Genomic DNA, 57671 nt, shown 5'->3' with positions numbered 1-57671 from the left:
TATTACTGGTTTTATCGCCAGGTCCAGGGGCACCCAGTGATGCGGGCTGCCTAATGGAATTAATTAGCTTGTGCAAAGGTAAATTTCCAATGCTAGGCATTTGTTTAGGCCAACAAGCACTAACACAAAGTTATGGCGGAGTAATCGGTCATGCTGGTGAAACCGTACATGGTAAATCATCAATTATTGAGTTAGACGATCACCCGGTGTTTAACGGAATGGGCAGCACTATGCCAGTGGCGCGTTATCACTCATTAATGGCCACAAAAGTACCTGATAACTTAGCGGTTATTGCAAAGTATCAAGATATTCCAATGGCTATTTATCATCATCAAGACACTGCGCTGGGTTATCAATTCCACCCAGAATCTATTTTAACGCCCAATGGCGCTATGCTGCTGCAGCAAAGCGTTGCCTATTTAACGCGTGCCAAATAAAGGGAACATTATGACTACACAATTACAAAACTCGCTTAATGTTCAACAGGCTATTGAGCACGTTATTGCCAAGCAATCATTGAGCTATGCACAAGCAAAAACACTTTTTGATCAAATAATGCAAGGGAATATAAGCGATATTGAGCTCTCTGCACTGTTAATTAGCCTTAAAATGAAAGGTGAAATAAGCGATGAAATCGCCGGTGCCGCGGCCTCAATGCGTGAAAACGCCGTGGCATTTATAACCAATAAAACTCAACTTGCCGATAGCTGTGGTACCGGTGGCGATGGTTCGAACACTATTAATATCAGTACAACCGCGGCAGTTGTGGCAGCCGCTGCCGGTGTTAATATGGTAAAACATGGCAATCGCAGTGTATCAAGTAACTCAGGGTCTGCTGATTTACTCAAAGCCTTGGGGATCAATATTGATATGACTCCCACGCAAGCGGCTAAATGCCTTGAACATACAAATTTTACCTTTTTATTTGCACCGCACTATCACAGCGGCGTGCGCCATGCGATGAACGTACGAACCACTTTAAAAACCCGTACTATTTTTAATATTCTTGGGCCGCTAGCTAATCCCGCGGCCCCAGATGTTCAATTACTGGGGGTATACGATGAATCTTTGTGCCTACCTATGGCGCAAACTCTTCATACTCTGGGCACTAAGCGCGCTATGATAGTTCACGGCTCTGGCACCGACGAAATCGCCTTGCATGGCCCAACACAGGTTGTTGAGCTGGATAACGGCAAAATCACCCAATACACACTCAACCCTAGTGATTTTGACCTTGCAAACTATTCACTTGAACAATTAGCCGGTGAAGGCCCACAATACAATGCAAACGCCAGCCTTGCCATTTTACAGGGCAAAGGTAGCGAGGCACATAACGCCGCTATTATTGTTAACGTTGCTGCATTGCTGTACTTAACTGGCCAAGCACAATCGTTAAAACAAGGTGCACAAATAACACACTCATTATTACGTTCAGGCAAGGCCATGGACACACTAAATGCAATTATTGAGGTAAGTCATGGCTAATGTATTAGACAAAATTATTGCCGATAAAAAAATAGAACTCATTGAACGCAAAGCAGCGCGCCCACTTGAGAGCTTTAAGCATCAAGCTAAACCCACCACACGTAGCTTTTATCAAGCGTTAGCGGCACCTGGCACGCAGTTTATTTTAGAGTGCAAAAAGGCATCGCCTTCTAAAGGGTTAATTCGTCAGCCGTTTGATTTAACAGAAATCACCCAAGCGTATAAGCAGTATGCCACTTGTATGAGTGTATTAACTGACGAAAAGTACTTTCAGGGTAGCTTTGATTACCTTGAGTTTGTGCGCAGCCAAGTAGAGCAGCCACTTATTTGTAAAGACTTTTTTATTGATGAATACCAAGTCTATATGGCACGTATTTATGGTGGTGACGCTATATTACTGATGCTATCAGTGCTTGACGATAAGCAGTATAAAGCACTGCATGCCGTCGCCGATTCGTTAAATATGTCGGTACTAACTGAGGTGAGTAACGAAGAAGAAGTGCATCGTGCACTGGCACTCAATGCACAAATAATAGGTATTAATAATCGTGACTTGCGCGATTTAAGCACCGACTTAGCCACAACCGAACGACTACGTAAACTTATTCCTAACGATAAAGTGGTTATTTCAGAGTCAGGTATTTATACCCATCAAGATGTAAAGCGTTTAGCGCCTTTATGTAATGGATTCTTAATTGGCAGCTCATTAATGGCTGAGGCTGATTTATTACAAGCGTGTCGCCACGTAATCCTAGGCGAAAACAAAGTCTGTGGATTAACCCGTAATCAAGATGCCATTGCGGCTTACAACAACGGTGCCCTTTATGGCGGATTAATTTTTTATCCAAAATCACCGCGCTTTGTCGATTTAGATTGCGCCAAAGAAATCAGCCAAAGTGCCCCTTTAAAATTTGTTGGGGTGTTTGTTAATGCCGCCATAGCAGAGGTTGCTGAGCACGCTAAACAACTAAAACTGTCTGCTGTTCAATTACATGGCCAAGAAGATGAACATTACATTGCATCCTTACGTAATGGACTACCACGTCATTGTGAAATATGGAAAGCACAGGCCATCAAAGATGCTTTGCCTCAACCGATTACAGGAGCCGATCGCCATTTATACGACACCCACAGTGATTCACAGGCTGGCGGCACAGGCAAAACATTTGATTGGTCGGTACTTCGCGATGCCACGACCCCATTTATGCTTGCTGGCGGCTTAAACCCAGACAATATTAGCGATGCACTTTTTCAAGGTGCTCTTGGGCTTGATTTAAATTCAGGTGTTGAAGAGTCTCCAGGTAAAAAGTGTGCAAACAAACTACATCATGCTTTTACAAGTATCAGAAATTATTGAGGTTAAAATGCAAAATCCAGCTTATTTTGGCGAGTTTGGCGGTATGTTTGTACCCCAACTGCTTGTCCCTGCGCTTAAGCAGTTAGAAAACGAATTTAATAAAGCACAAAAAGATCCTGAATTTCAGGCAGAGCTAAGTAAATTACTCAACGAGTATGCGGGTCGTCCTACCCCGCTTACTTTAACGCGTAACTTAGTTAAAAACCCAAAAGTAAAACTGTACTTAAAGCGTGAAGATTTACTCCACGGTGGTGCGCACAAAACAAACCAAGTTTTAGGCCAAGCACTGCTTACCAAACGTATGGGTAAAAAAGAAGTGATTGCTGAAACAGGCGCCGGCCAGCACGGCGTTGCAACGGCACTTGCCTGTGCGTTACTTGGACTAAAATGCCGCATTTATATGGGTGCAAAAGATGTTGAACGCCAACAACCAAATGTATTTAGAATGAAGCTAATGGGCGCTGAAGTTATTCCGGTAACCGCAGGCTCGGGTACATTAAAAGATGCGGTTAACGAGGCACTGCGTGATTGGTCTGCCAATTATCAAGAGGCTCATTACCTTTTAGGTACTGCAGCGGGTCCTCACCCATTCCCGACTATTGTACGTGAATATCAAAAAATTATTGGTGAAGAAGCAAAACAACAAGTACTTAAAGCCGAAGGCCGTTTGCCTGATGCGGTTATTGCGTGTGTAGGCGGTGGGTCTAACGCAATTGGTATGTTTAGCGATTTTATTGATGAGCCAAGCGTTAAACTCATTGGCGTTGAACCTGCAGGTAAAGGGTTAGACACGCACGAACATGGCGCAACTATCTGTAAAGGAACAAAAGGTATTTTGCACGGTACTTACACTTATATTATGCAAAATACAGATGGCCAAATTGAAGAGTCTTACTCTGTATCGGCGGGACTAGATTACCCCGCAGTTGGCCCTCAACATGCCTTTTTGCACGAAACTGGCCGTGCTCAATATGTCGGTATTACCGACACCAAAGCACTTGATGCCTTTCAAGCATTAGCTAAACACGAAGGGATTATTCCTGCGCTTGAATCAAGTCATGCGCTAGCCTATGCTCTCGAATATGCAGAAGAGCAAACGCAAGACAGTATCATTGTTATTAATTTAAGTGGTCGTGGCGACAAAGACTTAGCCCACGTACACAAGGTATTATCAGAGGAAGGTCAACTATGAGCCACGTAAAAACTGACCGTTATGGACAAATGTTTGCCGCGCTTAAAGAGCAAAACCAGGGTGCTTTTGTACCGTTTGTGACCATTGGCGATCCAGGTAAAGCGCAAAGCATCGAAATTATTAAAAGCTTAATTGACGGCGGTGCTGACGGGCTTGAATTAGGTATTCCGTTTTCCGACCCGATTGCCGATGGCCCTGTCATTCAAAAAGCCAATATTCGTGCCTTAAACGTGCATATTAATACGCAAGACTGTTTTGATATTATTAAAGAGATCCGTGAATATAACGCCGACATTCCAATTGGTTTGTTATTGTATTCAAACTTAATATTTAAACGTGGCTTAGAAAAGTTTTACACCGATGCAAAAGCAGTGGGTGTTGACTCTATTTTAGTGGCTGATGTGCCATTACATGAGTCAAAAATGTTTAGAAAAGCCGCCATGGCCAATGGTATCGACCCGATTTTTATCGCTACACCGAACGCCAGTGACGATACCCTGCGTGAATGTGCATCATACGGCCGTGGCTACACCTACTTGCTTTCTCGTGCTGGGGTAACAGGTACAGACACCAAAGCACAAATGCCAGCAACCCATGTGGTTACGCGCTTACAAGAGTACCACAGTGCACCTGCATTATTAGGCTTTGGTATTTCAACGCCTGAAGATGTAAAAGCGGCACTTAAAGCCGGTGCTGCGGGGGCTATTTCGGGCTCTGCTGTGGTAAAAATTATTGAAGCAAACTTAGATGATTTAGATGCAATGACCACGCAGCTAAAAACATTTGTAAGCGATATGAAAGCCGCTACTGCACTTTAATAGCAAGCTGTGTTTTATCATTATCAATAAAAAAGGGCATGTAATATGTAATGCGGATCGTTTAAGTTAATTGAACGATCTTTCAGAGGCTTCATAATAGGCTACAACAAAAGTTGTGGCCTATTTTTATGTCTGAATTTATTAAAGAATTACACCTTACTACTGAGTTTAGCCAAGATCGTGATATTGATTCGTTTACTAAGCATATTCCCCTTGAGTGGATTGAAGCAGCCGTTACTCAAACAGGGAGAGCCTCTGTGCGTAAACGACGTTTCCCCGCCGAGCAAGCTGCTTGGCTTGTATTAGGGATTGGTTTATTAAGAAACCGCTCAATATCTGAAGTCTGTGACAAACTAGAGCTCGCTTTTCCTGACGCTAAAGGAGAGCTTCCACCATTGGCGACGAGCAGTATTATAAAAGGGAAAGAAAAGCTAGGCGCAGCGCCTATGAAACACCTTTTTAAACATACAGCAACGCAGTGGGAGCAGTCGCAAACTTTTGATGATGTGTGTGGTTTAAAGCTGCTCAGCATTGACGGTACACAATTTAAAACTCAAGATACACCGAGTAACCGTCACTTTGGCTATGCTAAATCGACAACAAACTTCCCCTCAGTACTTGCTGTGACCTTGATGTCGACAAGAACGCATTTAATATCCGATGCAGCGTTTGGCCCCATTACTCAAAGTGAAATTCATTATGCTCAACAGCTTGTTGGCTCAGCACCTGACTATTCATTGACGCTATTTGATAGAGGCTTCTTTTCGGCTGAACTATTTACGAGCTGGCAAGGTGTTAGCGAAAATCATCATTGGCTTACGCCCATCAAAAGCAAAATGCGCTATGAAATAACGGAGTCATTTAGCGATTACGACCACTTAATAACAATGCCTATTTCACCACAAGCTAAGAAATCAGCCCCTTACCTAGGTGATACATGGCAAGCAAGGCTTATTCAAATTCCGACACCTAAAGGGGAAATAAAAGGGTTCATCACCTCATGCGTCTGTCCAGAAAAGTACCCGCTGAAAGCGCTACTCGATGTGTATTGGCAACGATGGGAAATAGAGCGAGGCTATGGTGAGCTCAAGCAGTATCAACTATCAAATAAACCAGCATTACGTAGCCTGAAACAGGAAGGTATTTATCAAGAGCTCTGGGGTATTCTGACATCATATAATATCGTGAGACTTGAAATGGCAGAGATGGCTAAAGCCCATAAAGTTGAGCCATTACGCATCAGTTTTATTAACGCATTATACCTCATACAAGACGAGTTTTTATGGTGTTCAGGTCGAAGCCCAGGGACAATCCCTAAAAAGCTAAAAGAACTACGTGAAAACGGTAAACGGCTAATATTACCGGAGAAAAGAAAGCGAAAAGCTTATCCTCGAGCGGTGCTGGCAAAGACACAAAAATATCCGGTTAGATATAAACGAAAAAATACCACTCGTTCTTAAACGAGTGGTGTTAATGTAATATGCCCTTTTCTATTTAAAAGCCCACAGCTAATGCGCTTGGTGCTTACCTTCAAGTATTTCTTCAATAAATTTTGCATTAAATGCATCTAAATCTGCAGGGCTGCGGCTAGTGACTAAGCCGTTATCAACACACACCTCTTGATCTACCCAATGAGCTCCGGCGTTAATTAAATCGCTTTTAATACTAGGGAAAGAAGTCACTTTTTTATCTCTGAGCTTATTAATTTCAGCTAATAACCACGGCGCGTGGCAAATAGCGGCCACGGGTTTGTTTTTCTTAGCTCCAAAAAAGCCATCAACAAACGCTTTGGCATCTTTATTTTGACGTAAGCTATCGGGATTAAACAAACCACCTGGCAATAAAAGTGCATCATAGTCAGTGGCATTGGCATCTGATGCTAATTTATCAACGGTTACTTTTTCACCCCAATTATCTTTATTCCAACCAGTGATCTGCCCTTCTTTAATAGACACCACCTCTATATCGGCGCCCGCCTTTAGTAATGCGCTTTGCGGCGAAAGTAGCTCGCTTTGTTCAAATCCATCGGTGGCTAAAATGGCAATTTTTTTACCTTGTAAACGGGTGCTGCTATGTAAATTACTCATTAAATACTCCTTATCTTATTTTTGATACACAGAGCAGTTTGCATACCACATACCAAAAATAACATACTGATAATATTGGCGTTTTATATAAGGAGATTAGAGTGCTATGTAAATTATTTACAGTGGTTGCAGATACTACACGACCACTTAGGAATAATAAAAATAGCCTGCAAGGTACATGCTTTGTTTGAATAACAAAACTCCCTTACAGGCATTGACAATTAAAGGCTGTCTTTTAACGCTTTGGCTGGCTTAAATACGGCTTTATTAGCCCCTTCTATTTCTATTGCTTCGCCGGTTTGTGGATTACGACCTGTACGGGCTGGGTAGTAACTTAATGCAAAAGTGCCAAAACCAGATATTTGTACCTGATCGCCTTCAGACAATGATTTGGTAATCACCTTTTGTAAGCTGGTTAACGCTGCTTGTGCGTCTTTTTTTGTTAACTCGCTCGTGTGTGCCATGGCTGTAACAAGTTCTGCCTTATTCATTTTTTGCTCCTAAATACACGCGCTGGCTTTAGCCAACTAGCGTGGCAATACAATGATGTAAAAATAAAAGCAGGCAGGCTAAGGGTTACAAGGGGGTAAGTCAACCTTAACCAAGCCCAAAGTGCATAAGGGGTAATGAGTGGCGTTAAATATAATCAGTTTGGCTGTTTTATAGTCATAAAGATGACTTAATCGCTTGCTAAGATGAAATAAAAATCACCGTGAGCAAACGTGAACGCTAATCAATACCGCTGGTTTGAATTTACCTTTATTTTTATCATCCTGCCTTTAATTGGCTTTAATATTCGCCAGTATTTATCTAACTGGCTTATTCCAGCACTGATCATTTTAATGAGTGTGTGCTGTATGCTGCTGCTAAACGACATTCACTTTAAGCGCATTAGATTAACCAGTATGGGGCACTTTTCTGCTGTGAAGCGCCGTATGTTTAGCTTTTTCTTTATTGGCGCATTATTTTCAGGGGTGTTTTATAACCTACTCTACCAAGGACACTGGTTTACTTTACCGCGTGAAAACCTCACCGATTGGCTGATGCTATTGCTGCTCTACCCTTTGTTGTCGGTGATCCCGCAAGAGTTAATATTTAGAACGTATTTTTTTCATCGCTATAAGCGCATTATGCCCAGTAAATGGTTGCGCATTATTATTAGTGCCAGTGTATTCGCATTGGCACATATTATATACGCCAATTGGATAGCTGTTAGTTTAGCGTTTGTCGGTGGCTTACTATTTGCCTATACCTACGCGCAAAGCCGCTCAACTTTTGCCTGTGTTATTGAGCACAGCTTATGGGGTATTTGGATGTTTACCCTAGGGATTGGTGACTACTTAGATTCGGGTGCACTGAATTAACTAACCGCAACAAAAAAGCCGCGACAAGCGCGGCTTGATTAAATTAAGTTTAATTAAAAACCAAAAATACTGATATTAAAAAACTTGGTCGCAACGGTGTTTACAAAAATAAGCAGTAAAATCGCTGGTATAAACGTTTGCAGTGAAAAGTTAACGTACTTTTCCATAAAGCTATTCGCATAATTAGGCGAACCTTGTCTTAGCTCTTCACTTAAACGAACCTTCTTCCATTTATACATTACAAACAAACACACCATTAAACCATTGAGTGGTAAAATAGTGTCGTAGAACACGTCATATACAATATCAAAAAAGCTCTTGTTACCACTGCCGTAGCTAGTAAGGGTCGTGAGGCTGTCAATCATACCAAACGACATAATACACATAATGGTTAACACACCGGTTGATAAGGTAAGTATGCCTAGCGCTTTTTTACGGCTAATACCTTTACGGTCACTTAGTGTGGCAGTCGGCACTTCGACAATCGATACCAATGATGTAATTGCTGCAAAAAATACCAGCAAAAAGAAAATAAACGCCACGGCAGAGGCACCAAAGTAGCCAATATCGTGTTGTAACGCTAATAATATTTTTGGTAAGTACACAAAAATCATTGAAACTGACGAGTCAGATAACTTTGTTGGATCGGTATTTGGGTCAAAGCTAAAAATAGCCGGTAACACCATTAAGCCTGCAACAAAGGCAACTAATGAGTCGGTAATGGCAACCATTTTCGCACTACCCACAATGTCATCTTTTTTAGAAATGTAAGAGGCATACGTAATTAAAATACCCATACCTAACGACAACGAGAAAAACGCTTGGCTCAATGCGCCATTAAGAACACTGGCATTCATTTTACTAAAATCAGGAATGATATAGTACTTTACACCCGCCATTGCGTTATCAAGGGTGAGTACGTAACCCACTAATATAATAAGCATGACAAATAACGCCGGCATCAAAAATTTAGCCGCTTTTTCTATGCCATCTTTTACGCCACCGACCAATATTAAGTTAACAATCACCACAACCAGTGCCATGTAACCAAACACCGTGTAGCTATTAATAAACTCATCAAAGTGCCCAGGGTTTGCCAACTTATCCAAATTACCAAATGCGGTTTGGCTTAAGTAACCAAAAATCCACACTGTGATCACCATGTAAAAAACGGCAATCATAAATGGCGTTAACACGGCTAAAAAGCCAGCAAACTTCCATTTTTTGTCGTTATTGGCTAACGCCTTGTATGCACCAAGAGGATCTTTTTGTGCGTGGCGACCCATAGCCATTTCGGCCATCATGACGGGTAAACAAATGAATGCGACGAACAAAGCATAGACGAGCAAAAATGCACCACCGCCATTCTTAGTCGCAGAAACTGGAAAGCCTACTAAGTTACCAATGCCCACAGCAGAACCCGCCGCTGCTAATATAAATCCTAAGCGGGAGCTAAAGTGCTCTCTATTTTCACTCATGTAATAACCTTGTTATTATTTATTTTATCCAAGGGACTCTACCAGTGTTACACAACGCTTTTCAAGCAATTACCGCGTAAAAAAACATTCTTGCTGTAAACATCGCCATAAACACTTTTAATTCACCAATTATCAACGCTATGCTAGTATGCAGTTAATTAAATTTAACAAATTTTGAGAGTATTTTTATGTTGTATATGATTTATTCAACGGACGTCCAGAACAGCTTAGAGCACAGAAAAGCCGCTCGCCCTGCTCATTTAGCACGTTTACAAACGCTAGAAAACGAAGGCCGACTATTAACAGCCGGCCCCCTTCCAGCGGTTGATAGTGAAGACCCTCAAGATGCAGGCTTTACTGGCTCTTTAGTGATTGCTGAATTTAACTCTTTAGAAGATGCCAGAGAATGGGCCGCAGATGATCCTTATGTTGCGGGTGGCGTATATGAAAACTCAATCGTTAAGCCATTCAAAAAAGTGTTCCCTGCTTAATATCAATGTGGGATCCCCTGTTTAACTGCAACCAGTAATTCAGGGTTTGTTCACTCATTTTTAATTAGACTTTGTCTTATAAAATTTAAATACCCAGTAGAGTATTTAAATTTTAGTGGCTTAGTTTTTAGGCTAAGCAGGTATGTTCTAGGAGTTTCGTAATGCGTGTATTATTAACACTCAATTTAATCGCTGTTTTTTGTTTGGCTAATTTTGCTCATGCAAATAATACTAACAGCACACCCGATAAAATTGAGATAAGCAAAAAGAAAGCAGTAATACTTGCAAAACAAACCACAGACGGTACAACATTAAAAATTTCTGAAGAAACACAATTTTATACAGTACGAATTTTAAAAGCTGACGGCCACGTCGTCGATTTGAAGATAAACAAAAAAACTGGCGAAGTGAAAAAGGATTAACCAATGCGAATTTTAGTAATAGAAGATGATTTACATTTGGCAGACAATCTGCGCAATGCATTAGAAAAAGAGCGTTACAGTGTTGATTTATGTCACGATGGCGAAGCGGGCCTTTTTCATATAACAGAATACCCTTTAGACATGGCGGTGGTTGATTTAGGTCTGCCTAAAATAGACGGCATTGAGCTTATTAACAAAGCCCGTGCCCAAGGCATCACTATCCCTATTTTAATCCTAACGGCACGCGATCGTTGGCAAGACAAAGTTGAAGGCCTAGATGCCGGCGCTGACGACTACCTAACTAAGCCATTTCATGTTGAAGAACTCATTGCTCGCTGTAATGCGCTTATTCGTCGAAGTGCAGGTAAAGCAAACCCAGAAATGACAGCCGGCCCTATTAAAATTCATACGCGTTCACAACAAGTGTGGGTAAATGACAAAGAGCTGAGCTTAACCGCATACGAGTATAAAGTACTTGAATACTTAATGGTTAACCCGCAAAAAGTAATTTCAAAGTCTGAGTTAACAGAGCATATTTATGACCAAGATTTCGATCTTGATTCAAACGTCATTGAAGTGTTTGTACTGCGTTTACGTAAAAAGCTCGACCCAGACGGTGTGCTTAACCCAGTAGAAACGCTGCGTGGGCGTGGTTACAGGCTTAAAAGCCAGTGGTAGCACCGCAGATTTCGTTAAAAATAAGGCAAGGATTTATCCTTGTCTTTGTTTTATTAGTCGCCTTACCTATTTTGTTTTACTCCATAGGTAAGGCGTATTACGCGTCACTTGTTGATGCCACCGAAAAAAACCTCGAAGCGCACCTGTACTCACTCATCTCCGAGGTTGATTTTACAGAGCGCGGTATTATCATGCCCAGCTCTATCTTAACGCCCGAACTCAACAACTTAAATTCTGATACTTATGCCATGATTTACCGTGACGATGTGCCTATTTGGCATTCTGAGTCTGCGGTTAACGTTAATTTTGTACCTCAGTATATAGAGCCCAAAGCCGGTGCCGCAGATTTTAGACGCGTGGTTTATAACAACACCGCCTATTGGCAGTTAAGCTTAACGGTCATTCTTAATAATATTGACCAATCAGAACAAGCACGATTTATTTTACTAAAACGCAACGATGCCCTACTGCGTTTAATGGACGGGTTTAAACAAACCTTAGTCGATTGGATGTTTATAATGGGGATTGCCATTGCAGGGTTAATGGCTATTGGTTTTATTTGGAGTGCAAGGCCGCTGCAGCGCCTAGATAAAGAAATAAAAGCCATTGAATCGGGTGATATTCAAGAAATTAAAGGCTTATACCCCGTTGAGCTACAAACAATAAAAGCCGACCTCAACCTATTGTTAGAGTCGCAGCAACGCCAAAAAGAGCGCTACCGCGCCTCACTCAGCGATTTAGCACATGCACTTAAAACGCCGTTGGCGGTATTAAAATCAAGCCCACTGGCCAACGATGCCGACGCACAAGAACAACTCGACAGAATTAATGTGATGATCGAGCACCAATTAAAACGTGCTGCTACTGGGGCTTCCGATACATGGAAAAAGCAAACCCCCATCAAACCGGTTATCGACTCTATCTTAAGTGCAATGGGTAAGGTTTATCGCGATAAAGACATCATATTTAATTGCAAAGTGAGTGATAAAGATTACTTTTTAGGAGATAAAACCGATTTAATGGAGTTATTAGGTAACTTAATAGATAATGCCTGCAAAGCCTGTCGATCCCAAGTAAGTATTGACGTTTCACAAGCTAAAACGCTCAGCATTAGTATTTGTGATGACGGCCCCGGTATTCAACCAGATAAACGCGAGTCATTGCTTCAACGCGGTACTCGCCTTGATACTTACGAGAGTGGCCATGGTGTTGGCATGGCGATTGTATCTGACTTGGTGAAGTCGTATCACGGGTTGTTAACTATTTCTCAGTCGCAACGTTTGGGCGGCGCAAAATTTATTCTCGAGTTTAATTACCATGAAAAAAAGTAAGTATATCCTTTGTTTTACTCTAGCCCTGTTATTTGCTTGGGCTGTTCCAAGCGTTGCAGCACCGCAAGAATGCACACTTGAAAAGAACGCCCTACCCGAACAAATCAAAGCATATACACAATGTTTAGATGCCAAATTAAATACAGTACAGCAAGAACAAGATAGCTGGATCCAAAAGCGTACCTTTGAACTATCGGCATTAGAAAGCGAAACCGGCAACACCCAAATTTTGTCATTATTTAAACTAAGTATTAACGCTAAAGACAATTACATTCAAAGAAGCTGCCAATGGCGCTACATGCTAAAACAACCTAATACACAACAAGCCGTTGTTACCTACAAAGAGTGTGAAATAGCAATGACCGAGCAGTTTATTCAGCAGCTTAAAATGGGGCTTTAATTAGTTTATAGGTAAGCGATGTGTGCTTAGGTTTGGTTTGATTTGGTAATTAAGTGAATAGTTTATTGGTGTTTTGGGAACTGCAGCCTTAAAGACTGCATTTTTGTAGTTATATAGTTTGCAATGTGATTACTCTGACCATACCGCAAATTCATTTCCATTAGGATCGCTGAAGTGAAATCGTCTACCACCGGGAAATGAAAATGTAGGCTTAATTACTTTGCCTCCAGCTTTTTCAATTTTATTTTGAGTCACTTCAAGGTCATTACTGTATAACACAATTAACGGGCTTCCGTTTTTTAGTAGAAACAACCAAGTCAGATTTAAAGAAACCACCATCAACCCCTTGTGCGGTAAAACTACAATATTCTGGGCCATAATCTACAAATGACCAGCCAAACACCGTTAAATTAGAACACGCTTTTAGCGAAGTGAAAAACCTCTCCAACAGCTGGCATATAAGCGCTAATTACCAAGTGAGTACGCAGCACTTTACTTGCGAACAGTTACTGTTGGCGTTACCCCCTAGTATGATCAGCCAACATTTAATTCCGCATTTATGGGCTGATAATGTTTTAACACAGCGTTTAACGTCGGTGCCTACATCGATGGCAGGCCAAGCAAAGTTTGTTGCCACCTTTGAGCACGCTTTTTGGCGAGATAAAAATTTATCTGGGCAATGTTTTAGCCGTGTTGGTCCATTGGTAGAAATACATGATGCCTCAGCAAGTGATCATGCTCATCCTCCTCTATTTGGCTTTATTGGCATTCCTTACTTACAGCGAAGTCAAGTAACTCGCGAGCAATTAACCCAAGCCTGCCTTGATCAGCTTGGCTGTTTTTATGGTGAGCAGGCTTATACTGCCACTGATTGCACGATAAAAGATTGGGCTGAGGATGAATTTGTGGCCAACAAGGATGACCAACTAGGTGTATCGCAGCATCCTGAATTTAATTTTTCAGGGCTCAGCGAGCAACTTAAACAGCTAACAGTGCATTTTGTGGGGAGTGAGTTTGCACAACAGGAGGCTGGCTATTTAGAGGGGGCTATAAACGCCGTAGATAGCGCCTTAGCTAATTTAATAAATACTTAATACCTTACAAAGGCGTGCTTAGGCACGCCTTTGTAAGGTATTAGTCTTCTGATTTAATGACGGTTTCTTCACCTGTGCCAAGCATGGTTGCTAACCAACGCCCTTCGTCACTGGCTTCTAGCGCTATTTTTACAATCATGGTTAACGGCACCGATAACAACATTCCCACAGAGCCTAATAACCAGCCCCAAAATATTAACGATAAAAACACCACTAACGTAGAAAGCCCTAACCCTTTACCCATGTATTTTGGCTCAACAATATTACCCATTACGGTATTTATAGTTAAATAACCCGCGCCAACGAGGCCTGCCACTAAAGGACCTTGAGTAATAAGCGCCAGTAACAGTGCTGGCACAGCCGCTATGATTGAACCAATGTTAGGAATGTAATTAAGCATAAATGCCAGTACGCCCCAAAGTACAAAGTAATCAACATCGAGTATCCACAAGTAAAAACCAGCAATTACACCGGTGGCTAAACTTACTAGGGTTTTAATGGCCAAATAAGAGTTGATAGAGTCTAAAAAGCGGTCAATTTGCTTAATTTTACTGTCGGGGTCGTCTAGTGCTAAATGTATTTTTTTACCAAGTATGGGCCCTTCAAACAGCATAAAAACAACCGTTAAAATAATTAAAAACATATTGGCCATTACGCTACCTAAGCCGGTTAACATATTGGTGGCAACATCAACCATTTTACCGGGGTCGAACATAGACAAAATTTGTTCTTTATTAATTAAGATATTGTATTGCGACGCCATATCAACCAGCCATACAAATTCTTCTTTTAACTGTACTTTGTATTCAGGTAACTGCTTTGAAAAGTCATTAACCGACTGCCCCACTAAACCGCCTAAGCTGACACCTAAGCCCATAATAATAAGCACCACAAGCACAACCGCTATGCCTTTTGGAATACGGTAGCGAGCAAAAAAATTAATGAGTGGGCTACAAATAATGGCGATGAATGCTGCCAAAATAAACGGAATAACAATAGCACTTGCGGCTTTAATGCCCGCCAATACAATGACCAACGCCGCAAAAATAATTAAGCTTTTATTTACCCCAGTTAAACTTGCCAATACTCTTATCCTATTACTGTTATTTGGCTTCAGTGTAAGGCAAAACCCAATAGAATGAAATGTTAAAGGGTCTGTTGGCCTTTCAAGATTAGATTTGCAGCCGTCTTTTTGGTATTAAGGCAAGGCAGAGCCTATGTGGTGTGGTTGTTCCCCATAAATAGGCGATAACGCAGCATTAATGCCAAACAGGCGCTGCCCTTCGGGTTCTGTCTAGGGGCAATTTACTCTTTGTTGCTCGGTTTTGACTTAGCCCACTAGGTTACAAACCTCGCGCCGCGATTAAATCGCCCCTAGTTTGAACAAATATTAATCCGCAAAGACCAACAGACCCTAGGTGATCATTATAATGATTAGTACGTATAAATTTGCAAATCGTTGAGCTGGGGAGTATAAATTTTAAACATCCCGCTTTATTTATAATTTTGGAGTTGCAATGCATATATTTTTTACAGGCGCCACGGGCTTAATTGGTAGGCACCTATGCCCTTTCTTGTTGCACCACCACGACATTACGGTACTAAGTAGAAACCCAACCAAAGCTAAAGTGTTGTTAGGCCACAGAGTAAATGCTATTAGCAGCTTAGACGATGTCGATTTTAATACGGTCGATATTGTCATTAATTTAGCCGGCGAACCTATCGTTAATAAACGCTGGAGTGATAAACAAAAAGCAAAAATACGCGATAGCCGAATTATTATTACCAAAGCCATAAGTGATGCAATTAGTCAATGTCATACACCGCCACATACGTTTATTTCAGGCAGTGCAATAGGCTATTATGGTCGCCAAGGTAAAACCCAAGTTGATGAAAACAACACAGAACCACACGATGAATTTAGTCACCAACTTTGTAAAGATTGGGAACTCGCTGCATTAAAAGCTGAGTCTGACGATACTCGTGTTTGCTTACTTCGCACAGGTATTGTACTGGCTAAAAAAGGCGGCGCACTTGGAAAAATGTTGCCTGCATTTAAGCTTTGTTTAGGCGGGCCAATTGGCAATGGCGAGCAAGGTATGTCGTGGATCCACATTGATGACATGGTGCAGCTCATTTTATTTTTGATTCGTAATCAAGATATCTCTGGTGCTATAAATGCAACAGCCCCGCACCCGGTGAGCAATAAACAATTTAGCCAATCATTGGGTAAAGCATTGTCACGCCCTGCCTTTATGCCCATGCCTGCAGCTGTGCTCAATGTTTTAATGGGAGAAATGGCAGATCTACTTACAACAGGCCAATTTGTGGTGCCTAAAAAAGCATTAGAAAATAATTACCGTTTTCACTTTTCTGAAATCGATGCCGCATTAAAAAGTTTAGTTTAACGAGAGGTCTTAAAGGGTTAAGATTGTAGCGAGGGAGTATAAAGTTAATACTTTTTACTCCCTTGCTATTTTAGTGTTACTACCTAATAATGAGTTAAGCGTTATTTCTTATTCAGCTAAAAGAGCAACTAAAACATGCTTCATTTACCCACATTAATTAGCCTCTGTTTTATTCTTAACTTGTTTATTGCGGTGTTCTTTTTTTCTGTGTATTCATATAAAAAACAACCTAGCTTTTTATTTTTTGCTACTGCCTGCTGCTCGTTTATAACTGCAATTGCCCTAATTGGTTCAAGAGGGCTGATTGACTATCCACTTTTAACTTACTTTTTTGCTTACCTATTTATTATTTTAACCCCACTCCTGCTTATTTTAGGGTTAATACCACAAAGCACGGTACCTACAGTAAAGCTAACGCCTTTATATTATGCCTGTGCTATATGTTGCACATTGCTACTTGCTGCGTATCTCATTGATGCGGGGCAAATTATTACCAGTATTATTACTGCCGTATTATTTAGCTACGCGGCCTATTTAACGGTCAAAACCCCCAGTGTTGCTAAAGTACAGCAACGACTACTAATTGCCTGCTTTTCACTACACAGTGTAGTAATGCTGTTGCAAGTTGTACTTCTTGTTTTACCCTACTTTAGCCAAATTAGTCAGGCGAACTTAGCCGCGGGATTACAACTATTATTGGTCTCGCATTTATTTTTAACCACAGCCAGTGCATTAATTCTGCCGTTTATTGCTTTTGCCAATGAAGAATCAAAACTAATAAACTTAGCGAATCACGATCCGCTCACACAATTATTAAACAGGCGAGGCTTTTTCCGTCTGTGTAAAAAAATAACCCACACTGCACCGCTTGACAGCAGAGTGTCGTTAATTATGCTCGATATCGATCTTTTTAAACAAGTGAACGACCAATATGGCCATGAAACTGGCGACGAAGCAATAAAGTGGATTGCACAACATATTAACGAATTGTTTTTTGAAGCAGGCATTACCGCTCGAATTGGCGGAGAAGAGTTTGCTATTTTCCTTAACCAAAAAAATCTTACTCAAGCAAGGCAGTTAGCCCAAAAGCTATGCAAAAGTATTGATCAATATCCCTTTTATTTTAATGGTAATAGCATTGCACTGTCTGTTAGTGCCGGAGTAAGTAGCGCACTTATTCGCGATTTAAATATGCAAGCGCTGCTATTACAGGCTGATAAACGCCTTTATCTTGCCAAAGAAACGGGTCGCAATAAAGTTGTTACTCATGATGAAAAAAGCGCACTCATGAATAGCCCTACTGCTATTATTTAATTTAGTAATAAAAAAAGCGGGGTCAAACCTGACCCCGCTTTATAATCAAACCAATTAATTTATTACTTACTGATCCAAGGTGTTACTTTAACTACCTCGTTAATATCAGCCAATACTTTGGTGTCGTTTTGCCAGTTGTCTGTTACTTCAAAATAACACACTGATTTTTCGCATGTTATGTGCTCATCATCAAATTGTTTAGGCGCATTAAAAGTAACAACCACCCCTATTTGCTCAGGCAGTAAAAACCACATTAGTTTACTAACAAAAAAGCCCGACAAATCTGTTAAAAGCGCTTCAAGCTCATTATTAATGGTTAATAATGATTGCTTTGAAAAGGTTAGCCCTTCTAGCTCGTTGGCCTCTATTTGAAGCTTTAACTGACAATCATGAACCGGATTTTTAGGCTGAACCACAATCACCGCTTTGTCGGTATCGAGCTGCTTATCATACGGTAATAACAATTGCGCTTTGTCGGTGTAATTAAGCGGGTACTCATTTTTTTCAGTTAAAATAGTGCCGCTTTTAATACTACACACCTCATTAGTACCAATATCGCTGATATAAAAGTTTACACGGGCGTATTGAAAATCACCTTTGTTTACTACTTTTAACCGGTCGTAAAAACCGTCATACGACATAACAAACTCTTTGGCATAGGCGTTATTTGCCGCTATTGTTAAAAAACAGGTCGCTATAGTCGTCACTAATTTTAATACTGGTTTATTCATCAAAGTACGCTCGGTTTTGATTGATCATCGTATTTAGCTCTTCAATGTACGCTTCACCACGCTCTGAGTAGGACATCAGCCCAAGGGTTAGCTTAGTCGCCTTAATTGGCTTTTGCTGTGCGCGTAAATCTTCACGTATACTGCGTAATTGTTTATAAGCATTATGTGTATTAATATTTCTAAAATATGACGTTACTGCAGCGCGAACCGATTTAAATGCAGCCACTTCATGCTCGGCTTCATTATTACGTCTTCTTGGCACCATGCCACAGCCTTTTTTGTAGCACCATTGGCCAAAAAAATTTAAGCCTATTTGGGCAAAGCGAGAGGTACCCCATGCCGACTCATTAGCTGCTTGCATTAGCGCAAGTTCTTTAGGAATAATATCTACACGGCGCAGCGCTTGAGTTAGTGTAAGCGTGTCTAAGGTTTCAGGTAAGCGGTATAATTTAAGTATTTTTTTAATATCGCTCGCTTGTTTTTTACTTAACGGCTCGTCGTGTTCTAGCATCATGCGCGCAATTTCAATGTTTGCACGTTGCTGTAAAATCTTTTTGTTTTCGGCTTCTACATGAGGCTTAATGAAGTTAAAAAACGCATGCTTTTTCTCTTTTACATCGGTGTATTCTGAGAATTTTGGCAACTTAACATTGTGCAATGGTTTTTCTTTCTTCTTTTCTTTTTTAATGTCGTCGGCACGTGTTTGTTCATCTGAAACAAACTCATCAGTTTGTATAAATGGATGAGTAAGTGCCCAAATAACAAGGGCGGCTAACAACAACTGAAAAATAGTTTTTAACATGTATTATCTCAATTAAACTCTAAGTTATGTATGGTGTAGTCACATACATACGAACGCTCATTATACCTAAGCCACTTTATAAACGCGAATACCGAACAACTGAATAAAATTCATACGCCTATTGTGAGTTATTTATAATATACTAAGCGTTAAAGTCGTAGATATAGAGATAGGTTGTGACATGGATAAACAGTGGCAAAATAGAATAATTGAACAATATAAGCACCGCCCAAACGATAACCGCTCTCCTTGGCAAATAGACCGCTCTCGAATTATTCATGCTGCAGCATTTAGACGCCTTCAAGCCAAAACTCAAATAATGAGTATTGGTTTAAATGATTTTTATCGCACACGTCTTACCCATTCTTTAGAAGTATCGCAAATAGGCACGGGCATATTACGTCACTTAAAAGCCCAGCACCCTCGTTTTGAACATTTTCCATCAACCGGATTACTCGAAACCTTGTGTTTAGCTCACGACATCGGCCATCCGCCCTTTGGGCACGGCGGAGAAATTGCGCTTAACTACATGATGCGTGATCATGGTGGGTTTGAAGGTAACGCACAAACGCTACGAATAGTTGCCAAACTAGAGCCTTACAGTAATGGCTATGGCATGAACTTAACAAGGCGCACATTATTAGGGTTTATAAAGTACCCTGGTTTTATCAACCAGCTGTGGTACAACATTCCCAAAGTAGATAAACAACGCGCGTTTATAAAAGCCGACGACTGGCGACCTGCTAAAGGTATTTACAACGACGATGCACCTATATTTAATTGGATCATTGAACCACTAAGCCAAAACGATAAAGCATTATTAACCAGCCAAAATATTGTAGATTCATACCGAGCTAAAACACGCTATAAATCTCTTGATAGTGCCATTATGGAACTGGCTGATGACATTGCCTATGCCGTACACGACCTTGAAGATGCCATAGCCACCGATGTATTAAGCCTAGACGATTGGTTAACCCATGCATTGCCGCACTTACAAGCACTCAACTATGATTGGTTAAATACGCTACTTAAATCACTTACAGAGCGATTATTTTCAAAGCACGAACATGAGCGCAAAGATGCCATTGGTGAATTAGTAAATACCTTTATTATTCATATTCATTTAGACATACAAAACGATGCCTTTGAATGCCCTATTTTAAAGCACACCGCTAAATTAGATCAGCAATACCAAAACGTATTACAAATACTTAAACATTTTGTATTTCAACGCTTGATACGCGACCCACAAATGCAACAAATAGAATTTAAAGGGCAAAATCTGCTTATTGAACTGTTTACCGCATTTGCCAGCGATCCAATGCGGTTATTACCCGAAACCACGCAAGCACTTTACCTAGAAGCCGAAAAACACCATCAAGGCATGCGAATTATTTGTGACTACTTAAGCGGTATGAGTGACGAATACGCTTATAAAACCTATCAACGGTTGTTCTCACCCATACAATAAAGTAGTGAGCATAAAAAAGCCGAGTCACTTAAGTAACTCGGCTTTTCGTTAGCTTATAAAGTCACATTAAAGTGATTTAATGCCCATGTTGTAAAGCGTAAAACCGTACATGTCGGCATAAAGATCAATAATTTTACTGGTTGGTGTACCTGCACCATGGCCTGCATTGGTTTCAATACGAATAAGCGTTGGGTTAGTACCCGCTTGCTTCGCTTGAAGCTCTGCTGCAAATTTAAATGAATGCGACGGTACAACGCGGTCATCATGATCGCCTGTAGTGATCATCGTCGCCGGATATTCAACCCCTGCTTTTACATTATGTATTGGCGAGTAGCCTTTTAAGTAATCAAACATTTCTTTACTTTGGTCGCTAGTACCGTAATCGTATGCCCAGCCAGCACCCGCTGTAAAGGTATGATAACGAAGCATATCCAGTACGCCTACCGCAGGTAGCGCCACTTGAAATAAGTCAGGTCGCTGGGTCATTACGGCACCGACTAATAACCCGCCGTTTGAACCACCTCGCAGTGCTAGGCGCTTTTTAGAGGTGTATTTTTTATCTTGTAAGTATTGTGCGGCGGCAATAAAGTCGTCAAATACGTTTTGCTTTTGCAATTGCGTACCTGCTTTATGCCACTCTTTACCATACTCACCGCCGCCACGAATGTTTGCCACTGCGTATACGCCTCCTTGCTCAAGCCAAGCCGCTGTTGTAGAGCTAAAGCGAGGTGTTAAGCTTATATTAAAGCCACCATAGCCATATAAAATAGTTGGGTTGCTACCGTCTAATTCAATATCACTTTTGTAAGTAATAATCATCGGTACTTTAGTGCCGTCTTTAGAGGTATAAAATACTTGCTCTGAGGTGTAGTTGTCGCTATTAAAATCAATCCCTGACTTACGATATACTTTTGACTCACCGCTTTGTACATCAAAGCTGTAAGTCGTGCCAGGGGTTTTATAGTTAGTAAATGAGTAATAAAGCGTAGTTTGCTCTTTTTTACCGCCAAAGCCAGCCGCCGTACCAACGCCTGGTAAACTAATATCGCGGATCAATTCGCCCTGCTTGTTGTACTGCTTCACTTTAGAAATAGCATCAACCATGTAGTTGGCAAAGAATGTGTTACCGCCAAGCGTTACATTAAGTACGTTTTCGGTTTCTGGAATAAAGTCTTGCCAGTTTTCAGGTTGCGGGTTGCTTGCATCAACCGTCACTACTTTTTTATTTGGAGCATTTAAGTTAGTAACCAAAAATAGCTTGCTGCCTTCGTTATCAATCACGCTGGTATCAGAGTCGGTATTACCCACTACGGTAACAAACTCGCTATCTGGCTTAGTTAAATCTTTAATAAATAATTTATTGCCTGAAGTCGATACGCTCGCACTAATAAACAAATAACGGCCATCTTTGGTCGCTTTAGCGCCCACATAACGGTGTTTTTGCTCAGCGGTATCGCCAAATACTAGCGTATCCTCGCTTTGGGCTTGACCTAATTTATGGTAGTACACTTTATGTTGATCAGTTTTTGCAGAAAGCTCACTGCCTTCTGGTTTGTCGTAGCTTGAATAATAAAAACCATCATTTGCCAACCAACTTACGCCACTAAATTTAACATCAACCAGTGCTTGCTCTACTTGCTCTTTGGTTTCGGTGTCTATAACAATGATTTTACGCCAATCACTGCCACCTTCCGATATTTGGTATGCTAACAATGAGCCGTCTTCTGAAAATGATAAGCCCGACATTGAAGTGGTACCATCTTCACTAAAGGTATTAGGATCTAAGAAAATCTCAGCCTCGCCGCCGTCTTTACTGCGGTATAAAACGTACTGATTTTGCAGGCCATCATTTTTGTAAAAATAGGTGTAATCACCTTCGGTGAACGGCGCGCTGATTTTTTCGTAGTTCATTAACTTTTCAAGGCGCTGCTTTAACGTATCTCTGTACGGTATTTGCTCTAAATAAGAAAAGGTTAGGTTATTTTGTGTTTTAACCCATTGAGCCGTTTCATCACTCATATCATCTTCTAACCAACGATACGGATCAGCCACATTTTCACCAAAGTAAGTGTCAACCACTGTGCCTTTTTTAGTTTCAGGGTAATTTAGATAGTTAACTGCTTTCATCGCTGTTTTTACTTCATTTTGAGTGGTGTTTTTTGCAGGTTGTGAACAACCCGCAAGTGCGATTACAACCGCACAGGTCAGTGTTTTTTTTAGCATTGTTATTTTATTCCCTTGTTGATAATCACTCTAAGTTATTAACTTTTACTGCTTTTGTCTATTAAGATGCGGTAAACGTCATTTATCGCTGTTAACCTGCGCTTAGTTACGCTTAAATACTTTAATGAACAACGTTAAAACACCAATAGGCTAAGTAATGACAGAAACCCAATCCTTTACAAGCTTTAAACGCTTTTACCCTTATTACTTAAAAGAGCATCGCAATCAAACCTGTCGTAGATTGCATTTTATAGGCAGTAGTTTAGTACTGTTACTAACAGGCTATGCGTTTTTTAGCTCACAACTTATGTTGTTATGGTTATTACCAGTGATTGGTTATGGCTTTGCGTGGGTTGGGCATTTCTTTTTTGAAAAAAACCGCCCTGCTACATTTAAGCACCCGTTGTATAGTTTATGGGGCGATTGGGTAATGTTTAAAGATATGCTCACAGGTAAAATCAAATGGTAAATGGCGACTTACGCTACAAGCTACTCAAATACTCCACCTGCCACTGTAAATAAATTGTAGATTGAATGTAATTCAATTGACCTTGGTTGTAAAAATGGTCTGAATCGCCCCGAGTTCATCGGAGACCAGTTTGTTTAAGTCAGGCCACTTTACCTGACTCGTTTAAATTATCATAGTAGTCTGTTTCATATTGAGCTGGTGAAATATACCCAATTGAAGATAATAAGCGTTGATTATTAAACCAATTGACCCACTCTAACGTTGCGTATTCAACAGCATCAACATTCTTCCACGGGCCATTTCTGCGAATAATCTCTGTTTTAAATAATCCATTTATTGTTTCAGCCAATGCATTGTCATAAGAGTCACCCACACTGCCTACAGACGCTTGAATTCCAGCTTCAGCAAGTCGCTCAGTGTATCGTATAGACAAATATTGGCTGCCTCTGTCGCTGTGGTGAATTAACCCTTCGGGGTTGCCACGATGCCAAATAGCTTGCTCTAACGCATCAAGAATAAGCTCTGTGTGCATTGTCGTTGATACACGCCAACCTACAATGTATCGTGAAAAAACATCTATCACGAAAGCGACATAAACAAACCCACTCCATGTGGCAACATAGGTGATGTCAGCTACCCAAAGTTGATTTGGCTGCTCAGCAGTAAATTGACGATTAACTAAATCAAGTGGCTTATCTTGTTGCTCGTCAGGTATCGTTGTCTTATGTGCTTTACCCCGACGAACACCTTGAATTCCCATAACTCGCATCAATCGTTCGACTGTACAGCGGGCGACTTGATGGTCGTCAAGCTGTAGCTGCTTCCATATTTTTCTTGCACCATAAACTGACATATTATCCTCCCACACTTCGCGAATGAGTATTATCAGCTCAGCATCACGCTTTTTGCGGTTAGACAGTCGCTCAGGCTCTCTTTGTATCTGTTTATGAGAATAATACGTTGATGGTGCAATCGGCAATTCCTTGCAAATTGACTCGACACCGTAATGCTCTCTGCAAGCATCAATAAAATCCACTATTACTTCTGTTTGCGGTCGAGCTCCGCTTGGGCGAAAAAAGCGGCAGCTTGCCTCAGGATATCATTCGTTCGCTTGAGCTCTTTATTCTCGCGCTCTAAGACGGCAAGGCGTTCTTCAGTTGATTGCGTATTAGAAGAGGGTTTAGACGGTTGAGCTTGAGATTTCTTGACCCATGCTCTAAGTGTTTCTGGGGTACATCCCAGTTTATCTGAAATCGATACGAGCGCAGCCCAAAGAGAAGGGTATTCATGCTGTTGTGTGGTAACAAGCCTAATTGCACGTTCACGAAATTCTGATGTATAGCGATTTGATTTTTTCATAGTTCCAGTTTCTCAAGTTATTGAGTCTCTGGCAAACACGGGGCGATTCAGTCTACCTTGACAATAGAAATTTCAATTAGTTCATTAATAATTGAATTACCTGTAGAGCATTGAATGAGGGAAACTAATCATGCAACTAAAACAGCTATTTACAGCAAAAAAAACCATTACACTCAGTGTTACCATTGCACTACTTGGATCCTGGTCGGTAAATGCCGCACAGCAAGACACACAAGCAGAAGAAAATATTGAACAAATTAGTGTAATTGGCTCTCGCCGACTCGGCCGCACAGTTGAAGACAGCCCAGTTCCGATTGATATCATTAGCGGTGATGCCCTAAAAAGTTCAGGGCAAACTGAAACCAATGCACTACTGAGCACTTTATTACCAAGCTTTAATTTCCCTCAGCCATCAATCACCGATGGCAGCGACCATGTGCGCCCCGCTCAACTGCGAGGCTTAGCACCTGATCACACCTTAGTGCTCGTCAATGGTAAACGTCGCCATAGTAATGCACTGCTTAATTTAAACGGTTCAACCGGTCGTGGGTCATCATCAGTTGATTTAAACGCTATTCCAGCCAATGCCATTGAGCGAATAGAAGTATTGCGCGACGGTGCCGCAGCGCAATATGGCTCAGACGCTATTGCCGGTGTGATTAATATAGTCCTTAAAAGTAATAGCAGTGGTGGCAGCCTAGGTGCTGTATATGGAGCAAACATAACTGAAATGCAGGGTGTGCCTCAACTAGAATCCGTTTCTGAAGACGCCAATGGCAACTTAGCCTTTAATGAAGGCAGCGACCGCTCGCTGACCGACGGCCAAACCTTAACCCTGCAAGGTAATATGGGGTTTGAATTGGGCGATAACGGCTTTTTAAGTATTTCTACTGAATATCGCGACCGTAGCTCAACGAATCGCTCTGATTATGACCAGCGCGAAAATTACGCCCGCCTACCTGATGGCTCTCTTGATCCGCGTGAGTTCACATGGGATCGTTACAATCATAACTTTGGCAATGGCACCGTTGAAGACTTTGCGCTGTTTTATAATGCTGGTTATCAATTAACTAACGATGCCGAGCTCTACTCGTTTGGCTCTTACAGCAAGCGTGAAGGCGAGGGCGGAGGCTTTTATCGTCGCGCACAAGACAGCCGTAACGTAGCAGATATTTATCCTGATGGCTTTTTACCGGTGATCACCTCAGATATTGACGATTTTTCGTTAGCACTTGGCGTAAAAGGTTTTGCTAATGAATGGAATTACGACGCTTCTGCTGTATACGGCCAAGATGCCTTTAACTTTGGTGTTATTGATAGCTTAAACACCTCATATGGGCCTAGCAGTCAAACCAGTTTTGATGCCGGTACACTTACTTACGATCAGCTGACTATTAACCTTGATTTTAGCCGCGAGATTGATGCTGACTTTTTAGCTAGTGGAATTAACGTCGCAGTGGGCGCTGAATATCGTCGTGAAGGCTACGAAATTCAAGCAGGCGAAGAAGCCTCATACGCACAAGGCACTTTTGGCCCTGGTGGCGCAGTAACCGATCCAGTTAATGGCCCATTTGGCTCTGCAGGTTCGCAAGTATTCCCCGGTTTCACACCTGAGTCTGCGGGTGATAACAGCCGCCATAACGTTAGCCTTTACGTTGATTTAGAAGCCTTTATTACAGATAACTGGAACGTTGCCGTCGCAGCGCGTTACGAAGACTACTCTGACTTTGGTGATACGCTTAATGGTAAAATTGCTACCCGTTATACGCTAACAGAAGATTTAGCATTACGCGGCTCTGTATCAACCGGCTTTAGAGCGCCCTCTCTGCAACAACAATATTTTACTTCAGTAGCGACCGTGTTTGTTGATGGTATTCCAACACAAACAGGGACGTTTGCCCCAAGTAGTGATGTAGCCGTTGCATTGGGATCACCGGGCTTAGATGCAGAAGAAGCCATCAACTACGGGGTAGGTTTTACCTGGTCAACCGACTTTAATTTCAGCTTATCTGTTGATTATTACCAAATATTAATTGATGACCGTATTGTGTTATCAAATAACCTGTCGGGCGCAGGTGTAGCAAGCTTACTTGAGGGCACAGGGGCTAACCAAGGGCGGTTTTTCTTAAACGCGATTGATAGCAAAACCCGTGGCGTTGATGTGGTTGCCTCTTACAACCTAGTGACCGATAACTACGGCGATGTAGCGTTTAATTTAGGCTATAACTACGGCAAAAACGAAGTGACCAATATTATTGCCCCACCCGCTGAGCTACAAAGCGTAGGTGTTGAACAAGATAATTTGTTTTCGGGTAATGAACTGCGCCGTTTTGAAGTAAGTACCCCGCGTAATAAATACAACCTAAGCGCGACATGGACACTAAACGAATGGCGTACCACACTTCGCAGCACTCGCTATGGTGAAACACAAGACCCATCAGAAATTCCAGAGCGTAACGAAGTGCTCAAGCCAAAGTGGATCACCGACTTAGATGTTGCCTATTCACTTAATAACAACATTACTCTGAGCTTAGGCGCGAATAATGTGTTTGATGTATACCCAGATCCAACTCGTGATTTAGTGAGCGATGTAACCACTTTCTCTCGTTTGTTCTCTTACTCGGGCTTTTCGCCATTTGGTTTTAATGGCCGCTATGTTTACGGCAAAGTTGAAATGAAATTTTAAGCTGCAGCTAAAAACAAAAAGCCACACTATTTAGTGTGGCTTTTTAATAGATTAGGGTCTGTTGATCTTTCAAGGTTAAATTTGCAGCAGTCTGTTTGGTATTTAGGCAAGGCAGAGCCTATGTGGTGTGGTTATTCCCCATAAATAGGCGATAACGCAGCATCAATGCCAAACAGGCGCTGCCCGAAGGGTTCTGCCTAGGGACGATTTACTCTTTGTTGCTCGGTTTTTACTTAGCCCACTAGGTTACAAACCTCGCGCCGCGATTAAACCGCCCCTAGTTTGAACAAATTTTAATCCGCCAAGGTCAACAGACCCTAGAACCCGATTAGATTTTAGTTAACCAACCGTGTGTATCTTCACTTTTACCCCATTGAATATCGTTCAATGCTTGACGTAAACGTGCTGTTGTTGGCCCTGGTTCACCATTACCCACTTTGTATTCTTTATCGTTATGGATAAACGTACCTACTGGTGTTAATACTGCTGCAGTGCCTGAAAGTGCTGCTTCAGTGCCTGGTTTTGCTGCACGCTCTAAAAGCTCAGTTACGGTAAAGTTACGCTCGCTTACCGTCATTCCTAAATCTCTCGCAATGGTTAAAATACTATTACGAGTAACACCATGTAAAAAGGTGCTGTCGAGTGCTTTAGTAATTATTTCGTTGCCATCAATTAATATAAAGTTGGCCGCGCCGGTTTCTTGCACATCGCCACCTGGGCAAAATAAAATTTGATCTGCTTTGTATTTAGTGCGCGCTGCTGAAATTGGTCCTAATGCACTGGCGTAGTTACCACCACTTTTGATCATACCCATATGCGGGGCACAGCGCATGCCGTCTTCTTCTAATAAAACACGTAAAGCGGTAGCGCCACCTGAAAAGTAATCACCCACTGGCGATAATAACGTATAAAGCAGTGAACTCATTGAAGGCGCAGCCGCTTTGCCAATGGCAGCTTCAGTACCAATGTGCGTTGGGCGAATATACATAGAACCAGGAGGAAGCGGCGTTTCATCGGCGTATTCACGAACAATATCGATGATCATTGTTTTTAGCATCTCGCCATCAACCGCTGGTAAACTTAATAATTCAGAACTTTGCTGCATACGTGCAATGTTTGCATCCATTCTAAAAATATTTACTGAACCATCTTCATGGCGAAAGGCTTTTAACCCTTCAAAACATGTACTTGAATAATGAAGAACGTGCGCACCTGCATGTAACTCAAGCTTATCGCAAGGAACAATTGAGCTTTCGCCCCACTGGTTGTCAGAAAACTTAGCTTGAATCATCTGCGGCATAAACACAGTACCAAATGCTGCCATTTTTATTCTCTCTTGTGTGGTCTATTTTTCTCCATTGTATGACAACCCGCTACTATTTAACCATAGCAAAACGAGCTGTTTTTAAATTAATTAGAAGAATTTTTTGCATGTACTGATGATTATTTAATCAAAAAAGCGCTTACCAACTCTTTAATGCAATATTCAGCTAACATTTTATAGTTAGCTGATTAATTAATGCATACATTATAGTTGCGGTTATTTTATTAACCTCTATTTAAATGAATAACGCAATATACGCTTTAACACTGAGGTGTATTGATGAAAAAATCCGCCAGTATTATAAGCAATGCCCTGCTTTTGTAATGCAGCTTGTACTTTAGGCGCAATTTCTTGATAACGGGACGATGGCAAATCAGGAAATAAATGATGCTCTATTTGAAAGCTTAAATGCCCAGTTAAAATATGAAACCAACGCGCCCCTTTAATGTTTGACGACCCCAGCGCTTGGCGATAATACCATTGCCCTTGGCTTTCGTTTTTGCATTCTTGCTCATAAAAGGTATGGGTTTGCTCAGTAAAATGGCCACAAAAGATAATGGTTGAGGTCCATAGGTTACGAATTAAGTTTGCCAGCAAATTACCGCTTAATACCCACAAAAATAATGGCCCCGCCAAAACTGGAAATAACACATAGTCTTTAATTAGTTGGCGCGCCCCTTTACTAAAAAAGCGCTTTTTTAAGGTGCTATGCGCCACAGCACCTTCACGGTTTGGTTTCTTTTTACCTATAAAGACTCGCTCGCCTGCGAGCTCGTGATACGACACGCCCCACTGAAACAGCACGCTCAGATTTAAATAAGTAATAAACTGCCATGTATTTTTTAGTCGCCATTTAAAGTCATTGCTCAATCTTAATAAGCCATAACCAAAGTCACGATCTTTTCCGATAATATTAGTGTAAGTATGGTGTTCAAAGTTATGAACGCGGTTCCAGCTTTGGCCGTCGCAGGCTATATCCCACTCGTAAGTTTTAGAGTTAAGCTGTTTGTCGTTCATCCAATCGTATTGACCATGCATTACATTGTGGCCAATTTCCATGTTGTCGAGAATTTTAGCCAAACCAAGTAACAACACACCCGCTACCCACAATAATGGCTGTACAAAACCAAGCATCAATAAAATCCGCCCACCTATTTCGCAAAACCGCTGCTTACGTACAATAGAACGAATATAGTTTGCATCCTTTTGCCCAACTGTAGCTAATGTCGACATTTTAATTTCATCTAAATCATCGGCTAACTGTTGATAATTAATGGTTGTCATAGCTGTAACTCCAAATCGCTAACGGCTTGGCTCACACACAGTTGAATTAACTGCTCGCCAGTGTCTGATAATTGATTAGTTTTTAAATTACGCACCACTCCCGACTTTTTAATGCACTGGCATTGATGGCAAATACCAATGCCGCAACCACGCTGCACAGGGAGTTTTTTTGCTTCAAACTGGTTTAATAGCACCTCATTACTAGTCACTACATGCGTGTCTTTATTTATTATTACTGAAAAATGATTGTCGTCAGTCAATTTAGGCATGGATATAGCAAACGATTCTTGGTAATAGGTTAAATTAAGTAGACGAGTAAAATCTGCAACTTCTTGCATAAAGCCAGCAGGACCACAGCAATATATATCAGGATTATCGTCCGTATTTATATGAGTAGTTAAATATGGGCTTCGATCCCGTGTAAGCAGTACGTAAGAAAAATGATTATATTGCTGTGTCAGCATTTTTAACTCATTAGTGCATTGATGCTCACCTGCTTTAGCAAAGTAAATTAATTTTATCTGATGCTCAGTATTACCTAGCTGCTGATCAAGCATTGCAAGCATAGGCGTAATTCCCGAACCACCAGCAATAAACGTGCTGGGTTTGTGCCAGCTTTTAAATACAAAGTCGCCACTTGGTGAAGAAATATTACACCATGGCTGCACCGCTAATGCATTTTGCAATTGGCTTGTAAAATGACCTTGCTGATCTGTTTTTACTAATAAACGAAGTAAACCTGTCGCCTTAAATTGTGCGGGGCTGCATGCCAAAGTAAACACTCGAGTAAGCAAACGTCCATTAGCTTCCACCGTTAAGCTAATGTGTTGACCAGCAATATGTATAGGCCACTTTTTACTTGGTTTAAGTGAAATACTTAAAAATCGCCCGCTTAGCGCTTGAACATCAACAACCTTGGCTCGAAAAAGGTCAGCGCGCCAGGCAGGTTTAAACACTTGCATTATTGGCTCAATATAAGCTGCAAAGCTTTGATGGTGTAAAAACCATTTTGAAAATTGGTCTAATACCGGAGTTAACATGGTTATAAATTCTCTATTTAAATCGACTACCCATCAGTTTCTGCTGGGTTTTATATTTGAGCATACACGTGTAAGCTCAAACTTCAGCGCACAAGTGTACGCTCGATTTTTTAAATTTCAACCCCATTAGAGTAATTATTCAATTTTTCTAGAGCGGTATTTAAAGGTTAACAACGCTTAAGTACCCAATGGAGAACGATTAAATTGCGTACACTTGTACTTATCCCAAATACTTAACACTGTGATCAATAGCGTGCTAAGGTAGTTAAAATTTAGTTAATTTTGGAAGCCATTATGAACAAAGTAACAACGCGTAAAAAATTTTCTACACTCGCCACAGCCAGTTGTGCATTGGCATTTTCGGCGCTTACCAGCCTCAGCGCTTATGCAGTTGACTTTAAAGAACTGGATAAATTAGCGCTTAATGTAAAACCGGTCACTGTTGCCCAAGGGATTTCTATTCCCTGGGCTATTGAGGCTCTACCAAACGGTGATTTATTAATAACCGAGCGCAGTGGCACCTTATATTTATTGCGTAAAAATACCACCAGCTTAACTAAAATTTCTGGGCTACCTAAAATTGATGCCAACGGCCAAGGCGGCCTACTTGATTTAGAGCTGCATCCTGATTTTGCTAATAATCAATGGCTGTATATCACTTACTCAAGCAGTGAAGGTGACGGTGCTGGCAGTAACACCGCACTTATGCGCGCAAAATTAAGTAACGATCACAGCCAATTACGCGAGCAACAACAATTATACAAGGGTGAGCATAACTCTAAAAAAGGCCAGCACTACGGCAGCCGTATTGTGTTTGATAACCAAAATTATGTGTATTTTTCGATTGGCGATCGCGGCTCGCGAGATATTAACCCACAAGATTTAAGCCGCGATGGCGGTAAAATTTATCGTTTACACGACGATGGTAAAATTCCAACCGACAACCCATTTGTAAACCAAAAAGACGCAAAACCAGCGATTTGGTCTTACGGGCATCGTAATCCACAAGGCATGTGGTTCGATGGTGAAAATAATGTATTTTGGGCACACGAACACGGCCCCCGTGGCGGCGATGAGCTTAATATGATTAAACCTAAAACTAACTACGGCTGGCCAGTGGTGAGTTACGGTATTAACTACAGCGGCACCTCGTTTACCGATTTAACCGAAAAATCAGGCATGCAAGCGCCCACATTGCAGTGGACACCGTCTATTGCCCCTTCTGACATGCTGCTCGTAAAAGGTGACAAATATCCTGAGCTTAAAGGAAAATTTTTACTCGCTTCAATGAAATACGCCTTTATTAGCATACTTGAAATAGCAGATGGCAATGTCGTTAAACAAAGTAAATTACTGGAAGGCATTGGCCGAATTCGCAGCCTAGCACAAAGTGATGATGGCACTATTTACTTAGGATTGGACGGCCAAGGCATTGTGCGCCTTGACCCACAGTAATTTTTTAATACGCTAATTACAGTAACAGCAAACTTTTTGCGTCTTCACTGCGTATTGTTACTGTAACTAGCTAATTAACAACGAGGGTGTTGATGTTTTCATTTTTAAAGCCAGATCCCATCAAAAAATTACGTAAAGAATACGACGTAAAATTAGAACAAGGCATGCAAGCGCAAAGAAAAGGCGATATAAAAAGCTACGCTATGTTAACCGACGAGGCTGAAAAAATTTGGAATGAAATAGAAGCGCTCGAAGCCAAAAAAGCCAAGTAAACATTAAACCTAATAAGTTTAAGCCTATCCCCCGCATTAACAGTGCAGGGTTTGAATTCCCCGACTAAATAACTTCGATAAACATTTACCCAACTAAGTAAAATTAAATACACTTCTTATAAGTTCACTTTGCATTTCCCCCATCACGTTATTACAGCCCTATTGGTGCGACATTCAAAAGCCATTTTATTTCTCGCATAATCAGTTGTTTACATTAAAGTTAATTAGTGGAATTATTAACCAATAATTACTTTCCTCTGTTTGAGGGATATCCACTTTTAGGTCACGGGGTATTTATGGAATTTAAGCAAGCACAAAAAGACATGGATCTCGCCTATTTTGGTGGCGCAACAGGTGTTGTTATTTCTGGGTTAGTTTGGTGTTTTGCTGGTTTAATTGCAGTACTGTATTCAACTAAAGCGAGTATGCTTACCCTGTTTATTGGTGGTATGTTTATACACCCGCTGGCTATGTTGCTATCAAAAGTACTTAAGCGCCCTGGACAACATGACTCCACAAACCCATTAGGCAAACTTGCTTTAGAAAGTACCGTTATTTTATTTGTTGGTTTTTTCCTCGCCTTTTATGTTTCTAAGCTGCATCTGCAATGGTTTTATCCAATAATGCTGTTGGCAATAGGTGTGCGTTATTTAATTTTTAATACTTTATATGGTGCAAAAGTTTATTGGCTTTTAGGTGCTGTGCTTATGCTAGCGGGAGTAGTTTGTATATTATTAAATGCTAACTTCGTCATTGGTGCTTTTGTTGGCGGCATAACAGAAGTTATATTTTCTATTGTGATCTTCAATAAATCAAAAGAGTCAGCAGTAAAAGCCTCGTAACGAATTGTTATCTAAAAGGAAAGTTACAGATAAAGATACTCTTAGCTTAACACTATGCATCATTAACTTTAACGTCTTCATTATTTAAAAAATAGCAGTACACTGTCAGCACAAATTTAACTTAAATTTTTGCTAACAGTTCACTAATTCTCAGCCTATTTATATTCTACCTTGGCGGTTAAGCGATTAAATAAACTAGGGAAAAACCGTTTTATAAACGGTGCCCAACCACTTAACCCTTGGCCAACCACTACTTCATCTTTTTTATTGTAAATTGCAGTGATCATTTTTGACGCGGCCACATTAACGTTCATACCATTTTCAATAGAGGGTTCAGGCTTATTTTGTGCCTCTCCCTGCTCGTTTAATGAGTTATGGGCAATAGCCGTTTTAATGGAGCCTGGGCAAATAGTTAAGCAATGTATGTTGTGCTCTGTCACTTCTGCTCGTAAGCAATCCATAAAGCCTACTACAGCGTATTTACTGCCTGAATATCCGGTTCTGAACTTAGATCCTACTTTGCCGGCCACACTACTAATAGCCACTACAGAGCCGCTTTTACGCGCTACCATTGAAGGTAATACCGCTTTAGTGAGTGCAATTAAGCCAAAGTAGTTTACTTCCATAAGTTGGCGATACACTTTAAAGTCGTTTTCTAAAAATAAGCTACGTTGTGATACACCGCCGTTATTTATTAAAATATCAATCGGGCCTAAACTGTCTATTTGTGCTGAAACATCGTGCAAAACGGTTTCAGGCATTGATAAATCAAGCGGGATAATACGATGCCCCTCGCCTTTTAACTCGTCTTTTACTTGGTTGAGTTTATCGGTATTTCGCGCTGATAAAATAACCTTTGCACCTTGCTCTGCAAATTGTTTTGCAAGTTCTTCACCAATACCTGATGATGCGCCGGTTATCCACACTGTTTTATTATTATAATCCATGGTTTACCTTATATTTATTAACTGATTATGCTTTAGTTGGGCCCGCTATTTCATTCACTTGCTGTTCTAAATTTTTATAAAAGCCCATCAAAAACAACAGCTCAACAGTGACATACAAAGGGCCAATAATTAAACCAACTAAATCATCAACAAATGCGGGCTTTTTACCTTCAAAATAATGACCAATAAATTGTAATACCCAGCCAAATACAAACACCCCAACTCCAATTGCTAACCATGGCACCAAAGCCATAGCAGCAATTGGTTGTGCAGCTACTAATAATAAAGTGAAAATAATTCCCATGATTAAACCAAGCGAAAAGCTCAACATGAAATAGTAAACCACAGAGGCTAATACAAAAATTTGCGCGCCATCAATGCTAAAATTAGCAATAGGGATTTCAATTCGGGCGAGTAAGCATAAAGCGGCAAACACAATGAGTGGAATACCAAAAAAATGAGTTAATACGTTACGCTTTGAACGATGATACAAGCCATACTGGCCAAGTTGTTGTTGTAGAGTTTTCATCGGTTGATCCCGTTGTTATTTTTATAAGCAAAATTCACCTTATAAAAAAGTGCGCACAATAACAACAAATACCGATGGTTATAAATTAAAAGGCTAACTAATGGCTCTGTAATTGGGTATTGATGTAAACTATTTGAAATAAATGTTTAACTGTTGGCCTTTGTAATTTAAGGAAATCATCATGTTATTAAAAGCCCTAGCCATAGGCTTATTACTTGCTTTAGGCGAGAAAATTAATGGCAACATTCGGGTGCGAGTTCTGCATCGATTATATGGGCAACGACGCGCTAAAACACTTAGTTTACTCTCAGGCATCGCCATTATTTTTGCTATAACTTAGTTAGCCCTGCCATGGGTTGCCCCTACAAATTACCTAGACTCTTTAAAGCTAGGCTTAGTGTGGCTAATGATAATGCTTAGTTAGATATTTTTTTGGGTAGGTATTTATTTAAATATAAGTGGCAGAGAATTTTTGATGATTTTAATCTCTTTAAAGGCAACTTGCTTAGTGTAGCCATGTTGATACTTTTATATGCCCAAGCTTGGTTTTTTGGTTGCAGATGAAAGTTATGGTTTAGATCACTGCTCTATAAGCGCAGCGTCTATTTGCCCTATTTGTGCATAATTCACTTAAAATCTATTTAAAGTCAGGAGTAAATGAGCTTGCAACGTGTCGTTATCTAAGCTAACGCGGTTACAAGCTTGCCTTTTTCATGCGTAGGTTGCATGACCATTCGATCAGTGCCTTTTTCGTATTCTTGCTCCAGCATTTTTTGTAACTCTGCAAGCTGCTCTTTAATGGTGTCTATATCAGCACCTTGCTCTTGGAGTTTTTCTGCCAATGCATCGATTGCTGCTTTTAACTCAGCAATTTTTTCTTTATCAACCCCTAATCGTTGATAAATAAGCGCCTCTTGCGCATTTTCTAAAAAGCTTTTGTCTTGTGGCTTAGTGCTTGCGATTTGTGTTTGTTCGCTATCACTGGTTTTAGCTGTTGCCACAGGGCCAGAAGTTGCCGCTACTTCGTCAGCTTTTGCCGGTTTATTTATTGTACTAACATAAGTATTATATTGATTTTTAAAGGTTATTGATGTCATCAGCTCAAATCCATTTTTGCGTTAAAATATCTATCTTTAACTATTTTCACTTAGATACGTGTATGGAATAACTACAGCAACTTTAATACCAACTTATATTTGTTATTCGCTTCGCTTTAACTCTTTATTTTAAATTAAGCCCATTTAGCTCATTACGCACCCATTGCTTATCGAGATATTGCTCTAAATTCAGCTGGGCAAATTTTAAAAAGCTGCGCGCAGCATGAGAAATATGCCTGTCTGTGCGCACTACAAAATACCAATGGCTGGCTAAGCAGGTGTCGGTTACATTGAGCACTTTAAAACTGTTATCACCTTTTGGTAATACATGATGGGAAAGCACCGCAACCCCCATTCCCGAGGAAACAGCAACTCGTATGGCTTCGTTACTGGCCATTTGCACGCTATCGCTAAGGACTAAACCACGGCTTTGTAATTCGCTTTCAAAAAGCATACGCGTAGCAGAGCCTGGCTCTCTTAATAAAAATCGATATGGCATTAAATCAGCTAATGTTAATGCTTTTACATCGGCAAGCGGATGATCAAGCGGCACAATAAAGACCAAGGGGTTATGTAAAAAACGCGCAGCTTGGGCATGTTCAAGTGATGGTGGGTGGCTAAACACATAAATGTCGTCTTCTCCACGTTCAAAACGCGCTAATACTGCAGAGCGGTTGCCAATTTCTAATGGCAGCTCTACATGGGGATGGGCATTACTGTAAGGCCCAAGTAACTTAGGCAAAATATATTGTGCAGTGTTTACCATGGCAATTTTACAGCGCCCGCGCTCCCCGCCTTTAAGCTCGGCTAAATAGTCTTGGTAATCATCAAAGTGGCCAAACACTTGCTCACAAGTTCTAAATAATTGTAAGCCAACCTCGGTAACCTGTAATTTTTGCTGTTGCATAACAATTAAAGGCTCATTAACGGCTTCTTGTAAGCGCTTAATTTGCAAAGAAACGGTAGGCTGAGTTAAATGCAATTGCCGAGCAGTTTCGCTAATGGAGCCGGTTTTAACTACACTCATAAAGACTTCGAGTAGCCTAAATGATAGTTGCCTTATGTTCATTACTCACCTCATAGATTTTTATCTATAAGATACTATCATTCATTTTATTATTTACTATACAAAGATAGGTTTACAATAGCGCCGCTTAACAAATTGAGTAACTAATAACAAAAAGGAGAACAGTGTGCCTGATATCGTCGTAATGTTTTTTATTTTAGGATTAGTGGCGGGGATTTTACGTTCTGATTTAGCGATACCTAAAGCCACTTATGACACACTAAGTCTATTGTTAATGCTCACCATAGGGTTAAAAGGTGGTATGGTGCTGCATGGAAACTTAAGCTGGCAGCTTCTTCCTGAAATGGCCTCGGTTATGTTACTCGGTGGCCTTATTCCCCTCACTCTTTACCCTATTTTAAAATATGTTGTTAGACTCAGTGTGGCCAATAGCGCCAGTATTGCCGCGCATTATGGCTCGGTAAGTGCAGGTACCTTTGCAATTGCATTGGCTTATGCAGAGTCGGCTAAATTAGAGGTAGGTGCTGAGGTTACACTGTATTTAGTGATGCTCGAATTACCTGCCATTATTGTCGGTTTAATACTGTATCGTAAACTCGACCAACAACATAGCCAAAGTAATACACTGTCGCTCAAAGCGCTTTGGCACGAAACACTCACTAACAAAAGCGTGATTTTATTGGTAGGCGGTGTGATCATCGGAATGATGTATGGCACACAGCAAGGCAGCCAAGTAACCAGTCTTTTAACCAGTAGTTTTAAAGTAGTACTGGCGTTATTTTTACTTGAAATGGGTTTAGTGGCTGCGCAAACTCTGCGCCCATTTCCTTGGCAGCATTGGAGACTCGCTGCATTTGCTATTGTCACTCCGCTATTTTTAGGTACTATCGGCGTAACTGTAGGCACACTATTAAAATTAGAATTAGGCTCGGTGGTGATACTCGGTAGTTTAGTGGCTAGTGCGTCCTATATTGCAGCCCCTGCAGCGATTAAAGCAGCCGTTCCCAAGGCTGATATTGGCCTAGCTATGCTGAGCTCTTTAGGGGTAACGTTTCCGTTTAATGTGATTGTTGGTATTGGTTTGTACCATAAGCTTGCACTTGCCATGCACTAAAATAAACACCAATAAGCCCAACATGGGCTTTTATTTTTTAACTATGCCCCGCCATTACTAAGTTATTACCCTTTTTAAAAACTCAACAAATATAAAACAAAAACGCTAACTTATTTCTACAATCAGATTGCAATTAAGCGATTAGTTTACGTAAAAAAACATTTTAAAAATTATTTTGATTGAGCAATTAAAAAACACTTTACTTGGTATAAAAAGCAGCATAAATTCGCAGCCAAATTAATCTGCTTCAAATAATCGCGCCACTATCACACCTAAATCAGCAATTATTTAAACCCTTTTTATCGGAATAATCTAATGGTGGAACTTGCCGCTAATAGTAAATCAAATAATCCTTTAGCCCCTGTTATTGGTTTATCTTTTTTTGCTATTGCTTCGGGCTTTTTAATGAGCCTGATCCCGTTATCACTGAGTGCTTTTAAGTTAAGTATTGATCTTGCGCCTTGGCTTGCCAGCGTCTTTTATTTTGGTTTACTTATTGGCGCGCTGTGTATTGAGCGTGTGGTAGTAAAAATTGGCCACCGTATGGCATTTATCGCATTTTTAATGTTGCTGATCATCAGTGTTATTGCACAGATCATTTCCCCTACAGCCACTATGTGGTTAACTGCTCGCTTTATTGCTGGTATTGCTGTTGCGGGAGTATTTGTCGTGGTTGAGTCGTGGTTGTTAATGGCAAATACTCCTAAGGCTCGAGCTAAACGCTTAGGTTTATATATGACCTCTTTATATGGTGGCAGCGCTGTGGGGCAATTAGCAATCACACCGCTTGGCACTGAAGGTGCCGTACCGTATTTATTTGTCGTAGCCCTTTTGGCGTTGGCTATTTTAGCTCCATTATTAATTACCACAGGCCAACCTAATGCTCAGCAATTACAAAAGCTGCCACTTAAAGAGTTAAAAACTCTAAGCCGCCCTGCTATTTTAGGCTGTTTAGTATCGGGATTATTACTAGGCCCTATTTACGGGTTATTACCAGTTTATATAGCCGCGCAAACTGATCAAGCCCAATATACCGGCTTACTTATGGCGGTGATTATTTTAGGTGGTATGCTGGTGCAACCTTTAGTGAGTTATTTATCAACCCGTATTATAAAAAGCTTACTTATGGCTATTTTTTGTTTTGTTGGTGCTGCCAGCGTAATGGGAATATTAAACGCACATAGCTTTGGCGGATTAGTTGTAAGTTACTTTGTATTAGGTGCGTGTAGTTTTGCACTTTATCCGATTGCAATTACTTTAGCGTGTGACTCCTTACCTATGGCAAAAATAGTGTCAGCCACTGAAATAATGCTGCTCAGCTACAGTGTCGGCTCTGTATTAGGCCCGTTGTTGGCAACACATTTTTCTGATGCAAGCCATGGTGTGCTTATTTATTTAGGTGGTTGTTTAATTACCACCTGTATTTATATGCTCATAAAAAGTATGAAAAAAATACCCACAGGTAACACCCCTGTTGCAGGTTAACTAACGCGATAAACCGCTTAAGCTTATTCGTTTGCCACTAAGCGGTTTTTACCTGCGCTAACACTGTACTGCTTATGTTTTTTAACTCTTTTAGCTCAATGTGATGCTCGTTTATGAGCTCGTCAACAAAACAGCTGCGGTTGTTGTCATCACTTATGATAAACACCTTGTGTTTAGCACGAGTGAGCGCCACATAAAATAAGCGTCGCTCTTCGCTATGGGCATACAAATCTTTAGCGGGTAAGAGAGCTTCTAACATTGCAGGCGATGGCTTAGTGCTTGGAAATCCGAATTGCCCGCCATGCATACCTAAAATAACTACATAATCGGCTTCTTTACCCTTTGAACCATGAAAGGTATCACACTCAATTTGTAATGAAGCAAAGGTGTGCTGCAAGGCGTTAATATCGGCTTTAGTAGGTAACTGAAAGCGATAGCGTGCCAGTAAATACACAACAGCGGGCTTATTTTTGTTGATAGTGTCGAGTAAATGGGCAAGTGCCCCATTATTTAGCTCAGCTATTTTTGTATTTTTGCTTGAGACAACATTCGCTGTTTTTAATACGCTAATAGCGGGCTCTGTCACTTGTGATAACGAGTTAATTTGCTTAGCTAACTGGGCAGGGTTTTTCATGATAAAACTTGAAGCAACCTCACTAATTTTATTATTAAAACGAAACGTAACATCCAATATGGTTTGTGTGGTAAAACCAAAATGTGCGGCAAATTCTGTGGTAAGGCGCATATCAGCACCACTAAAACGGTAAATAGCTTGCCAGTCATCGCCTACTACAAACAATGAGCTTCCATGCCTACTATCGCGCAGCGCTTTAACCAACGCCGCACGCGTAGGCGATATATCTTGAAATTCATCAACCATTATATAACGCCAAGGTGATATAAACTTTCCTGTATTAACATAATCGAGGGCTTTGAGGATCATATCGTCAAAGTCTATTTCACCTTGAGTATCTAAATAATGGTTATAGTTGGCTAATAATGGCTTTAATAATTTCCAAGCCTGCTGTATCTGCTTTGAATCGTTCTCAAGCGTTATATTTGCTGTTTTATACACGCTAATTAATTGACTAAATAATGTCGCTAATTTGGTTAAATAACCGCCAGCTTTTATCTCTTTTAGAAGCGCTATATGATTAGGCTTTGCAGTGCTTAATTCAAACCCACTTTTAACGTCATTAAGATTGTTATTTATATAGTTTACCAATGCTTTAGCATACTGTGGCTTAGCATTAGCAAGCGATTCAAAACACCTTTCAACCCATTTTATTTTAGCTGTTTCGTTTTCAGCAAGTTTAGATATTTTAGGCGTTTTTCTCTCAACCTCACCAATAATTGTTAAACCTAAGCTGTGAAAAGTGGCGGTTTTTATAGCCTGTGTTTTCAGCTTAGTTTTAATACGTTCGTCCATTTCACTGGCAGCTTGCTTACCATAGGCGAGTAATAAAATATCATCGTAATTAGCTTGCTCACTGTTAACTAAATAGCCCGCTCGCGCCACCATTACACTGGTTTTACCTGTGCCGGCTCCGGCTAATACGAGGTTATTATCGTCATCGATAATACATGCCCGTCTTTGCTTTTCAGTAAGTGGGTTTGCTTCAACGTTATCGAAAAAACCAGCATAACGCTGCAACTGTGTCTGTGTGTATTTATGCTGTAAAAAGCGAGTTAATGAATCGCTCCACTGACTATATTGTTCGAGTAGTTTTATTTGCGTGCTAACGACTGCCAATGCCTCACTCTTTTTTATCCAAGGTAACCAGCGGTTGTATTGTTGTTTAACGCGCTGTTTTATATCTGCCACATAGGATTGACGCAAAAATTGATGATGTGCAAATTGGTTAATATTTTCTAGCAGCTCATTTAATGGTTCAATATTATTAGTGACCCATAGCTGATCCGTCTTGGCTTTAAGTATTCGGTGACTGCCATACGCCCTCATCCACACTCGATACTGCCCAGACTGTGTTGAAAAACGTAGTGTTTGTCCAAGCACCCCATATTCATAACAAATAGGCGAGGTTAAATCGCACCAATTCAGTGTATCTGTGAGCTTTTTGTTGTTAATGACTAAACCTTGTTGATTAATATCAACAGCGAGGTGTGGGGTAAACAGGCGGCCAAATACGCTGGGGAAAATAGAATTCATTAACAGCAGAATTCCTTTATAAAAATGAACCAATTAACGCTATTTTAAGGTAATACGCGCTGTAAGGATAATAAATCTGGCGGTAAAATTTTCAACGCGTTAAAGTAGAACAAAAAACAACCAATTTATCTATTTCCTTAACATAACTTCCTACTGTGACTAATATTTACTCTACATACAAGACAACGCGATGAAAAGGCAAACCGAAACCTTTTTTTGAAGCCGTTACCGTTATTTTAAATGCTGACAGAGACATATACCAAGCACGTATTGCACAGGAAAATCTACTCAGTGCCACAGACGATAATGAGACCAATAAAGCAGAGTTTTTAGAAAACGCTGAACAAGTCAAAGACCGCTTCACAAACTAACTTATTAGCGTTAAATGCCGCGATTGAGGCTGCCAGAGCTGGTGAGCAAGGCCGAAGGTTTGCCGTTGTCGCTGATAAGGTTAGAGCGTTGGCTACCCGTACACAACAAAGCACCGATGAAATAGATACAATGATCCAACGATTAAATAACAATGTAAAAGCGTCATCAGATTCTTTTAAAAACAGTCAAACAAATGCTAATGCCACACTAAGTAATTTTGATGCCGTTATTAGTATTTTTAGCAACCTAACTCACACCTTTGAAAAAGTGCAGCAAATGTCGGCCGAAACCGCACAAGCAGCACAAATGAAACAAATCTCTGAGCAAACAACACTGCAGTCAAAAAATATATCAGCGCTTTACAAGCAAATGAAATCGCAAGTAGATAGCTTTAAGGTATAGTGTTGTAAGCTTGTAAAACAATGGCGCAGCGTTTACTGCGCCATTAAGATAAACCCAACTAAGCCGAATAGCCTAGGCTAGTGTATCAATAATAATTATTTCACACTCTGTTGTTGCAGTTAGCGTGATAAAATCAGCATGAGTGACCTCAGCACCATCCCCTTTGTTCATGGTAATTACACTGTTTTTGTCATCTACAGTAAATACACCATCAGATGCAAGTACATAAGCTTGATGATCAATACACTGAGTGATGGTGGTACCTTTTGCAAGCTTTCCACCATAAATGCGTGTTTGTTGATTGATAAATAAGGAGTTACCCGCATCTTCTGCATAACCCGACACTAAAAGCGTAAGCTCGTTAGCTACGTCGGTCGGAAATTTTTTACTTTCCCAACGCGGCGGCACATCTTGTTTATTACTTTGAATCCAAATTTGATAAAAAGTAAGAGGCTTATTGGTACGATTATACTCAGAATGCACAATGCCTGTGCCTGCACTCATTACCTGCACTTCTCCTTGCTCGGTTATACCTTTATTACCCATACTATCTTGATGAGTAATGGCACCACTGCGTATGAAACTAATAATTTCCATATTTTTGTGTGGATGCGCTCCAAATCCCATTTCAGGTGCAACCCAATCATCATTAACAACGCGTAATGTACCAAAGCCCATACGTGCTGGATTATAGTAATGTGCAAAACTAAAATGATGTTTAGATTTAAGCCAACCGTGATCGGCACTGCCTAAACTGTTCTTTGGATAATGATTGATCATGGTCTTTCCTCAAAAAGAATAAACATTAATTAATATGGACGTTCACGGTCGTGTGGAGCATCAAAATGATGCTTAGCACCCAGCGGTACTATTTGTGTTGGATTAATCGTTAAGTGGCTTACATAGTAATGCACCTTTGTGTACTCTAAATCGACGGTTTCTTTAACACCCGGTACTTGGTACAGCTCGTTAACGTAATTGCTAATATGGTGAAACTCGCTTAATTTTTGACGGTTACACTTAAAATGCCCGTGATACACCGCATCAAAGCGAATAAGGGTTGTAAATAAACGCCAATCAGCTTCTGTAATAACATCACCAACGAGATAGCGCTGCTTAGCTAAACGCGCTTCTAGCCAGTCTAAACTATCAAATAGTGCGGTGTAAGCCTCGTTGTAAGCCTCTTGTGTAGTAGCAAAACCGGCTTTATATACGCCATTATTAATGGTGTTATAGACACGGTTATTCACGGCTTCGATTTCTTCACGAAGTGGCTCTGGATAATAATCATCAGTATTGCCAGTTAGCTCATTAAACGCACTATTAAGCATACGAATGATCTCTATTGATTCATTATTTACAATAGTTTGCGTTTTTTTATCCCATAAAATCGGCACAGTAACCCGCCCTTCATAACCAGGATCGGCTTTTAAATATAATTGATAGGCGTAATCTAAGTTATAAAGTGGATCGCCCTGCTCGCCAAATTCCCAGCCGTTTTCCATCATTGGCGCTTCAACAATGCTCATAGAAATAATATCTTCGAGCTGCTTTAATTTACGAAAAATAATCGTTCTGTGCGCCCATGGGCACGCCAGCGATACATATAAATGATAACGCCCCGCCTCAGGGGGGAATTTGCTTTGTGGCGCTGATGAAATAGTATCCCTAAAACGGCTGTCTTGACGTACAAATTTACCGTCGCTTTTTTCGGTGTCGTACCATTTATCGACCCATTCACCGTTAACAAGTAATCCCATGTCCGTCTCCTAAGTATGTAGAATGTGCCAACCTTAGGCAGATTGGCAGCTTAAAGTTCAATCAGTTATATGATCAGCTTATTGGTTTAATTTGTTATGAATTTTTCCATCAAGGGATAGCTTTCCAGCTCCTTGAATAAATAAGGCTAAGGTAATTGCCAACAACGATAAACCAAACTCGTAACCGTTGTTGCTCATAAATAAACCGTTATCTATATGTACGGTAAAAATAGCAACCACCATAGTGATAGCCAGTACAAAACTCGCAGGACGCACCAGCAAACCAACGATGAGTAGTAATCCACCAAAAAATTCAGCGCCACCCGCCATTAACGCCATTAAATAGCCCGGTGCTAAGCCAATCGACTCCATCCATTGCCCTGTACCTTCCAAGCCATAGCCACCAAACCATGCAAACAGTTTTTGTGCCCCATGAGCACTAAACACTAATCCTGCAATAAGCCTTAATGGTAGAGTTGCAAAAGACTGTTCAGTTTTTGTGATGGCAGCTTTGATATTTTTAATCGTCATAATGTTTACCTGTATTGTTTTTGTTAATTATGCAGCTATTGTATAAGTTGAATTAAAATTAAATAACTCCTATTATTTGCTTTATATGTTCAAATATTTTGAACAGTTAATATTTGGTATGATGATGAATACACCCCCTATTAGCATAGAAGCTTTACTGGTATTAGACGCCATTGAGCATCGTGGCAGTTATGCAGCCGCTGCAGAACAACTTAATAAAGTGCCATCAGCCCTGTCGTATATTGTTAATAAACTTGAAGAGCAATTAAATGTAACCTTGTTTCAGCGCCAAGGTCGGCGAGCAGTTTTAACCCCCGCAGGTAAACATTTACTGAGCGAGGGGCGTAAAGTACTCAATGCTATAAATAATTTATCGGAGCAAACACAAACCATAGCTAATGGCTGGGAGCCTAGAATACGGATTGCTTGTGACTCAATTATTGACGTAACTAATGTTTTTGCTGCTTTGCAACAATTTTTAATTGAACATAAAAGCATTGAAATTGATGTAAAAGAAGAGGTCATGAGCGGTACATGGGAGGCATTAATAGAAGACAATGTTGACTTAGTGATTGGTGCACCCGCCCCCGTGCCTGCTCAAAAAGGGATCAGGGCAGTGAAAATAACGGATATTCAAAATGTACTTGTGGTTCACCCATCCCACCCTTTAGCAAAAGAGCAAAAACCAATCAAGCCTAGTGTTCTTGGTCAATACACCACTGTGATAGTTCATGATTCTGCAAAACAAAGTATTCCGTGGTCAGCTAATTTAATCGAAGGTAGTCAACGTTTTTATGTAAGCTCCGTAAAACAAAAAATTACCGCTATTTTATCGGGAATCGGGATTGGTTATTTACCAGTAAACCTTATTGCTGAACATATTAAAGCTAAAACACTTCATGTTGTGGAGCTCATTGAACCACGTCCTATTCAAGACTTATACCTTGCATGGAAAATAACCAACAAAGGTAAAGGATTAAAAAAATTGACTCAACTTTTAATCGACAATAATTTACAGACATGAAATAAGCCAACTACATAAATGCAAAAGCCCATGCTAACAAAATTAGCATGGGCTTTTTTAATCACTAATAGATGTTATAGAGCAAGATCTTGCTTAGCACGTGTTAAGTTGTGCGACACTAACTCGTTACCTGATATTTGCTGTGCTTCGTAAAAGTCAGATAACGCTGCGGTTTCGTTTTTAGCCATTAAACGGCCAACACCGCGGTTACTTAAAGCAAATGAAGTCAGCTCACGTACTTTAAAACGTGGGCCTGTACTTTGCTGTAATAATGTAATTGCTTTTGAGCAAATTTCTTCAGCTTGGCTGTAGTTTTTTGATTTTACATTTAATGCGCAACTGTTAAATGCAACTTCGAATTCTTGTGGGGCTGTTGCAGCCTCTTCAATAACCATTAACTTGTAGTCACTTTGATCAGCCATTACAGAAGCTGAGCATATTCGTTTTAATAAAAGCGACAAATAACCGCTCGTTTAACTAAGCTGCAAACCCGGCTTGATTATTTACTGATTTAAGTATTCAATAGCTTCTTCTTGTAAATCAATATATTCATCTTCAGACATATTTAACTTTTTAAGTATAAACGGTTCAAGGCGCTCCCAATCTTTAATTTTTTCATCACGTAAAATACTATTTACTATGCTTTCAGAGAGCTTTAATACACAAAAACAGAGCTGTTGATTAGGATCGGATGTATCCTCAAGTAAACTTAAATCATGATGGCGTAAAATAAGCTGGCAAATATCTCTTGGTTAATGCCAACTCGATGCTAAGTAATAGCCGATAATGGCATGGTTAGCGCCATAAACACGATCTTCAATATCAACTAAACTTTCTTTACTGCTTCTATTTGAACCATGCAGCACATTGACGTAGTCGTCATATTTAATCGCCATCGGAACTATGCCACAATCATGAAATAAACCGAGAGTGTATAAGTATTCAACTGGAATTTTATTTTTTACTCGCTGTCCAACAATCATGTTTACATTAGCAATTTCAGACGCGTTATCCCAAAAACGCTCTAAACTAATACAACATGTTTTTTGTAAAAACATTTGCTTTAATTTAAGCGCAGGAATAAGTGCTTCTATGCCATTCCAACCTAAAAACATGATGGCTTGTTTAATATCAGACACACTACGTACTAAGCCATAAGCGGGTGAATTAACAATTTTTAAAATAGCAGACGCTATAGCCACATCTTTAGCAATGATTTCTGCGGCGTCTGAAAGCGAGGGCTCTTGTGCAGATGCTAATAATTCAAGGTCATTTAAAATTTGTGGTTTTGGGGGAATAATAAAGTTTTTATTTACATCTGATAATACCTGCTCATTAACGACAATCATCGATGTCTAGCCTCCAGCTAAGCTATATGGATTATTTATTTAATTCCATTTGAACTTTTATACTAGAAGTTGATTAGAGATTTATCAATTTGTAGGTGCTGAAATTGGTAGGGTAAAATAATTTTTAAAAACCAAAGCAGCACACGCCCGGTATATAGACGTGTGCTTTGAATACTAGCTTATTAGAAGTAATAGCCAATATTAATGTTGAAGCGGCGTTCAGTTTCGCTGCTATCGCCCGCTAATGAACCGCCAACAAACGGCATGTTTTTACCATGAACTAAATCAAAGTATGTAAATAAACCACCTGCAGCGACCGAGAAACCGGTTACGTTCATCCAGGTATCTTTGCTGTTGTCTGATTTGTCGTAAATAGCGCTGTAGTCATTATAAAACTGTAAGTTTGTTACTGCGCCCCATTGCACCGGCACACTGTATGCTATGTTTGCACTCGACATAGTTGCTTCCGCTGCCATGCTATCGTAAAACGAGTAAGCGCCTACAGCAATACGGTTTACGTTATCAATATCGTAGTTGTATTCGCCATGTTGTAATTGCAAGTTCCAAGGGCCCATATTACTGTTTAAATGTAATGCCCATGCGTTATAATCACCTGCGCGGTCAACACCATCATGCAAGCCACCAGCAAGCGCTGACACACCAATTTCAGTTTTACCACCCTCATGCTCTAGGTGGTAGCCGTAACGACCTGAGAACGTATTATATTCACCAATTGGATTGGTCGGCTCAGCGTAAACACCATCCCCGGCTTCTCTAAAACCAACAATGTCGTAAGAATAGCGATCGCTGCGGTTATCTACATAACCATCAACACCACCTAATTCATCATTTTTGAAAAAGCCTAAATCAAGCTGCCAGTTATCGGCAATTTTACGCTTAAATAACACCCCTAAATCGTGGTCGTCTTCAAGGCCAACGTAATAGTTAGTGCTGAAAAAGTAGTTATGTGAGTTGTATGGCCAGTTACCAAAAGGAACCTGAGTAATACCTGCTTGAACTTGCCAATCATCAGCAAAATCGTAAGCTGCATAAGCGTATTTAACAGCGGTCATATAATCAAAAAAGCGAATTTCAGCGTTTAATTTTACATCACCCACATCGCCTGAGAAATTTAGACGAAAAATATCAAAATCAAAATCGCCACCGCGATTTTTATTATCGTCATCATACGAGGTGTGGCTATAGTTGGTTCGAACAGCACCGCCAATTTTAATTCCCTGAGGCTTGTGTTCATGTTTAGCTACTTTAACTTCAGCTATATCTTCTTTCTGTTCAATGGTGCGCTCGATTAATTTTTCACTTTTTTGCTCTGCTTTTGCAAGTTGCTTTTGCAGCATTTCCACTTGTTTTTGTAAGCTGCTTAATTGCTGCTTTACTTTATCAAGATCTGTATCTGCATGTGCCGGATGTGAAAAAACAACCATAGCCACTGCCAGTGCTAAAGGTTTCATAGGTGTCATAATTTGTCCTTGCTTGCCTTGTTGATGTTATTAACTCGAACTTGGTCAGCGTGAGCTAAGTACCTGCTTGATTTTACATGTTGTTTTACAATGATAACGTATTTTTACAACTCTTCAATTACACTTTATGATTTTGCGCAACACACACACTACTTTTTAGCGGGGTAAGCATAACAATTAATCATCATTTTAATAAATGAAAGCAGCAGCTAGCAAAATTAAAGCTTAAAAAATAGCAGGATGATCATGTACCTATTTTTAATGTGTTATTATTTAAAAATCATATTTAAAACAGCCAGTTTGTTGCTACATATATAAATTAAGGACTCTCAAAAAATGAAAAATAACGATACCTTTAACACAATTGCTACGTTAATTTTTAAGCATCTTTATAATAACTTTCCAAGCCCAAGCCAGTTAGATCCTGAACAATTAATTAGCGACACCTCAGAACATCAAGGTGAGCAAATAAAAGGAACAATCGCGTTTCTTCTTCATGAGGAATATATATTTTCGACGCCCAGCGCCACTTTTTTGCTAACCGAAAAAGGCTTTAGCCACGCTTTATGTCCAAAGTTTTGATCTAACTTTACTTTTAAGCACTAAAGCTTAAGTGAATTACTATAAGAAGTTACAACAATGAGTGATTTTATTTGGTTACTTCCAGCAGCGGTACTCACTATCATTTTAATTAAACTGATTAAACAATCTAAAAAACTGCCTTAGCTTTTTATTTAATGAGTACGCTTTAGCAATTTTTGGATTTGCGCGATTACCATCCTTGGCTCATTATTTTGTGGATAGTGGTAACTTTTACCGGTTAGCACTGTCACACCTTGAGGAAAAGCATTAGCCCAGTTTGCATGCAGTTCCCCCCACATTTCACGCCCTTTATCAGTAAAAAATAACACCGACGGATTTTCATACTTTTTAACTGAGGCAATAACCGTCACAGGAATATCAGCTATTTGTGGGTAATCGGGCAAAGGTCGCTTAGACCAAAAGTCTACATACTGATTTGACATACCGTTTTTCATATCATCACGTTTTATAGCGGCAATTTCTTTTTCAGTGCGCGATAAATCAATCTTACGCATAATATCAACATCATGCTCTGAGGCGGGTTCAATTAACATTAACGCTTTAATGTTATCAGGCTAGCTTGCTGCAAATACTCTTGCGATATAAGCTCCATAAGAATGCGCCACATAAATCACCGGCTCTTCAATTTTTAATGCTTTAAGTAATAGTGAAGCCTCAGCAGCATACTCCTCTGAGCTATAGTTTTTCTTTATTTGCGCTGAGCCGCCATTGCCAATTCGAGAATAACGAATTACTTTTACATGCTTGGTAATCGCTTTATAAATGGGTTCCCAATCACTTAAACCGGCAGAGCCAACTGCCTCAAGTAAAACAGTGTGTTTACCACTACCCGCCATTTCATATTCAATATCAAAGCCATTTACTTGCACTTTAGCAAGCTCAGCAAACACAACGCTTGAGGTGATTAATACCCAAATAGAATCGTTTTTATTATTAGTTTCATGTTGTTAAAGCTAATTAGTAGTTAGCTTAAGTGTATAACATTAAGCACTATGTTTATAAATAAATTCTCTAACGCATACCCTTAAAAATAAATAATCACATCAATCATGCTTAAATCATGTTTTGGCTGATAGATTTCCTTATTCAAACCTATAAACCTCTGTGACCCTATGCCATAATCTAAATAATTCATAAATTTAGTAACTTGGCGGAATACCAACCGTTTCAAGCTAACTTATAGGGTGTTTAAATGGCTTATCAAGAGCAAAATCAAGCAACAATCTATTGGCACGACTACGAAACCTGGGGGGCAAGCCCGCAAAAGGATAAGCCGAGTCAGTTTGCCGGTGTACGCACCGATCTTGATTTAAATATTATTGGCGAGCCGCTTATTGAGTACTGTAAGCCTCAAGCGGATTATTTACCGCATCCTGAGGCGTGTTTAATTACTGGTATTACCCCACAAGTGGCGATGCAAAAAGGCTTAGTTGAGGCTGAGTTTATTGCTAAAATTCATGCCGAATTTAGCGTGCCCAATACCTGTGTGGCTGGTTATAACAGTATTCGCTTTGATGATGAAGTAAGCCGATATAGCTTTTATCGTAACTTTTACGACCCATATGAGCGTGAATATAAAAACAATAACAGTCGTTGGGATATTATAGATTTAGTGCGTGCCTGCTATGCACTTCGGCCTGAGGGTATTGAGTGGCCATTAAAAGAAGATGGCAGCCCAAGTTTTAAACTTGAGCATTTAACTGTCGCTAATGGTATTGAACATGCCGCTGCGCACGATGCATTAAGTGATGTAACGGCTACCATTGCACTGGCTAAATTAATAAAAGAAAAGCAACCTAAGCTGTATCACTTCTTTTTTAGTTTGCGCAATAAAAAAGCCCTTGTTGAATTGGTGGACGTGTTTAACATGACCCCATTAGTGCATACATCGTCGCGTATTCCAGCAACCCAGGGTTGTACCACGTGGGTGGCACCTATGAGCTTTCATCCTGTTAATAAAAACGCAGTTATTTGTTTTGATTTAACCCAAAACCCACAGGTATTACTTGATTTAAATGTAGAAGAGCTACGCAAGCGTTTATACACCAAACGTATAGATTTAGCAGAGGGTGATTTACCCGTAGGTTTAAAATTGGTGCATTTAAACAAGTGCCCTATTTTAGCGCCAGCTAAAACGCTACTGCCTGAAAACGCTGCTCGCTTGGGTATTGACCGCGAGCAATGCTTGGCTAATTTAGCCATTTTAAAAGCCAATACTGAGCTTCGCGATAAAGTCACTGAGGTATTTAATGAGCAAGGCGATTACAGCGCCACTACAAATGTAGATTATTTACTTTATGATGGCTTTACTAGCCATGCTGATAAAGCTAAATTTGCGATTATTCGTGATGCAAAACCTGAAGACTTGGCAAGTTTAAAGCTTGAATTTGAAGACCCTAAATTCAATACTTTACTATTTAGATACCGCGCCCGTAACTGGCCACAAACGCTAAACCAGCAAGAGCTTGATCAATGGCGTCAATATTGCCAAAGCAAGTTAATGCATGGCGAAGATCAACCCTCAATCAGCGCGCAAGATTTTATGATCACTCTTGAAAACCTAGCGCATGAACATGACGACAGCGAAAAAAATCTTACAATTTTAAAAGCGCTGTATAACTACGCGCAAAGCATGTAATTTGCTTTAGTGTATATAACCCATGAAAAACGCGACACTTTAGCAAAAAGTGTCGCGTTTTTTGTTACTAGGTAAAAAACCAAAAACCTATCTCAACAAGAGAGGTGAATGAGAAAACATAAAACCAACATTCATTTTTTATGTGTATCACTTTCTCTAAAAGCGCAGCGCCTCTTAGCCTCTTTGTGAACAGTTTACTTTTACCAATTACATTACTTTTTATGCAGTGCTTCAATACGCGCTAGTAAACTTGAGGTATCGTACCTGCCGCCGCCAAGTGCCTGCACATCGGCGTAGTATTGATCGACCGTTGCAGTCATTGGCAGCGTTGCACCGTTATTTTTAGCTTCATCGAGTGCAATACCTAAATCTTTACGCATCCAATCTACAGCAAAACCAAATTCGTACTCGCCTGCCCACATTGTTTTGTAGCGGTTTTCCATTTGCCACGAACCAGCTGCGCCTTTAGAAATGGTTTCTATTACTTTTTCGCCATCAAGCCCTGCTTGTTTAGCAAAATGTAAGCCTTCAGCTAACCCTTGCACTACACCAGCAATACAAATTTGGTTGACCATTTTACATAATTGCCCTGAGCCAACTTCCCCTAATAACTGGCTAAAACGGCTAAACGCCGCCATGATAGGTTGTGCTTTAGCAAATACCGTTTCGTTGCCACCGGCCATAACGGTTAACACCCCGTTTTCAGCACCTGCTTGACCGCCTGATACTGGCGCATCAATAAAGTCGATATGCTGTAAAGCCGCTTTTGCCGCAACTTCACGCGCTACCTCAGCAGAAGTAGTTGTGTGATCGATTAAAATCGTGTTTTTTTCCATACCAGCTAAAACGCCATCATCGCCGTATACCACTGACCGTAAGTCGTCGTCATTGCCAACACACATAAATACCATATCGGCACCACTTGCAGCTTCACGCGGAGTAGGTGCAAAACTACCGTTAAAATCTTCAACCCATTTTTGTGCTTTAGCTGCTGTGCGGTTATAAACACATACGCTATGCCCCGCTTTTGCTAGATGCCCCGCCATTGGGTAACCCATTACGCCTAAACCTATAAATGCAATTTTAACTGACATAAAAATGACCTATTTAACTGATAACTTAGAAACATAAGCTCGATTATGTCAATCGGCCGCAAAAAAAGCGAATGAAAGTCTTTTAAAATTTCCCTCATACGGAAATTAGGTAGGTAATCTATGGATAGTATTTATCAATTTAACGCACCACTTTGTAATAACGATGATTTTTCTTTGAGTCAGCTAAAAGGAAAAGCGGTTCTTATTGTTAATACCGCCAGTAAATGTCATTTTTCTGCGCAATTATGCGCGCTAGAAAAGCTATATCAACAATACAAAAACGATGGGTTTACTATTTTAGCCTTTCCGTGTAATCAATTTGATAAAAATGAGCCATTAGAGGGAATGGCCATTAAAGACTATTATCAAAAACATTTTTCAATTAATTTTGAGGTGTTTAATAAGGTCATGGTAAATGGCCCAGATACGCATCCACTGTTTAGTTATTTAAAATCTCATACAAGGGGTATTGCACAAAACCGAGCAATAAAATGGAACTTCACTAAGTTTTTAGTTAATGCACAAGGGCAGCTGGTTGCTCGCTATGCACCGCGAACTAAACCGGAGTCATTACATAATGTAATAACAAGCTGCTTAGAATCAGTGCCCGTTATAAAACCGACGACCGCTCGTTTAGGAGTCCGTTCGGCTGTATTAAAATAATCCTGTCGTAATTAAAACAACAAGAGTGAAGCATCTATAGTAAGAATAGTTTATGGTAATAAAATAATTGATTACTTGGAGCTAGTTAATGGATATTGCTTTTTTTAGTGCTCAGAAATATGAGCGCCCTTTTTTTGAGCAAAGTTTAAATGGCTTTTCTAACATCACTATTACTTATTTTGAGCAAAGTTTATCGGCGCAGACGGCAATATTAGCTAAAAACTTTGACGCTGTGTGCGTATTTGTCAACGATTCTGTTGATAAAGCGGTAATTGAGCAACTTGCCACATTGGGTGTTAGCGCTATTTTATTACGCTGTGCGGGGTTTAATAACGTTGACTTGCCCGTTGCCAAACAGCATAACTTAAGCGTATTACGCGTACCCGCCTACAGCCCTGAGGCAGTCGCGGAGCATTGTGTTGCCCTTATGCTTACCCTCAGCCGTAAAACACACAAAGCTTATAACCGCGTACGCGAAGACAACTTTGATTTAAATGGCTTACTTGGGTTTAACTTACATAACAAGACCATAGGTATTATAGGCTGCGGTAAAATAGGCTTGGCACTGTGTAACATTTTAAATGGTTTTGGCGCTAACGTTTTAGTGTGTGACCCTTTTGCAAAACCAGGCAATTACACTATTACCGATTTAAATACCCTACTTGCCCAAAGCGATATAATTTCACTGCACTGCCCGCTGAGCGAAGATACGCATCATTTAATCGATGACGTTGCATTTAATAAAATGAAAACCGGGGTCATGCTCATTAATACTTCGCGCGGTGCGCTGGTAAACAGCCAAGCGTGTATTAAAGCACTTAAATCACAAAAACTGGGGTATTTAGGGCTTGATGTGTACGAACAAGAATCAGAGCTGTTTTTTAAAAACCACAGTGAAGAAATAAATCAAGACGATATATTTTCTCGCTTAGTGAGTTTTAGAAACGTGTTAATAACAGGGCATCAAGGCTTTTTTACTCAAGAAGCTCTAACCGAAATCGCTAATATAACATTACAAAATGCAAACGAGCTTGCTCAAGGGCAAACGCTAACCAATCAAGTATTGTAATATCAAGTCATTTAAACTGTAAAAAGCGAACTTTCGGGTGACTCCCAATAGTTCACTTTTTAAAACGGCATTTTTAAATTCGCGTTTAAAAGTTTTTAACCAAACGCTACATTTACAAATACTAAGGTCATAAGTATAGGACACACAAAGCGAATATATTGTGCAAACCAATAGTGCGGCCCACTACTTGCCTTGTGCAGCTTATTACCACGTTGCCATAGCCAGCCTACCGTTATAAAGTAAAATAGCCCCATTAACGGCAATTGGTATTGGGTAAATACCATAATCACTAAACCAAACAACCAATCAAAGTTTAAAATAATGGTACTGGCACAAATAAGCACAACAGCACTGACTGCCCATGTTGCTTTGGTTCTATCTACACTGTGGTTTTCAACCAAAAATGCCACAGGGATCTCAGTTGACGAAATAGTTGAGGTAACTGAAGCTATCGACATCAATACAAAAAATAATAAGCCAACCAATAAACCAATTTCACCCATAGTGCCAAATAGCTCAGGTAATATGGCAAAAATAAGTTGTCCCTCACCAATTAATTTACCGTTATTAAATACTTCAACGCCATTGTACTGGGCAACATAAATAGCCGGAATTATTAATAAGCCCGCCAAAAACGCCACGCTGGTATCAAGTAGCGCAACACTTGCGGTTAATTTTGGTAAGTTAGCTCCGGGTTTTAAATATGAGCCGTAAATCATCATACAGCCTACCCCAAGCGACAACGAAAAGAACGCTTGCCCCATTGCGGCAATAATTAAATCAGGGTCGAGTATTTTGCTAAAGTCAGGCACTAAATAGGCAGCAAACCCTTCGCTTGCGCCATCTAACGTTGCAATATAAATAATAAGCCCAATGAGGAGAACAAGTAAAAGCGGCATTAAACGGCGTGACCAGGTTTCTATTCCCGACTTCACCCCTTTTAAAATAATACTGGCGGTTAGAATAAGCATAAGCGGCGTAAAAATAAAATTACGTAACATAGAGTCACTATGTAAAAACTCACTCAAGCTCTGCAAGCCAAAAAAGCTACTTATAGGCTCTATAGCGTAGGAAAGCATCCAACCGGCCACAATTGAGTAAAAACTTAACATAACGATGGCACCGGCAAGGCCAATATAGCCTGCTGCGGCTCCCACTTTAGGGGCGTGATCTTGCCATGCTTGGCCTAGTGCTTTAACAGGGTTAGCTTGGGCTTTGTAACCTAAATACAGCTCGGTGTACAAAGCAGGTAACGCCAGCAAAAAAATAACGATAAAGTAAACCAGTAAAAATGCGCCGCCACCATGATTAGCAGCCTGCGTAGGAAAACCCCATATATTACCTAAGCCTACCGCTGCACCGGCTGCTGCCAATACAAAACCTAGTCGACTTTGAAAACCATCACGCACTTGTGCCATACACCTACAAATCTGTTATTATTTTAACGAATGCGAATTAAACCATATTTAAGAGCGACTGAGTAATAAAAATGTACTTAGCGCTCACAACAACTAACAACCGCTCACAAACTATCCAGCTTTGGGTAATAAATATGTAATCGGTCGTCATTTATAACGAGCAATGATGAGTGTAACTTACTTTGAAAACCAGCTAGCAGTCACGCCCGCTTTAGCAAATAACAGCCATTGCATTGCGTTGCTTAACGCGACCACCCTCAATGTGGGTGAATTTGATTTACCCCACTATTTAAGCCCTTTTGAGCTCAATGTTATTAATCGGCGTAAAACCCCACAAGCTAAACAAGAATATTTAGCCACACGTTTAGTGCTTAAATACCTAGTAAAAACCGCTTGTTCTTCTTACGCATCATTAAAGCTGTGTGATATTAGTTCTGAATTTAACCCCGATAACAGTAAATTAGAATTACATATTAAAAATACAACAGGCGTGATCAGTTGCTGTATTTCTCATTCTCATGGTTTTGTAGGTGCAGCGTTAAATGTAGCATCAACTCAATTTGGCTTTGATATTGAAAAAATTAATTTAAAGCGCCCTTTTAATAAACTCGCTAAACACTTTTACCATCCAGCCGAAGTGAGCTTAATAATCGATTCAGATAACATAACAACTCAAGCACATCATTTTTTTAGGATTTGGACATTAAAAGAAGCGCTGGCTAAAGCCACCAGCCGCCCCATTGCTCAATTATTAAGCCCTAATGTGTTTAACGAACTTAATAACACTCAGCTTACAGCTTGTAGCAATACCGTGGTTGGAGCACATAACGACATGTTTGATATTAGCGTTGTGGCAAAAAAAAGCACCGACTGGCGGTGCTCAATAATAACTATTAACGATTTACGCAGCGCAATCACTTTCTAGTAATCGACTATGAATCGCTTGAACCACAGCATCAGACTCGCTTTGCTCAACTAAAAAGCACAAGTTATGTTTACTTGCACCATGGCAAATGAG

Annotated in this window: 54 protein-coding genes, 4 pseudogenes and 1 other annotated feature (2 of these 59 cut by a window edge); of the genes and pseudogenes, 31 read left to right on the top strand and 27 right to left on the bottom strand. The window is 40.3% G+C overall.

Features of this window, described 5'->3' with window-relative positions:
• From LOC50_RS05805 to LOC50_RS05780, 6 genes are all read left to right on the top strand, one after another.
• Window positions 1–437 carry the 3' portion of an aminodeoxychorismate/anthranilate synthase component II gene (locus LOC50_RS05805; protein WP_013465081.1) on the top strand. It extends 166 nt beyond the left edge of the window, so 437 of the gene's 603 nt are visible here — the last part of the coding sequence; the start codon falls outside the window, past its left edge; the stop codon is at window positions 435–437.
• Window positions 438–447: 10 nt separating this feature from the next.
• Complete coding sequence (gene trpD, locus LOC50_RS05800) at window positions 448–1485, top strand: anthranilate phosphoribosyltransferase (RefSeq protein ID WP_250653778.1); 1038 nt, start codon at window positions 448–450, stop codon at window positions 1483–1485.
• Complete coding sequence (trpCF, locus tag LOC50_RS05795) at window positions 1478–2842, top strand: bifunctional indole-3-glycerol-phosphate synthase TrpC/phosphoribosylanthranilate isomerase TrpF (protein ID WP_250653777.1); 1365 nt, start codon at window positions 1478–1480, stop codon at window positions 2840–2842. Before trpD ends, trpCF begins: the two co-directional genes overlap by 8 nt.
• Before the next feature lie 7 nt (window positions 2843–2849).
• On the top strand, window positions 2850–4034 hold the full coding sequence (gene trpB, locus LOC50_RS05790) for a tryptophan synthase subunit beta (RefSeq protein ID WP_036983443.1): 1185 nt from the start codon (window positions 2850–2852) through the stop codon (window positions 4032–4034).
• The gene (trpA, locus tag LOC50_RS05785; RefSeq protein ID WP_028835137.1) at window positions 4031–4852 is read left to right on the top strand and encodes a tryptophan synthase subunit alpha; all 822 of its coding nucleotides are present in this window, start codon (window positions 4031–4033) and stop codon (window positions 4850–4852) included. Before trpB ends, trpA begins: the two co-directional genes overlap by 4 nt.
• A gap of 128 nt (window positions 4853–4980) precedes the next feature.
• The gene (locus LOC50_RS05780) at window positions 4981–6312 is read left to right on the top strand and encodes an IS4 family transposase (RefSeq protein ID WP_250653776.1); all 1332 of its coding nucleotides are present in this window, start codon (window positions 4981–4983) and stop codon (window positions 6310–6312) included.
• 48 nt (window positions 6313–6360) lie between these two features.
• Here LOC50_RS05780 and LOC50_RS05775 read toward each other — a convergent pair whose 3' ends face one another.
• Window positions 6361–6939 (bottom strand): type 1 glutamine amidotransferase domain-containing protein, encoded by a 579-nt coding sequence (locus tag LOC50_RS05775; RefSeq protein ID WP_250653775.1) that lies wholly within the window; start codon window positions 6937–6939, stop codon window positions 6361–6363.
• A 221-nt stretch (window positions 6940–7160) separates the two neighbouring features.
• On the bottom strand, window positions 7161–7430 hold the full coding sequence (locus tag LOC50_RS05770; RefSeq protein WP_036954530.1) for an HU family DNA-binding protein: 270 nt from the start codon (window positions 7428–7430) through the stop codon (window positions 7161–7163).
• 231 nt (window positions 7431–7661) lie between these two features.
• On the opposite strand from LOC50_RS05770, the gene LOC50_RS05765 reads away from it, so the two are divergent.
• On the top strand, window positions 7662–8303 hold the full coding sequence (locus tag LOC50_RS05765; RefSeq protein ID WP_036982473.1) for a CPBP family intramembrane glutamic endopeptidase: 642 nt from the start codon (window positions 7662–7664) through the stop codon (window positions 8301–8303).
• 53 nt (window positions 8304–8356) lie between these two features.
• Here the strand turns inward: LOC50_RS05765 and LOC50_RS05760 are convergent, their stop codons facing one another.
• The gene (locus LOC50_RS05760) at window positions 8357–9781 is read right to left on the bottom strand and encodes a sodium-dependent transporter (RefSeq protein WP_036982471.1); all 1425 of its coding nucleotides are present in this window, start codon (window positions 9779–9781) and stop codon (window positions 8357–8359) included.
• Window positions 9782–9969: 188 nt separating this feature from the next.
• Here LOC50_RS05760 and LOC50_RS05755 point away from each other — a divergent pair, with 188 nt between their 5' ends.
• The 5 genes from LOC50_RS05755 to LOC50_RS05735 all read left to right on the top strand — a co-directional run bounded on the left by LOC50_RS05755 (window position 9970) and on the right by LOC50_RS05735 (window position 13103).
• Entirely contained in the window at window positions 9970–10272 is a 303-nt protein-coding gene (locus tag LOC50_RS05755) for a YciI family protein (protein WP_016900387.1), read from the top strand.
• A gap of 161 nt (window positions 10273–10433) precedes the next feature.
• A complete protein-coding gene (locus tag LOC50_RS05750) occupies window positions 10434–10694 on the top strand; it encodes a PepSY domain-containing protein (RefSeq protein ID WP_069439545.1) in 261 nt (86 codons plus the stop codon).
• A 3-nt stretch (window positions 10695–10697) separates the two neighbouring features.
• Window positions 10698–11372, top strand: a complete 675-nt coding sequence (locus tag LOC50_RS05745) for a response regulator transcription factor (protein ID WP_008109187.1) — start codon at window positions 10698–10700, stop codon at window positions 11370–11372.
• Window positions 11366–12703 (top strand): ATP-binding protein, encoded by a 1338-nt coding sequence (locus LOC50_RS05740; RefSeq protein ID WP_028835133.1) that lies wholly within the window; start codon window positions 11366–11368, stop codon window positions 12701–12703. The genes LOC50_RS05745 and LOC50_RS05740 overlap by 7 nt, the downstream gene beginning before the upstream one ends.
• On the top strand, window positions 12690–13103 hold the full coding sequence (locus LOC50_RS05735) for a hypothetical protein (protein WP_214551982.1): 414 nt from the start codon (window positions 12690–12692) through the stop codon (window positions 13101–13103). The genes LOC50_RS05740 and LOC50_RS05735 overlap by 14 nt, the downstream gene beginning before the upstream one ends.
• Before the next feature lie 129 nt (window positions 13104–13232).
• On the opposite strand, the pseudogene LOC50_RS05730 reads toward LOC50_RS05735, so the two are convergent.
• Window positions 13233–13563: pseudogene (locus tag LOC50_RS05730) on the bottom strand (VOC family protein).
• On the opposite strand from LOC50_RS05730, the pseudogene LOC50_RS05725 reads away from it, so the two are divergent.
• Window positions 13499–14197, top strand: a pseudogene (locus LOC50_RS05725) (FAD-dependent oxidoreductase); the annotation flags it as partial. The pseudogenes LOC50_RS05730 and LOC50_RS05725 sit on opposite strands and share 65 nt — an antisense overlap.
• A 40-nt stretch (window positions 14198–14237) precedes the next feature.
• Here the strand turns inward: LOC50_RS05725 and LOC50_RS05720 are convergent.
• Window positions 14238–15281 carry an AI-2E family transporter gene (locus LOC50_RS05720; RefSeq protein ID WP_248531999.1) on the bottom strand — a complete coding sequence of 348 codons (1044 nt, stop codon included), beginning with the start codon at window positions 15279–15281 and terminating at the stop codon, window positions 14238–14240.
• Between the two features lie 433 nt (window positions 15282–15714).
• On the opposite strand from LOC50_RS05720, the gene LOC50_RS05715 reads away from it, so the two are divergent.
• Window positions 15715–16605, top strand: a complete 891-nt coding sequence (locus tag LOC50_RS05715) for a TIGR01777 family oxidoreductase (protein WP_250653774.1) — start codon at window positions 15715–15717, stop codon at window positions 16603–16605.
• Window positions 16606–16740: 135 nt separating this feature from the next.
• A complete protein-coding gene (locus tag LOC50_RS05710) occupies window positions 16741–17919 on the top strand; it encodes a GGDEF domain-containing protein (protein WP_250653773.1) in 1179 nt (392 codons plus the stop codon).
• A gap of 62 nt (window positions 17920–17981) precedes the next feature.
• On the opposite strand, the gene LOC50_RS05705 is transcribed toward LOC50_RS05710, so the two are convergent.
• Both LOC50_RS05705 and LOC50_RS05700 read right to left on the bottom strand, forming a co-directional pair.
• Complete coding sequence (locus tag LOC50_RS05705) at window positions 17982–18650, bottom strand: DUF2987 domain-containing protein (protein ID WP_289846774.1); 669 nt, start codon at window positions 18648–18650, stop codon at window positions 17982–17984.
• The gene (locus tag LOC50_RS05700; RefSeq protein ID WP_036982462.1) at window positions 18643–19452 is read right to left on the bottom strand and encodes a glucosaminidase domain-containing protein; all 810 of its coding nucleotides are present in this window, start codon (window positions 19450–19452) and stop codon (window positions 18643–18645) included. The genes LOC50_RS05705 and LOC50_RS05700 overlap by 8 nt, the downstream gene beginning before the upstream one ends.
• A 181-nt stretch (window positions 19453–19633) precedes the next feature.
• On the opposite strand from LOC50_RS05700, the gene LOC50_RS05695 reads away from it, so the two are divergent.
• Complete coding sequence (locus LOC50_RS05695) at window positions 19634–20926, top strand: anti-phage deoxyguanosine triphosphatase (protein WP_248532005.1); 1293 nt, start codon at window positions 19634–19636, stop codon at window positions 20924–20926.
• A gap of 66 nt (window positions 20927–20992) precedes the next feature.
• Here the strand turns inward: LOC50_RS05695 and LOC50_RS05690 are convergent, their stop codons facing one another.
• Window positions 20993–23149, bottom strand: a complete 2157-nt coding sequence (locus LOC50_RS05690) for a prolyl oligopeptidase family serine peptidase (protein WP_248532006.1) — start codon at window positions 23147–23149, stop codon at window positions 20993–20995.
• A 157-nt stretch (window positions 23150–23306) separates the two neighbouring features.
• On the opposite strand from LOC50_RS05690, the gene LOC50_RS05685 reads away from it, so the two are divergent.
• Window positions 23307–23618, top strand: coding sequence for an Mpo1-like protein (locus LOC50_RS05685; protein ID WP_036982453.1), 312 nt, complete (start codon window positions 23307–23309; stop codon window positions 23616–23618).
• A 139-nt stretch (window positions 23619–23757) separates the two neighbouring features.
• On the opposite strand, the gene LOC50_RS05680 is transcribed toward LOC50_RS05685, so the two are convergent.
• Window positions 23758–24977, bottom strand: a protein-coding gene (locus tag LOC50_RS05680; RefSeq protein ID WP_223230517.1) for an IS3 family transposase whose coding sequence is annotated in 2 segments (ribosomal slippage) — window positions 23758–24689 and window positions 24689–24977 — 1221 coding nt in all. Because the reading frame shifts where the segments join, the coding sequence is not laid out codon by codon here.
• Window positions 24583–24699: a sequence feature (AL1L pseudoknot), on the bottom strand. Its footprint overlaps the gene before it by 117 nt.
• Window positions 24978–25107: 130 nt before the next feature.
• On the opposite strand from LOC50_RS05680, the gene LOC50_RS05675 reads away from it, so the two are divergent.
• Window positions 25108–27663 (top strand): TonB-dependent receptor plug domain-containing protein, encoded by a 2556-nt coding sequence (locus LOC50_RS05675; RefSeq protein WP_250653772.1) that lies wholly within the window; start codon window positions 25108–25110, stop codon window positions 27661–27663.
• Between the two features lie 328 nt (window positions 27664–27991).
• On the opposite strand, the gene LOC50_RS05670 is transcribed toward LOC50_RS05675, so the two are convergent.
• From LOC50_RS05670 to LOC50_RS05660, 3 genes are all read right to left on the bottom strand, one after another.
• Window positions 27992–28987 carry a branched-chain amino acid aminotransferase gene (locus LOC50_RS05670; RefSeq protein ID WP_250653771.1) on the bottom strand — a complete coding sequence of 332 codons (996 nt, stop codon included), beginning with the start codon at window positions 28985–28987 and terminating at the stop codon, window positions 27992–27994.
• A 231-nt stretch (window positions 28988–29218) separates the two neighbouring features.
• Complete coding sequence (locus LOC50_RS05665) at window positions 29219–30271, bottom strand: fatty acid desaturase family protein (protein ID WP_010390270.1); 1053 nt, start codon at window positions 30269–30271, stop codon at window positions 29219–29221.
• Window positions 30268–31311, bottom strand: a complete 1044-nt coding sequence (locus tag LOC50_RS05660; RefSeq protein WP_054201061.1) for a flavin reductase family protein — start codon at window positions 31309–31311, stop codon at window positions 30268–30270. Before LOC50_RS05660 ends, LOC50_RS05665 begins: the two co-directional genes overlap by 4 nt.
• A gap of 294 nt (window positions 31312–31605) precedes the next feature.
• Between LOC50_RS05660 and LOC50_RS05655 the strand changes: the two genes are divergently transcribed.
• The 3 genes from LOC50_RS05655 (at window position 31606) to LOC50_RS05645 (ending at window position 33880) form a co-directional block, all read left to right on the top strand.
• Window positions 31606–32766, top strand: a complete 1161-nt coding sequence (locus LOC50_RS05655; protein WP_069439557.1) for a PQQ-dependent sugar dehydrogenase — start codon at window positions 31606–31608, stop codon at window positions 32764–32766.
• Between the two features lie 92 nt (window positions 32767–32858).
• Window positions 32859–33038 carry a DUF6435 family protein gene (locus LOC50_RS05650; protein ID WP_248532012.1) on the top strand — a complete coding sequence of 60 codons (180 nt, stop codon included), beginning with the start codon at window positions 32859–32861 and terminating at the stop codon, window positions 33036–33038.
• Between the two features lie 296 nt (window positions 33039–33334).
• Window positions 33335–33880 carry a DUF7010 family protein gene (locus LOC50_RS05645; protein ID WP_069439558.1) on the top strand — a complete coding sequence of 182 codons (546 nt, stop codon included), beginning with the start codon at window positions 33335–33337 and terminating at the stop codon, window positions 33878–33880.
• A 155-nt stretch (window positions 33881–34035) separates the two neighbouring features.
• Here LOC50_RS05645 and LOC50_RS05640 read toward each other — a convergent pair whose 3' ends face one another.
• Together LOC50_RS05640 and LOC50_RS05635 are read right to left on the bottom strand one after the other, a co-directional pair.
• Entirely contained in the window at window positions 34036–34827 is a 792-nt protein-coding gene (locus tag LOC50_RS05640) for an SDR family oxidoreductase (protein ID WP_036982439.1), read from the bottom strand.
• A gap of 25 nt (window positions 34828–34852) precedes the next feature.
• Entirely contained in the window at window positions 34853–35356 is a 504-nt protein-coding gene (locus LOC50_RS05635) for an Mpo1 family 2-hydroxy fatty acid dioxygenase (RefSeq protein ID WP_036982438.1), read from the bottom strand.
• A 181-nt stretch (window positions 35357–35537) separates the two neighbouring features.
• On the opposite strand from LOC50_RS05635, the gene LOC50_RS05630 reads away from it, so the two are divergent.
• Window positions 35538–35696, top strand: a complete 159-nt coding sequence (locus tag LOC50_RS05630; protein WP_248473696.1) for a hypothetical protein — start codon at window positions 35538–35540, stop codon at window positions 35694–35696.
• Between the two features lie 340 nt (window positions 35697–36036).
• Here the strand turns inward: LOC50_RS05630 and LOC50_RS05625 are convergent, their stop codons facing one another.
• Together LOC50_RS05625 and LOC50_RS05620 are read right to left on the bottom strand one after the other, a co-directional pair.
• Entirely contained in the window at window positions 36037–36453 is a 417-nt protein-coding gene (locus tag LOC50_RS05625; RefSeq protein ID WP_250653770.1) for a hypothetical protein, read from the bottom strand.
• A gap of 124 nt (window positions 36454–36577) precedes the next feature.
• On the bottom strand, window positions 36578–37522 hold the full coding sequence (locus LOC50_RS05620; protein WP_069439561.1) for a LysR family transcriptional regulator: 945 nt from the start codon (window positions 37520–37522) through the stop codon (window positions 36578–36580).
• Between the two features lie 124 nt (window positions 37523–37646).
• On the opposite strand from LOC50_RS05620, the gene LOC50_RS05615 reads away from it, so the two are divergent.
• Both LOC50_RS05615 and LOC50_RS05610 read left to right on the top strand, forming a co-directional pair.
• A complete protein-coding gene (locus tag LOC50_RS05615; RefSeq protein ID WP_250653769.1) occupies window positions 37647–38594 on the top strand; it encodes a sodium-dependent bicarbonate transport family permease in 948 nt (315 codons plus the stop codon).
• A 315-nt stretch (window positions 38595–38909) separates the two neighbouring features.
• Window positions 38910–40079: an MFS transporter gene (locus LOC50_RS05610; protein WP_036982433.1), complete on the top strand. Its 1170-nt coding sequence runs from the start codon at window positions 38910–38912 to the stop codon at window positions 40077–40079.
• Window positions 40080–40116: 37 nt separating this feature from the next.
• Here LOC50_RS05610 and helD read toward each other — a convergent pair whose 3' ends face one another.
• A complete protein-coding gene (gene helD / locus LOC50_RS05605) occupies window positions 40117–42249 on the bottom strand; it encodes a DNA helicase IV (protein ID WP_250653768.1) in 2133 nt (710 codons plus the stop codon).
• 357 nt (window positions 42250–42606) lie between these two features.
• Between helD and LOC50_RS05600 the strand changes: the two are divergent.
• Window positions 42607–43023 (top strand): annotated as a pseudogene (locus LOC50_RS05600) (methyl-accepting chemotaxis protein); the annotation flags it as partial.
• 72 nt (window positions 43024–43095) lie between these two features.
• Here LOC50_RS05600 and LOC50_RS05595 read toward each other — a convergent pair.
• The 3 genes from LOC50_RS05595 to LOC50_RS05585 form a co-directional block, all read right to left on the bottom strand.
• Window positions 43096–43803 (bottom strand): pirin family protein, encoded by a 708-nt coding sequence (locus tag LOC50_RS05595; protein ID WP_250653767.1) that lies wholly within the window; start codon window positions 43801–43803, stop codon window positions 43096–43098.
• A 29-nt stretch (window positions 43804–43832) separates the two neighbouring features.
• The gene (locus LOC50_RS05590; RefSeq protein ID WP_250653766.1) at window positions 43833–44783 is read right to left on the bottom strand and encodes a glutathione S-transferase family protein; all 951 of its coding nucleotides are present in this window, start codon (window positions 44781–44783) and stop codon (window positions 43833–43835) included.
• A gap of 78 nt (window positions 44784–44861) precedes the next feature.
• Complete coding sequence (locus tag LOC50_RS05585) at window positions 44862–45314, bottom strand: DoxX family protein (protein ID WP_250653765.1); 453 nt, start codon at window positions 45312–45314, stop codon at window positions 44862–44864.
• Window positions 45315–45438: 124 nt separating this feature from the next.
• On the opposite strand from LOC50_RS05585, the gene LOC50_RS05580 reads away from it, so the two are divergent.
• Entirely contained in the window at window positions 45439–46338 is a 900-nt protein-coding gene (locus LOC50_RS05580) for a LysR substrate-binding domain-containing protein (protein ID WP_069439568.1), read from the top strand.
• A gap of 74 nt (window positions 46339–46412) precedes the next feature.
• Here the strand turns inward: LOC50_RS05580 and LOC50_RS05575 are convergent, their stop codons facing one another.
• From LOC50_RS05575 to LOC50_RS05565, 3 genes are all read right to left on the bottom strand, one after another.
• A complete protein-coding gene (locus LOC50_RS05575; RefSeq protein ID WP_250653764.1) occupies window positions 46413–46760 on the bottom strand; it encodes a hypothetical protein in 348 nt (115 codons plus the stop codon).
• 330 nt (window positions 46761–47090) lie between these two features.
• Complete coding sequence (locus tag LOC50_RS05570; protein WP_249929874.1) at window positions 47091–47687, bottom strand: HDOD domain-containing protein; 597 nt, start codon at window positions 47685–47687, stop codon at window positions 47091–47093.
• Window positions 47688–47869: 182 nt separating this feature from the next.
• Complete coding sequence (locus tag LOC50_RS05565) at window positions 47870–49168, bottom strand: porin (RefSeq protein WP_036982420.1); 1299 nt, start codon at window positions 49166–49168, stop codon at window positions 47870–47872.
• 336 nt (window positions 49169–49504) lie between these two features.
• Here LOC50_RS05565 and LOC50_RS05560 point away from each other — a divergent pair, with 336 nt between their 5' ends.
• Window positions 49505–49750, top strand: a complete 246-nt coding sequence (locus tag LOC50_RS05560) for a hypothetical protein (protein ID WP_036982419.1) — start codon at window positions 49505–49507, stop codon at window positions 49748–49750.
• Window positions 49751–49902: 152 nt separating this feature from the next.
• Here LOC50_RS05560 and LOC50_RS05555 read toward each other — a convergent pair.
• Window positions 49903–50714 (bottom strand): annotated as a pseudogene (locus LOC50_RS05555) (alpha/beta fold hydrolase).
• A 249-nt stretch (window positions 50715–50963) separates the two neighbouring features.
• Between LOC50_RS05555 and sbcB the strand changes: the two are divergent.
• Window positions 50964–52409 (top strand): exodeoxyribonuclease I, encoded by a 1446-nt coding sequence (gene sbcB / locus LOC50_RS05550; protein WP_250653763.1) that lies wholly within the window; start codon window positions 50964–50966, stop codon window positions 52407–52409.
• A gap of 212 nt (window positions 52410–52621) precedes the next feature.
• Here the strand turns inward: sbcB and LOC50_RS05545 are convergent, their stop codons facing one another.
• On the bottom strand, window positions 52622–53503 hold the full coding sequence (locus tag LOC50_RS05545; protein ID WP_069439597.1) for an NAD(P)-dependent oxidoreductase: 882 nt from the start codon (window positions 53501–53503) through the stop codon (window positions 52622–52624).
• A gap of 120 nt (window positions 53504–53623) precedes the next feature.
• On the opposite strand from LOC50_RS05545, the gene LOC50_RS05540 reads away from it, so the two are divergent.
• Window positions 53624–54166: a glutathione peroxidase gene (locus LOC50_RS05540; RefSeq protein WP_036982413.1), complete on the top strand. Its 543-nt coding sequence runs from the start codon at window positions 53624–53626 to the stop codon at window positions 54164–54166.
• Between the two features lie 88 nt (window positions 54167–54254).
• On the top strand, window positions 54255–55235 hold the full coding sequence (locus LOC50_RS05535) for a 2-hydroxyacid dehydrogenase (protein ID WP_036982411.1): 981 nt from the start codon (window positions 54255–54257) through the stop codon (window positions 55233–55235).
• A 95-nt stretch (window positions 55236–55330) separates the two neighbouring features.
• Here the strand turns inward: LOC50_RS05535 and LOC50_RS05530 are convergent, their stop codons facing one another.
• Window positions 55331–56653, bottom strand: coding sequence for a sodium-dependent transporter (locus tag LOC50_RS05530; RefSeq protein ID WP_250653762.1), 1323 nt, complete (start codon window positions 56651–56653; stop codon window positions 55331–55333).
• 166 nt (window positions 56654–56819) lie between these two features.
• Here LOC50_RS05530 and LOC50_RS05525 point away from each other — a divergent pair, with 166 nt between their 5' ends.
• Window positions 56820–57578 (top strand): 4'-phosphopantetheinyl transferase family protein, encoded by a 759-nt coding sequence (locus LOC50_RS05525; RefSeq protein ID WP_036982407.1) that lies wholly within the window; start codon window positions 56820–56822, stop codon window positions 57576–57578.
• Here the strand turns inward: LOC50_RS05525 and lysC are convergent.
• Window positions 57555–57671, bottom strand: the end of a protein-coding gene (gene lysC, locus LOC50_RS05520) for a lysine-sensitive aspartokinase 3 (protein ID WP_248532030.1). Its footprint extends 1275 nt past the window's final position; the window shows 117 of its 1392 coding nt (coding positions 1276–1392); its start codon lies off the right edge, out of view; the stop codon is at window positions 57555–57557. The two genes, LOC50_RS05525 and lysC, sit on opposite strands and share 24 nt — an antisense overlap.

Source organism: Pseudoalteromonas sp. SCSIO 43095 (genome assembly GCF_023650455.1).
Classification (GTDB): domain Bacteria; phylum Pseudomonadota; class Gammaproteobacteria; order Enterobacterales; family Alteromonadaceae; genus Pseudoalteromonas; species Pseudoalteromonas tetraodonis.
This window is presented reverse-complemented; position numbering and strand designations above follow the sequence as displayed.

Coding starts and splice junctions, on each gene's coding strand:
- LOC50_RS05750 (WP_069439545.1), top strand. CDS start 10,434: ATGCGTGTATTATTAACACTCAATTTAATCGCTGTTTTTTGTTTGGCT.
- LOC50_RS05690 (WP_248532006.1), bottom strand. CDS start 23,149: ATGCTAAAAAAAACACTGACCTGTGCGGTTGTAATCGCACTTGCGGGT.
- LOC50_RS05635 (WP_036982438.1), bottom strand. CDS start 35,356: ATGAAAACTCTACAACAACAACTTGGCCAGTATGGCTTGTATCATCGT.
- LOC50_RS05710 (WP_250653773.1), top strand. CDS start 16,741: ATGCTTCATTTACCCACATTAATTAGCCTCTGTTTTATTCTTAACTTG.
- LOC50_RS05595 (WP_250653767.1), bottom strand. CDS start 43,803: ATGATCAATCATTATCCAAAGAACAGTTTAGGCAGTGCCGATCACGGT.
- trpD (WP_250653778.1), top strand. CDS start 448: ATGACTACACAATTACAAAACTCGCTTAATGTTCAACAGGCTATTGAG.
- LOC50_RS05585 (WP_250653765.1), bottom strand. CDS start 45,314: ATGACGATTAAAAATATCAAAGCTGCCATCACAAAAACTGAACAGTCT.
- LOC50_RS05545 (WP_069439597.1), bottom strand. CDS start 53,503: ATGTCAGTTAAAATTGCATTTATAGGTTTAGGCGTAATGGGTTACCCA.
- trpB (WP_036983443.1), top strand. CDS start 2,850: ATGCAAAATCCAGCTTATTTTGGCGAGTTTGGCGGTATGTTTGTACCC.
- LOC50_RS05540 (WP_036982413.1), top strand. CDS start 53,624: ATGGATAGTATTTATCAATTTAACGCACCACTTTGTAATAACGATGAT.
- LOC50_RS05650 (WP_248532012.1), top strand. CDS start 32,859: ATGTTTTCATTTTTAAAGCCAGATCCCATCAAAAAATTACGTAAAGAA.
- LOC50_RS05760 (WP_036982471.1), bottom strand. CDS start 9,781: ATGAGTGAAAATAGAGAGCACTTTAGCTCCCGCTTAGGATTTATATTA.
- LOC50_RS05560 (WP_036982419.1), top strand. CDS start 49,505: ATGAAAAATAACGATACCTTTAACACAATTGCTACGTTAATTTTTAAG.
- LOC50_RS05775 (WP_250653775.1), bottom strand. CDS start 6,939: ATGAGTAATTTACATAGCAGCACCCGTTTACAAGGTAAAAAAATTGCC.
- LOC50_RS05675 (WP_250653772.1), top strand. CDS start 25,108: ATGCAACTAAAACAGCTATTTACAGCAAAAAAAACCATTACACTCAGT.
- LOC50_RS05715 (WP_250653774.1), top strand. CDS start 15,715: ATGCATATATTTTTTACAGGCGCCACGGGCTTAATTGGTAGGCACCTA.
- LOC50_RS05580 (WP_069439568.1), top strand. CDS start 45,439: ATGAATACACCCCCTATTAGCATAGAAGCTTTACTGGTATTAGACGCC.
- LOC50_RS05665 (WP_010390270.1), bottom strand. CDS start 30,271: ATGACAACCATTAATTATCAACAGTTAGCCGATGATTTAGATGAAATT.
- LOC50_RS05625 (WP_250653770.1), bottom strand. CDS start 36,453: ATGACATCAATAACCTTTAAAAATCAATATAATACTTATGTTAGTACA.
- trpA (WP_028835137.1), top strand. CDS start 4,031: ATGAGCCACGTAAAAACTGACCGTTATGGACAAATGTTTGCCGCGCTT.
- LOC50_RS05660 (WP_054201061.1), bottom strand. CDS start 31,311: ATGTTAACTCCGGTATTAGACCAATTTTCAAAATGGTTTTTACACCAT.
- LOC50_RS05700 (WP_036982462.1), bottom strand. CDS start 19,452: ATGTTAAAAACTATTTTTCAGTTGTTGTTAGCCGCCCTTGTTATTTGG.
- LOC50_RS05755 (WP_016900387.1), top strand. CDS start 9,970: ATGTTGTATATGATTTATTCAACGGACGTCCAGAACAGCTTAGAGCAC.
- LOC50_RS05565 (WP_036982420.1), bottom strand. CDS start 49,168: ATGACACCTATGAAACCTTTAGCACTGGCAGTGGCTATGGTTGTTTTT.
- helD (WP_250653768.1), bottom strand. CDS start 42,249: ATGAATTCTATTTTCCCCAGCGTATTTGGCCGCCTGTTTACCCCACAC.
- LOC50_RS05770 (WP_036954530.1), bottom strand. CDS start 7,430: ATGAATAAGGCAGAACTTGTTACAGCCATGGCACACACGAGCGAGTTA.
- LOC50_RS05695 (WP_248532005.1), top strand. CDS start 19,634: ATGGATAAACAGTGGCAAAATAGAATAATTGAACAATATAAGCACCGC.
- LOC50_RS05640 (WP_036982439.1), bottom strand. CDS start 34,827: ATGGATTATAATAATAAAACAGTGTGGATAACCGGCGCATCATCAGGT.
- LOC50_RS05685 (WP_036982453.1), top strand. CDS start 23,307: ATGACAGAAACCCAATCCTTTACAAGCTTTAAACGCTTTTACCCTTAT.
- LOC50_RS05670 (WP_250653771.1), bottom strand. CDS start 28,987: ATGGCAGCATTTGGTACTGTGTTTATGCCGCAGATGATTCAAGCTAAG.
- LOC50_RS05575 (WP_250653764.1), bottom strand. CDS start 46,760: ATGGCTGATCAAAGTGACTACAAGTTAATGGTTATTGAAGAGGCTGCA.
- LOC50_RS05535 (WP_036982411.1), top strand. CDS start 54,255: ATGGATATTGCTTTTTTTAGTGCTCAGAAATATGAGCGCCCTTTTTTT.
- LOC50_RS05780 (WP_250653776.1), top strand. CDS start 4,981: ATGTCTGAATTTATTAAAGAATTACACCTTACTACTGAGTTTAGCCAA.
- LOC50_RS05630 (WP_248473696.1), top strand. CDS start 35,538: ATGTTATTAAAAGCCCTAGCCATAGGCTTATTACTTGCTTTAGGCGAG.
- LOC50_RS05525 (WP_036982407.1), top strand. CDS start 56,820: ATGAGTGTAACTTACTTTGAAAACCAGCTAGCAGTCACGCCCGCTTTA.
- LOC50_RS05620 (WP_069439561.1), bottom strand. CDS start 37,522: ATGAACATAAGGCAACTATCATTTAGGCTACTCGAAGTCTTTATGAGT.
- LOC50_RS05705 (WP_289846774.1), bottom strand. CDS start 18,650: ATGAATAAACCAGTATTAAAATTAGTGACGACTATAGCGACCTGTTTT.
- LOC50_RS05590 (WP_250653766.1), bottom strand. CDS start 44,783: ATGGGATTACTTGTTAACGGTGAATGGGTCGATAAATGGTACGACACC.
- LOC50_RS05530 (WP_250653762.1), bottom strand. CDS start 56,653: ATGGCACAAGTGCGTGATGGTTTTCAAAGTCGACTAGGTTTTGTATTG.
- LOC50_RS05570 (WP_249929874.1), bottom strand. CDS start 47,687: ATGATTGTCGTTAATGAGCAGGTATTATCAGATGTAAATAAAAACTTT.
- LOC50_RS05735 (WP_214551982.1), top strand. CDS start 12,690: ATGAAAAAAAGTAAGTATATCCTTTGTTTTACTCTAGCCCTGTTATTT.
- trpCF (WP_250653777.1), top strand. CDS start 1,478: ATGGCTAATGTATTAGACAAAATTATTGCCGATAAAAAAATAGAACTC.
- LOC50_RS05610 (WP_036982433.1), top strand. CDS start 38,910: ATGGTGGAACTTGCCGCTAATAGTAAATCAAATAATCCTTTAGCCCCT.
- sbcB (WP_250653763.1), top strand. CDS start 50,964: ATGGCTTATCAAGAGCAAAATCAAGCAACAATCTATTGGCACGACTAC.
- LOC50_RS05655 (WP_069439557.1), top strand. CDS start 31,606: ATGAACAAAGTAACAACGCGTAAAAAATTTTCTACACTCGCCACAGCC.
- LOC50_RS05645 (WP_069439558.1), top strand. CDS start 33,335: ATGGAATTTAAGCAAGCACAAAAAGACATGGATCTCGCCTATTTTGGT.
- LOC50_RS05745 (WP_008109187.1), top strand. CDS start 10,698: ATGCGAATTTTAGTAATAGAAGATGATTTACATTTGGCAGACAATCTG.